Below are 57,671 nucleotides of genomic sequence, written 5' to 3' on the forward strand. Positions count from 1 at the left end.
ATCCGCAAAAAACTAGCGCAGTTTGATTGTTTACGAGATGCCATTGAGCACGTCTTACATTTTACGTCCTAAGTACCTTGGCGGTTGCTATATATCTATATTTTCGGTCAAGGTTGTATGTGGTTTGGCATCTTCAATTAAATCTACAGATGCCTTGGCATCTTTGGTCAAGATATAGTAAGCACCACGTCCTCCAATCCCCATTTGGTGTATCAGTCCTCGACGGGCAAGTTTACTCAGTAAGTAGGTCGATTGACGAACATTAATGCGGCATAAATCAGCTGTTTGTGTTCGTGTAATACGTTCATGCTTACTTATGTATTGCACAATCATCTGTTCCATCTGTAGTTCTTCAAACCCACGACGGCGAACGTATGCTGCTGAACGCCCCATTTGGCGATAAACTGAGGCACTAAGATGGTACTCTCGCTGCCGTGCAGTCTTGATTCGCTCTACCAAACCATTCTCCATCAATTCTTCAAGGACGCGGCGAGCATTGGACTCTCCTTTTTGAGTCAGACGCCCCGCTTCAACGATATTTATTTCTCCTTCTTGCCTAAGATAATTGAGGAGTATTAGTTCATCCAAGGTAAGCAGCCGTTTTAGTCGCCTCTCCTCAGCTAAAATAATTTTCACAAAATCTAAATCAGCTTTTCCACCAGGTAACCGAACAACAACATTTGAATTGGTAGTCGCTGAATAATCTGGTAGTGGATGTCCAGTACGTAATTGACCAGAATATATAAGTCCAATACCACGACCAGTACGTTCTACCAGACCTATTCGCTTGAAGATATCAGCGAGTAATGGATTTCTTGGTAAAGGACCGCTAATTAATAAAGAATCCAATTGAATGCCTTCAACAAAACCTCCTGGATTTCTGATAACTAACGCATCCATCTACCAAATCATTATCGGATAGTGGTTTGCGATCGCTTTTAAACTCTACAGTCAAAGTTTCGCCTTCAGCTATGAGTTTTGTAAGTATTTCTGGAGTCATCATGGCTATAGCATCCTAGCGATCGCACGCTGAAAAATAACAATTACAGTGTTGTTGGATCAACCGCTACAATTCCTTCAGATGCATAGCGAATGAAATCTTTAGTATTGAATGTCAAAATATGCGTCACACTATTTGCCTTCATATTAGCAACGAGACGAGCATCATGCACTTGGATACCTGACACACTGAATGCGACGACAAGCTTACGCCACTCAGGATAAATAGTAGGCATATCAGGCAACAATGGAAAGAGGCGCTCAATCAGTCGCAGCAACCGATCTGCATCTGTTGGTGTCAAGCCAAATCCGTTTTTTGTGGCTGGTCTTGTAGCAACATTCCAAAACTCAACACAGTTTTGCACCGTAATTTGCAGTGTATGTCCATCCTGTCGCAGTTTTCGGATCGCAGTTCGTATTATTGGGTGTAGCGGGTGAGTGCGATCTACAAAACGCAGCAGGATATTAGTGTCTATCAGGTATATCACTGCTAAGGATGATCCTCGTAAATACTCTCACGAGTCACAGCATAATCTGACAGCACAGGTAAATTTAACCCAAAGTATGTTGCAAACTCGTCAGCTAAATTATCTGCAATTAGTTCAAACTCCTGATTATTTAGTTGACCTTGTGTCTGAAGCTTCGCCATCAACTGAGCATGTTTTCGTTCTTGACCTTTGTGCTGTTGGTCTTGAAAGATTAGCTCTTGAAGATATTCACTGGCTGAACTATAACCGCCTTTAGCTACTTGTTCCTCGACAAAGACTTTCATCGACTCAGGCAAAGAAATCTGAATGTTAGTCATACTTTAAGATATCTGGTGGGCGATTTTATCTACTACCTTACCAGAGCGATCGCACCTTCAAATGTAGAGTCAATTGTTTACATTATCTGAAAAATATGTTGCTGAGGATTGAGAGTTTTTTCCAACCAAAATAGGTTCTCCCTTTACTCCTCCACGGCTAAGAGTACAAATCTTATAAAGGTTTTCACACTCAAAGATTGCCAGAACTAGCTCTTTCCCTGTTTGGTAAGAAGGTGGTAAAGGTTTTCCTACCTCGTATTCCATATCAGTTTCGTTGTCACGCCACTGTAACTTCCAAATACGTTTTTCGGTTATTGGTGCTTTGACAGACTGAGCGATCGCATTATACACCTGCTCCGCTTTAACATCATCCCTGGCTGCTGGCACAAAAAACTTCATAGGCTTTGGTTACAAATAACGTGAGTTTCACTAGCACCAGCGTAACGCAGTTACCAAGGCAATCTGCTGCCATTCCATGAGAAAAACTGTCCACTATCGCCTTCTTGAAGCTGTTCGATGACAGCCAATAATTGAGTAACAGTACGTTCTACTGAAAATAATTGTTCCGCAGGTACATTTCTCTGGAAAGGACGCGAAAGACGCGTATCAGTTGTACCAGGATGTAATGTCACTATTAATGTTTTAGGACGACTTCTTTTATACTCAATTGCCGCAGTTCGCATCAACATATTGAGTGCTGCTTTAGAAGCGCGATAGCCATACCATCCACCAAGTTGGTTATCGCCAATACTACCCAATTTAGCAGAAATAGTGGCGAATACACTGCGTTCTCCATGACGAAACAGAGGCAATAGATGTTTAGCCAACAAGACAGCACCAATACTATTTATCTGAAAGTAACGCAGCAAATTTTCTGAATTTATCTGTCTTAAGCTTTTTTCAGGTTGCAAATTATCTTCATGCAACAGTCCTACACAGTTGACTACCAAATGCAGTTTGTCAACTTGGACAGATATTTTTTGAACAGCTTCAACAATCTGCAACTCGTCAGTAATATCCATCTCCAGACAAATTAATCGCTCAGAATCTTCGCCTGCAAGAGCTATTAAATCGGAGGCTGATTTCGGTTGACGATAAGTTGCATAAACTTTGGCTATTCTGTCATCTTGTAGCAATTTTTTCACAAAACCTAAACCAATACCTTGGCTGGCTCCCACAATCAATGCGTTAACAGGATTAATTTCATCGATAAAAGACATATAATTTTAGCTGACTTGTGGAGGTATTTCATATTCGTAGCGAGAGACAAAATAAGCACCAACTTGTCTGTCGCTGTGATGACGGAAACCAAAGCCTTCATATATTGCTCTTAGGCGCGGACGCGAAGCCTTACAATCTAGACGTAAATAATGTCTACCAAGTGTTTGTGCATGTTTGACTGCCCAACTAAGCAGTGCTGAAGAGACTTTACCACCAGAGTAACGCCGCCGAATAGCAAGGCGATGTACAAATGCTGACTCCTCCTGAGAAATGTCCGGCCAGAAAAGTAAATCCTCTAGCTGAAACTTGATTGTACCAGCTGGTTCACCTGCCCATTCAGCAATGAAAAACAAGCCGTTAGCAACATCTTCAGAGATACTTTCTGGCGAAACTTCGCTATCACGCCACAGAGGCATACCATACTCCTGAAGCCACAAAGCTGCTTCTAACAACACATCCGAAACTATCAGCGTATCTTGTATGGTTGCTTGGCGAATTGAGATGTACATTTAGTTATCAATTGTAGGTTGAGTTGAGTAATGGTGAAACTTCACAAAGATTAGTATAAATGTTGGATTGTATTTTGTTTTTACCAATATACCCTTTATTTCCCAATACAAAATTTGCTAAAAATTCTATCTAAAACTGATTCTGTAACTTCTTCTCCGGTAATTTCTCCAAGTGCTTGAATCGCACCGCGTAAATCAATTGTCCAAAAATCAAGGGGGAGTTGCTGGGCAATTGTTGCTTGTACCTGTTCTAAAGAAATTTTGGCTTGAGTTAAGGCTGCTGCTTGCCTTTGGTTAATGGCTAAATCCATATCAGCAGCTTGGACTTTTTCTGCTTTAACTATCTCTAAAATTGCTGTTTCTAAAGCATCAATACCTTGATTTTGGGCGGCTGCTGTGACAATTTTGGATTTTGGATTTTGGATTTTGAATTGAAGAGTTTTTCTTTCGCTTTCTTCTACTAAGTCGATTTTGTTAATCACTAGAATCAATGGACGATGTTGCACTTGTTCGTAAATTTCTCGATCGCCTTGGGTCCAACCAGCTGAAGCATCGATGGTAAGCAAGACTAAATCAGCTGCATTTGCAGCGCGACGCGATCGCTCGACACCAATTTTTTCTACTTGGTCTGTTGTTTCCCGAATCCCCGCAGTATCTAGCACTTGTACGGGAATTCCCCCGACAACTAACTGTGATTCCACCACATCGCGGGTTGTACCGGGTAAATCAGTCACGATCGCGCGATCGCTCTGACTCCAAGCGTTCAATAAACTCGATTTCCCCACATTCGGACGTCCAACAATTGCCACTTTTAAACCAGTGCGTAACAACTCACCTTTGTCTTTGGTTTCCAATAATCTAGTTATTTCTGCGGCAATTTTATCGATTTCTGATATTATGACTTTATCATCCAACGGAGGCAGGTCTTCCTCAAAATCGATTCGAGCTTCGATTTCTGCCAAGATATCCAAACAGTTGCCGCGTAACTGCCGGATCGGATGAGCTAATTTTCCCTGTAAACCAGCTAAGGCAGTTTGGGCAGCTTGGGGCGATCGCGCTCCCACTAAATCAGCAATACCTTCGGCTTGAGTTAAATCCAATCTTCCATTCAAAAAGGCGCGGAGAGTAAATTCTCCCGGTTGCGCTAATCTTGCACCATTTTCCAAACACAGTTGTAACACCTGCTGCACTGCCATAATTCCCCCGTGGCAATGGAATTCCACTACATCTTCACGGGTGTAAGAACGAGGCGCTTTCATAATTAGCAACAGAGCTTCATCCACCAATTGTTGCGTTTGGGGATGGCGAATGTAACCGTAGAGAATCCGGTGAGTTTCCCAAACTTGTCGCCCTGGTGCCTGAAAGAGAGTTTGAGCTAAAGCCATTGCTTGCGAACCCGACACCCGCACAATGCCAACGCTACCCTGTTGGGGAACAACAGCAGTAGCGATCGCAGCGATAGTTCCAGTAGTGGCAAAAACTTCTGACATGAGCGCCCTTAATAAAAGTGAGAAGTCAAAATCATAACTGATAACTTTCAAAATGGTAGATATTTAGACTAATGAGATAGCAACTGACAAGGTAAAATTTACCTGGAGGTTGAAAATCATAACTCGCAACTTATAACTCATAACTTTTAGAGAGGAATTTACTGTGGAGCAAAAAATTAACTGCGCCCAAGCCTGCGTTAACGGTTGTGTTTTAGGGAATAAATGCCCCAATATCGAGTTTAGAGAGGTCGCTGCAAAATTTATTCAAGAGACTCCCTTAGACAAAATGTTGGAGTTGGCACAAGAACGTCTGCGAAAAAAAATGACGGAGCCGCCAAAATGGGTTTTTCCTGAAGATGCATAGCATTCGTGTTAACAGGCACAAGCAAGACAGCGCAGAAGTTAAATAGTATCTGGATCTATATTTAATTCTCGCAGTTTTGCCGCCAAGCGATCGCTGCTTTGATGACAACCTTACGCCTTAGTGATCGCTTCTAACCGATATTCTGCTAATTATGCTTTCCAGATAGGTTTTGTAACTTATCTCACACATTGACCAATCATTGCTGTGCAGTTGTTGGCTATACCACACCAAAACATTTAGTATTTTACCTGAACTGCAAGATCATCCATTTGCTTGATTGCATTCCAATCAATCGCAGCAACCCACAACTGTTCTTCAGTGAAATACTGTATCACTCCCTCTACTTCTAAATCATCACTGTATAATGTGAGCAATTTTCCGTCTTGCAATTCAATGTTCTGACGAGCTAGGTCTTCAACTGTGCCAATACAGTTTAGACGTAGGAGACCCTGATTATCAGCATTATGAAAATCAGCAAAGATTCTAGGCGTATTCATAAGCGTTCTCTAATGACTATTGTTCTCGTGCTGGATTTGGATATGTGGGCGTAAGAAGATTGCTAATTTGCTCAGGGGTTAAGCCTTTCTGTATATAGATTTGAGGCTATTTTTTGAGTGTTTTTTGTCTAAGTCACATTAGTAATGTTGTTTAAATATCTAATCCAACTACTATTAACTCAAGCGGATATTCAACATTAAACTGGTAATATATCTCTCGTCGCTCTTGGGGTGGAAGAGTTAACTGCCATTCTAAAATCCCCATTTCACCAAGTTGAATTTGTGGGTTGCTGCGACTGAGGCGCACTTTAATTTGCTGGTTGCGGCTAACTGGCAATTGTTCAGTTACTTTCAGATTTACTTCTTTCTCCAGTAAGTTAGTAATTATCAACCGATAACTATAAGTAATTCGGCGCTGGTTGCTAATCAATCTTTTGTCTACCAGACGCTCAACTAAATCGCGCTCAATTTTTAAACCTTCATCAATTCCTAAATTAAGTTTAAATTCTTGCCCTGGTGCAATATTCTCTAACTGAGTTGTCCCAACAAAAACGTTGTCGCGGAAAATATTCGCTTTACCTGATAACAAAGTCGCACCATTAGGACTATTTTTCACATTAGCTTGCAAATAAGCAAAGCTTACCAAGCGCGGCATTGCCACATAGTCAAAGTTACAAGCATAATCATCGTTGAAAATCGTCGTTTTATGAGGTGCGCCATCACTGGGAATGTTACCACCACCATTCAATTTAAAGGTAACTACACTCCCTTCTTTGGATACTTCTGCTATCACGGTTTCTGCTGGGATAAGACTATCCTCTGCAATTTCGTCTTCTTCTTGCCAATCTGCTCTAGCAGCAGAAGCAGGCGGTTCTGGTATGGTAGGCAGCAGTGGCGGCTGGGCAGCTAGTCGAGAGCGTCGTTCTCGCACTCTTTGTGGACGTGGCGCATCAATATACCAAGGTTCAAGTTTGGGTGGGAGTGTACCTAATCCTGGTTTAGCGGTAGAAAGGGTGAGATTTGCACCAATCCAATCTTCGCCACTGCTTTGGGTGATTTCTGCAAGATAGCTCAGATGCACAATATCGCTAGTAGTGCTAAAGCGCAAGTCATAAAGGGGAGTCCAACTAGCGCGATTCACTAAGTATGATAGCTCTAATTCAAATTCGCCTTCACCCGTAACTTCAACCGCTACAACTAAGCTAAAACTTTCTTTAGGATGGGGTGTTTGAATTTTTTGCAATGAGGTGTGGAGTGATTGCAGTTGTTTGTCTAATTCCTGCTGCTGGGTTTTGCACTCTCCAGATGCGATCGCATACTCACTATACTGGCTTCCGAGAAAGTTAAGGAAATCCAAAGTTTCGCTGAGGCTGAGATTTTTCCGAGACAAACTCACTGAAAATGGTTCTTCTGTTTTTTCCCGTAAGCCTTCGATAAAACTAGACTGCAATGCTAAAGCATCCACTTGGGCTTGCAGATGGCGTTTTTCTGTTTCTAATTGCTGAATTTGCCTTGTCAAATGTGCTACTCGCTCCGCTACAGGTTCAGTAGTGTAGATGCGATCGCTACTAACTCCCACCAATCGCACCCCTACCCTACCTGTACCGCTAACCCTGACAGACTCAGTTTCTAGAGTCACTGGCACTGGTGTAATTATTAATTCCTGTTCAATTCCTGTCAAAGAAACTACACCCCGCCGTGTAACCAATGCTCTGTCAGAATACACGGTAACAGCTACAATCTCGCTTTGTACTGTTTTGCGCCAAGATGGTATTTCCGGGTTAACCACTGCCAGTTTTCCCCCATTTCTAATGATTCTGCTGGTTAATTGTCAATGCTTCCCGGTCTAACCGTCAACCCCTTTAGGTAATTCGTAATTCGTAATTATGAATTATTTTACCCGTGAATTGGTTCAAGCGTACTAAAAGTAGTATCAGCATTTTGCTGGACAATATTTTTTGCCGCAGCTAGGAGATACTCATAATAGGCACGAGCGACGATAGATAGCTGCTTGCCAGATGGGTAAACCATGTACCAATTTCGCTGAATGGGGAAGTGTTGTACATACTAAAATGCTAAACTCTGAGGCATCTAATAGTAAAGTATGACGGGATAAAACAGAAATTCCTAAACCACCTGCGATCGCTTGTTTAATTGCTTCGTTACTTCCCAATTCTAGCTTGACTTTTACCGTCACCCCGATAGGTGACAAGTTAAGGAAAAGCAGGATTTGTCAAGGGGAGGGGAAAGGGGGATAAATTAAGGGGTTGAGGCTTTTTCCTTATCGTCTTTACAACATCAAGGTTCTTATTTTCTAGAGCAGCAGAAAATAGAACTGGATCACTCTAAAAGTTTGAGTTGATGGCGATGTCTACGACGGGCTACGCCTACGCGGTTTTCCCTCAGACATAGCTCTGTATCCACCCTCTTGCGCTAAAGTTGCAAATGAACGTGCATCTTAAAGCCAGGAGGAAAGAGTTGTGAAAGCAGTCTTGATGACAGCAGATGGCAGTCCCGAAGTTCTGCAAGTACAGGAAGTGCCAAACCCTGCTGTTCCTGTAGGTAATACTGAACTCTTAATACGTTTGGTGGCGGCTGGCATTAACCCCATTGACACAAAACTTCGTAGCCGAGGCACTTTCTACCCCGATCGCCTGCCGACAATTTTAGGATGTGATGGTGCCGGTATAATCGAAGCGGTGGGTGCTAGTGTTCAGCGTTTTCGCCCAGATGATGAAGTATATTTTTGCTATGGCGGCTTGGGCGCACACCAAGGAAATTATGCTGAATATACCGTTGTTGATGAGCGGTTTGTGGCACTTAAACCCGCATCTATCTCCTTTGCCGAAGCAGCAGCAGCGCTTTTGGTGTTAATCACCGCCTGGGAAGCTTTATATGAACGGGGAAGATTGGAACCTGGGGAACGGGTTTTGATTCATGCGGGTGCTGGTGGTGTCGGTCATGTAGCAATTCAATTGGCGAAACTCAAAGGTGCTACTGTTTCCACCACAGTCAGTTCTGAGGAAAAAGCTAATTTCGTCAAAGAACTCGGTGCAGACCATGTAATTTTTTACAAACAAACAGACTTTGTGCAAGCGATATTAGATTGGACTGGTGGCGAAGGCGTAGACTTGGCTTTTGACACCATAGGCGGCGAAACCTTTCACAAAACCTTCCCCGCAGTGCGAGTATATGGCGATATTGTGACGATTCTCGAACCAGATGCCAATACTGTTTGGAAAACTGCTAGACTACGTAATCTCCGCATTGGTTTTGAATTAATGTTGACACCAGCGTTGCTAGGATTAGAAGAGAGCCTCCAACACCATGCAGAAATTCTCAAACAATGTGCCACCTGGATCGATGAAAACAAGTTAAAAATCAATGTTAGTCACAAGCTTCCTTTAAAAGAAGCGGCTAAAGCCCACCAATTAATTGAAAGCGGTTCTGTGACAGCTAAAATTGTTCTACAGATTAGCGACGAATGATCCAACAACTTGCATAATTTATTTTTTAAACGCATAGGCATACATAGGTTAAACGCAAACGCACCCAAAGGAGGTTCTCTGCGCTCCTCTGCGGTTTCCTTTGCGTTCCTTTGCGTTTTATCAATTCTCCTCTTCCTCCCCCAACCTGCTTGGGCAGCACAAACGCAACCAGAACGCACACCCTTAACCCTAAAATTATTACAAGAACGTCTACGCACACCAACACTCCGCGAAGGCAATTTGACCGTGGATTTGCAGAAGATGGTGATTGATTTGCGCCCAGAAAACGCCAGCTTTCGTGATGCTTTTTACCAACTGCTGCGAAAAGAACTAGGTGCAAAACCTCTGGGTTTAGACCTCAGCTATGCCCTGATTCTGGGGGATTTTGTGGGTAGCGATTTGGGTTTAAGAACACCCTTATACTCGCAAGCCATTGCTCCCATATTCACAGCTACCGAACAAGAAGAACTAGAACGTTTACGCTTCGTTTGCTTGCAGTCACTCACAATGTCTACGATGGGCTACGCCTACCCTTTACCCAACTCCAAAGATTGTCGATCGCTTTTGGGAACACAGCCAATTCCATCCAGTGAAATCGCCGTCTTTCGTGATGCATTGACACTGGTACAAACTCGCTTCAATGGCGAAGTCAAGTTCCCCAATACATTCTTTCTTCAGTCTGTGGATGCCCAAGGTGCAACTTTTCTCCAACCCACTAACTGGACTGAAACCAGATTTGGTCGTTCCGTTAGTTTCACCAGTGCTAACTTCCGCCAACAAAGCAATTTTCAAGGCAGTATTTTTTTTGAAAAAGCTAATTTTAAACAAACCAAATTTCAGGAATTTGCTGATTTTCAAGGCAGCATCTTTGAAAAAACTGCCAACTTCAACCAAGTAACTTTTAAGCAGTTAGCTAAATTCAATAGTGTGCAGTGGCAAGGAAATGCTGATTTTTCTGATGTGCGCTTTGGCAATCAAGTACAGTTTACTAAAGCGAATTTTAATCAGTTCCTCCTTTTAACAGAAGCGACTTTTGAGCAAGCTGTGAGCTTCCGGGAAGCGCAGTTTAACCAATCGGTAAATCTGCAAGGTGCGAACATTCTTAACCAAGCAGATTTTAGCGATGCGATATTTACTCCAGAAGCTTGTTTAAGCGTACGTGGTTTAACTTTTAACTCCAACCAAGCAAAAATTTTAGGTAATCCCGGTGAGATTGGTAAGATGTTTTGCATCCCAACATTGCAAGGTAATCAAAATGTCTTGCGGAATTTGGGGCAAAATTTTCGTCAGCAACAGCAAGTTAGCGATGCTAATGAACTGGAATACACAAAACAGCGACTACGATTAATAGAGTTTGGCCATCGTCTGACGGCTACAAATATTAATAGTGCAACTGTTGCAAACTTGATTAACCTGGGTTTTTCTGCAACTCAAGCCGAAGCGATCGCCCAGCGTCGTCTAATAAAACCATTTCGCAACAGCAGTGAGTTACTCTCCTTAGCAGACATCGATTTAGAAAAATATACACAATTGAGCGATCGCTTAATTGTAGGTGAAGCACTTTCTATCGGTGAATGGTTACTACAAGCTTGGAGTTGGTTGGCATTAAGTGTATTGCTGTTGTTGAGTGGCTATGGTACAAATTTTTGGTTAGTGTTTGGCGTGGGAGGATTAGCGATCGCTTATTTCGGCTTACTATTTTGGCTAGTGGATCGCTATCGTCGGCTGCATCCGCTACCAATTATCCCCACATCCTACGAAACGATTTCGATATTAGTCAGTTTTAGCGTTTTAGAATTTTTTAGCTTATTAGCTATCTTTCGCAATGCTGAACAACCTTGGCTGACATTGGGGTGTCTTTTAATAATTATTGTCCCCGTCCCAATGGCTTTATTGATCCGACTTTACCAACAAGGTCGTTATCACGATTTAATGGACGTTTCTTACTTCACAGAAGACGGCACATTTCGCCAGTTACGATTGTTGATTGGACGTTTGCCAGTGATACCAAGGAATCAGACATTTCGTGAACGATATATGCCCCTACAAAGCGATCGCCATTGGAACTGGCTCAACTACTATGATTTTAGCCTCAACAACCTACTTAAATTAGGATTTAACGACATCCGCCTGCGAGACGAACACTTACCAGGTATCATCTCTGCACTTGCTTGGTATCAATGGTGTTTGGGTGTAATTTACATCATTCTAGTTTTATGGACACTTTCCCGCACAATTCCGGGATTGAATTTACTGATATATCTAAAGTAATCCCTGTACCTCGCACTAGCGTTAAAACGAGCGATCGCTGAATTAGCGTCTGTTGGCACAAATTTAGGCTGTAGACTTAAAGGTATATTATGCTCAAGCCAATGCCTATAGGACTAAATGACTATGCGAATTAAGCAAATTTCTGTCAGTGGCTTATTTGGAATTTTTGACCATGTGATTCCATTGAACATGGATGAACGAATTACCATTATTCATGGCCCAAATGGTTTTGGTAAAACAGCGATTTTAAGAATTTTGAATAGTTTTTTTAACTCCCGATACTCACAGTTAAGAGCTATCCCATTTAGAAATTTTAGAGTTGAATTTGATAATAATAGTAGTGTTGAAATAATAAAAAATGCCGAGAATGCAGAGGACTCTGAAAAGAATAATATTGGGTTGAATTTTTATCAGCCTGATTCAGAGGCAGCTTCTTTTTCTCTAAAGCCAATAAATATTCGCTCTGACACAGACTTTCCGCTTGGGATTTTGGATAATGTGATACCAGGGCTAGAACGAATAGCTTCTCGAAAATGGCTATATGATCCTACTGGAGAAACTCTTTCTTTAGATGAAGTTGTAGAGCGTTTTGACAATTTATTGCCTTTAAACTTAAGACAACAAGAAGAGCCTATGTGGCTAGAAGAATTGAAGAAAAATATTCATATTCGCCTCATTGAATCACAACGTTTGCTGAATTTTGTCCCTAAACGTTCTGGAAAAACGTATCGTGGAACACCTTTAATGTTGTCTACTGTATCTGCTTATTCTGATGAACTTGCTCAGATCATGCAAGATAAATTTAAGGAATACGGTACAATATCTCAATCTCTTGACAGAACTTTTCCAGTTAGGGTAGTGAAGCAACAGCTATCCGCAGACTTAACGAATGAACAACTTCGTCATGAACTAAACGAACTTGAAGCAACTCGCTCTCGTCTTTTAGAAGTAGGTCTTTTAGATAAAGATGAAGATTCAGAAGTTCAAATCCAGCCTCAAGATATAGATGAAAGCACCAAAAATGCTTTGTCGGTATATGTTGAGGATGTGGAAAAGAAGCTGAGTGTTTTTGCTGAAATAGCAAGCAAGATTGAGTTATTAAGGAAGATTATTAATAAGAAGTTTGACTATTCCTTTAAAGAAATCAACTTTAGTAAAGAAAAGGGATTCGTTGTCACAACAAGTTATGACTCCCCATTATCTAATTCAAAAACTCTTTTGCCAACAGATTTATCATCTGGTGAGCAACATGAGTTAGTTCTTCTATATGAATTACTATTTAAAGTTCAACCTAATTCTCTAGTTTTAATTGATGAGCCGGAATTATCTCTTCATGTAGGATGGCAGGTTCAGTTTTTAAAGGACTTGCAAGACATTACACAACTTGCAGATTTAAATATACTAATGGCTACTCATTCACCAGATATCATTCAAGACCGCTGGAATTTGACGGTTGAACTGAAAGGTCCACAAAAATGAGAGATTCCCTAACAGTTTACCGTGTTGCTAATCAAATACAATTACGACGAAGCACATATACTGGAACTTTTTTATTAGTGGAAGGAAGTTCTGATAAAACTTTCTATCAGCGATTTGTTGACCAATTAGTTTGTGAGTTAGTCGAAACATCGGGAAAACCCTCTAGTAAGCAGCGTGCTATTGAAATTTTAAAAATTTTAGAGCAATCAAATGTTCAGGGAGTTTTGGCGATTATTGATGCAGATTTTGAGCGCCTTGAAACTCTGTTATACACCAGCCATAATCTGCTTCGCACCGACAGCCATGACCTTGAAACTATGCTGATTAACTCACAAGCATTTAACAAACTACTCGCTGAGTTTGGTTCTGAAGAGAAAATTGCCAAGTTTAATCGAGGTGTAAGATTAGTATTAGTTGAAAATGGGATGTCGGTAGGTTATTTGCTTTGGATCTCTAATTGTGAAGGATTAAACCTAACCTTTGATGGTATTAAATTTAGTAAGTTCATTGATGAGCAAACTCTGCAAATTGATGAAGTCAAGCTGATTCAGGAGGTTAAGAATAAATCCCAAGCCTACTCTTTGAAAGATGAAGATTTGCAACAACAGCTAAAGAGTCAGAAAAGCAATAATCATGATCCCTGGGAAATCTGTCGTGGTCATGATTTGGTGGAAATTCTGTCCATTGGCTTACGCAAAGTGCTTGGCTCTAACAACGCTGTTGATGTTGAACCGAACAGTCTTGAGCGTAGTTTGCGGCTTGCTTACGAAGAAATCTACTTTCGCCAGACACAACTTTACTTGGACATTCGTACATGGGAAAGCAATAATCAGCCATTTAGGGTTTTACGGAATGATACATAATACCAAATTTGTAACCTATGTATAATCTTGTTATTTTTGACACGCTAGCGTTTGAAGAGTGTTAGCGTCGGTTGAAAATCAGGCGATCGCACTACAAACTTAAGTTAATGCATCGGCTTGCATTGTGAATGCATCAGCCGCCTTGTGAATGCATCGGCCGCCTTGTTAATGCGTTGGCTTGCATTGCGAATGCATCGGCCGCCTTGTTAATGCGTTAGCTTACATTGTGAATGCGTCAGCCGCCTTGTAAATGCGTTGGCTTACATTGTGAATGCATCGGCTTGCATAAGCTAACCTACTCTTTCTCTAACTTTGTTTTAAACGTTGACTCGGTACTTTGTAGCAACGCATGTGCAACAGGGAGCAATGCGATTGTGTTAGATGACCCAAAAAAAGTGCGATCGCCTTGTGCGAATATATTCTGATTCTTTGGAGGAGACAGTCAAAAATCTGTTGCAGTCATTGGAGAAGCTGAATCGTCCTTATTTGACTGCTATAGAAGAGAAGTTGTTGACGCTTCTGGAGTCTGAATATGGGGGCAAGAGAAACACCTGAGCATTTTGGCAATGTGGTATGTTTATCAGCCAGAGGTTAAGGATGAGGAGTTATAAGTTTTAATTGCGTGAAGATGGTTACTTTAGTGGCGATCTCAACCACACTTAGAGACTATCATCGTCTCCTGGTGCGATCGCAATTTTTCAATTTATGGAACTACACCAAACATTCCTTACTTCCCACTTCCCACCCCAACAGTTTCTTTGAGATTATTTTCCTCAGTTGAGTAGCAACGTTTGCAAATATATTTTATTACTTAAGATGATTTTCAGTTAAACAAACTCGTATTTAATATTATAAGTACTGAAATACTAAATTTGTCGGTGATTAATTTTCCCCTACTACCAAGGAGTAATAATGGTTTTAAGTCAATATCAACGTGCTGTAGGCGTATTTACTCATCGTCGAGATGCAGAACAGGCACTACATGAGTTGAGAGATTCTGGCTTGGCGATGGAGAAAGTATCTGTAGTTGTACAAAATACAGACCGCAATCATGAGATTGCCGATGATCAAATTAAAGAGCGCACTGGTGATAAAGCTGACGAAGGTGCAACAGTAGGAGGGCTTTCAGGGGGCGCTGTTGGTGGGTTGACTGGTTTATTAGTAGGTCTTGGGACTTTAGCAATCCCTGGAGTTGGGCCAATAATGCTGGCTGGCGCAGCCGCAACTGCTTTGGTTACAACCCTTGTAGGCGCAAGTATTGGTGCTGCTACTGGGACTTTTGCTGGTGCATTAGTTGGTTGGGGAATGTCGGAAGAGCAAGCTAGAACATATAACGAGCGAGTAGAGTATGGACACTATTTAATAATCGTGGATTGTACATCTGTTGAAATTGCTAAAGTAGCAGCAATTTTACAGCGTTGGGGTATTGAAGAGTTTGGCATTTACGAGCATCTCAACAGTGAATATGTAACTACAAATTATCTGACCACAACGACTTCTGCTACTGCCATTCCTAGTAAAAGTGGGATAATGTCAAAGTATGCTGTTAGTTGCTTTAATAACATAGATAATGCTGAAGCGGCAATTAAGAATATGTGTATCGCAGGTTTTTCAGTAAACCAGATTTCCTTAATTTGCAAAGACTTCTCTCAATTCAAAGGGTCAATAGGCGTTAATTTAAGTGAGCGGTTTGACCCTATGAGACTAGGAATAGCAGATGAGTGGGCACGCTTTTACAACGAGCAAATTGATCAAGGCAATTACATACTCATCGTTAGTGGTGCAGACAATGAGCTTGATCATGCTAGCTCTATTCTGAGCAATTATGGTGTTCAAGAGTGTCAAATTTATGACCCAATGTTAATTCGTTCCTGAAAACGAGTACCGGAAAATTTAACAATTGTGTCAGAGAAAATAAATATACAGCAATACTTTCAAAATTCTCCGATCTTTAGCTGTATCTGTTACAGCTTATAAGTTAGGCGAAAGTCAAGTATTTCAAGTGTGCCAGAGGAGGAAAATATTCTTGATCAAGTAGAGTAATTTGTTAATAATATTCCGCCCGGAAAACGGGCGAATATATTATGATTAAGCAATTGTGCTGGCTAAATTACATATCTAAATCTCCTGAGAAATTTAGATATGTAATTAATAGCCCTCTATAGTATAACCAGCAGATTGAACTATCTGTTTAATTGTCTCTTCAGAAGCCGAACCATCTACAGTTATGGTTTTGGCATTAACGTCCACATCTACTTTGGCATCAGATACCATAGTCTGAATAGATTTAGTTATTTTCTGGACGCAGTCATCACCTTTAATATTTGTAACTTTCAATTTAGTTGTCATTACTTACCTCATTACCTCAACTGTAATTTCCATTTAATAAATATAATAACGGTTGGGATAGTGAGCGTACATCTTACTGAAGTAAGGTAATTGAGCATCACAGTGATAGTAGTAAATAATAGCTATACATAAATCGTTATTAATAGAATTTGCTGGTAGTAAAACGAATTAAAATGCCAAAATATATAAAGTTATTTATGAAAATATACCTAGTACTACTAACTTAGAAAAAGCCGCTTTTTTAGTTTGTTCTGAGGATTCCGTCAGACATTCCAGATTCTTCTATAGGCGTTCCTGTTCAACATAATTGTTCTGGAAGCACTGCCTGAACATACAAGCGTCTATAGGTAAGTCACAAAACCTTTTATCTGTAGTTTTTAACTTATTCCTATGCTATAGATACTTCTATCCAACTTTCAAAGCATATATACATTCAAAAAGCAGCTATCTTATGGCATAGATATGCTATGGACTTTGCAACAAAGACCCTGAGTTAACCAATACGCTTGGGTTAAAGCCAAAAACCAAAACCAGCGTAAGTTGGGTTTCGTCCCTCAATCCAACCTACAAATATCCTTGTCTCGTTCCCAGTCTCCGACTGGGAACGCCATTCTAGAGGCTCCGCCTCCCTTGTTGGCGGCAGAGCCGCCAAGAGCAGCATTTCCAGCCTCTGGCTGGAAACGAGGTTTTAATAGGGTTTGCGCTTAAGTTGACACCTATGCACAGATGTTTGCCCCCACAAGTTGATTATTTAACTTCCCAACTAAACTTTTGCTTCCAAAGACTTGAGTAACTCGGTATTCACACCCGACTCACGAGTTAGGGCAATTTTGCCAGTACGGGCGATTTCTCTCAAACCAAATTTTTGCAACACCTGCACGATCGCTACCATTTTACCTGGATCTCCCACAACTTCTAAGGTCAGAGAATCTTCCGCCACATCCACGACTCGCGCCCGGAAAATCTGAGACAGTTCGATCACTTCTGAGCGATTGCTGCTACTAGCATTCACCTTCAAAAGCATCAATTCCCGCTCGACACAAGGAGTTTCGGTAATGTCCTGTACTTTCAGGACATTGACTAACTTGTACAGTTGCTTGGTGAGTTGCTCGATAATGCGATCGTCACCAGGTATAACCATCGTAATTCGGGAGACTCCTCCTTGTTCAGCAGGACCAACAGCAAGGCTTTCAATATTAAAACCGCGACGTGCAAATAAACTAGAAATGCGGGAAAGAACACCCGCCTCATCTTCTACGAGAACTGAAAGGGTATGTTTCATCTTCGCCAACAGAGGCTAGAGCAGGAATTGAGGAACGCAGACACTAACTAACGGCTACGTTAGAGGTACTACCGCACTAAATTATCAGTGCGACCTTCTATTCTAAACTGAATAGTTGCACTCATTGCATTTTCTGGAGAGAAATTGGGCAGAAATCATACTGCAAGCCGGAATTTCATTGATGTATATCTTTTCATTGGCAGATGCGGCATTTTTGGAAAGCTTTTATATTCAGATTTGATAAGGCTCTAATAGGAGAAAAGTTTTTATGGGTTGGTTAAAAAGATTGTTTGGAATGGAAAAACCTCAAAATGCCGAAGTAAATCCGACTCCACAGGCAATAGCGCAAGATCCGAGTACTAGCGTTGCATCTACTGATAGTCAATCAATACCGCCAGAACGTCTGGGATTAAGTGGAGAATACGACCAAAGTGGTTTAGCAAAGCGGGTAGCGTTGGCATTTGATGAAGATCCCGAACTCGATGATGTTGATACTCTTTGGGTTGCTCAGACAGGCAGCACTGTAGTATTGAAAGGTGAAGTTCCCAGTCAAGAAATTCTCAACAAAATGACTTCTGTAGCCAGTTCTGTGAGTGGTGCTACAGATGTTGACACTAATCAAGCCACGATTGGCTAGTAACGCTTTGCGTAATTCGTAATTGGTAATTACTATTGCGTAAGGGTTTTAAGCATTTCAAGTGGATGCTTTATTTATGCCGTGCTGTGGTAGGTGTTAAGCAATTTTAAATTCAATCGTGGTAACGGTACTGGCTGACGCGATCGCACCCATTGCATAATATTTAGGGCATAACCAACGGTTAGCGATGCCTGGGGCGGGCTACGCCTACGCTAACCCATCTCTCAATCCAATCTAAAATAGCTTGGTTAACTTGTTCTGGACATTCATCATGGGGACAATGCCCGACATCCTCCAATTTCAGCAACTCCAATTTCTGGTTGTATTGGGCGAATTTGCTAGCCAAGGCTGGGGGAACAAATCTGTCTTTTTGTCCCCAAATTAAAAGCATCGGAATTGTTAAGGTTGGTAATACTTTCTTGACACTAGGACTAAAATTAATTCCGATCGCAGCTTTGAACAAAGCACTAAAAGCCCTAGCGGAACCCCGGTCTTGGGCAGGCTCTGCTAAAATTTCGATGAGTTCATCGGTAATCGCCTCTGGGTTAGTGTAGGCAAGACCTGCCCAGCGACGCACCACCCCAGGACGGCGCACGAAGTTAAACACAGGTTTAAGAATCAACGGCGAAGCAACAATATTTTTAATTGCTCTGACAACTGGTTGCAGCACAGGAGGAATTGCTTCTTGCTCTAATGAGGGGTCGGGTAAACTCATCATCACCATACCCCGCACCATATCGGGATGAGCGGCGGCAGCGGCCATAGAAATCAGTGAACCGTTAGAATTGCCTATTAATATCGCCGGTTGACGGATAAATGTTTGCCAAAAGTCGTAAACCTGCTCTACCCAGAATTGAATGCTGTAATTAGCTGCGGCTTTTTCAGAAGCGCCAAAACCCAACATATCTATGGCGTAGACTGTGTGATGTTCACCCAACACCTCTAAATTATGTCGCCAATGACCAATGGAAGCGCCAAAGCCATGTAGCAATATCAGGGGTGTTGTATTGTGGTGATTTTGGCTAGGGCGAATATAAGTGTAGCGAGTTTGCCAGCCGCGCCAAACCCAATCCCTTTGATTACCAACCCGTTCTTGCCAGTGTATCGCAGTGGTCACACTTACCTCCGATTTATCAGCATTAAATTCTATTATAAAACTTTGATTTTTGAGATTATTTTGAGAATTTCGTCTCAATTGAATATAAATAGGACTTACGCAAAATCACACGCGGTAGGTGCAATTCATCAATTGCCCCTACCAGAAAATTACGGTTTCGGCTATTGTTTGCGTAACTGCTGATAAAATCTAAAACTTAAAATCTAAAATCAACATGGCAGACCTAACTCCTAATTCTAGTTTTAGTTTGACGCTGCGCTTGCAGATTCCCAATCGCATCGGGATGTTAGCGTCAGTAACCCAGGCGATCGCAGCCAGTGGCGGTAATCTCGGTCAAATTGATTTAATCGAGCAAACCCGCAAAGAGTCCACCCGCGATATTACCGTTGATGCTGCTAGTACCGAACACGCTGAAACCATTGTGCAAGCAGTGAAAGCATTACCAGACATCAAGTTACTCAGTGTCTACGATCGCACCTTTAATTTGCATCGCGGTGGCAAAATCAGCATTGTCAGCAGAATTCCCCTGAAGAGTGTTTCCGATCTCGCAATGGCTTACACGCCCGGAGTCGGTCGAATTTGTACGGCGATCGCTCAAGACCCAGAGGAACTTTATAAGTTAACCATCAAACAAAACACTGTTGCCATTGTTACCGATGGTAGTGCCGTTTTGGGTTTGGGAAATCTCGGACCAGCAGCCGCCCTACCAGTCATGGAAGGCAAAGCAATGCTGTTTAAGGAATTTGCGGGGCTGGATGCTTTTCCCATTTGTCTGGCCACCCAAGATACAGATGAGATTATCCAGACAGTTAAGAATATCGCTCCGGTGTTTGGGGGCGTGAATTTAGAAGATATCGCTGCACCTCGCTGCTTTGAAATTGAAAAGAGATTGCGCCAAGAGTTAGATATCCCCGTTTTTCACGATGACCAGCACGGTACAGCAATTGTCACCTTAGCCGCGTTGTTTAGTTCCCTAAAGTTGGTACAAAAGTCAATAGCCCAAATCAAGATCGTGATTAACGGTGCTGGGGCGGCGGGAGTAGCGATCGCTCGGTTACTCCGGAAAGCTGGGGCAGAAAAAATCTGGATGTGCGACTCTAAAGGGATTATCTCTACTAGTCGCACCGACTTGACAGAAGAAAAACTCGAATTTGCCGTGAAAGCTCAGGGGACGTTAGCGGGTGCAATGCCAGAGGCAGATGTCTTTATTGGTGTCAGTGTACCGGGAGTTTTGACACCAGAAATGGTGCATTCAATGGCGAAAGACCCAATTGTGTTTGCAATGGCAAATCCGATTCCAGAGATTCAGCCAGAATTAATCAGTGAAGATGTGGCTGTGATCGCTACTGGTCGCAGCGACTACCCGAATCAAATCAATAACGTCCTAGCTTTTCCAGGGGTATTCCGTGGTGCTTTAGATTGTCGCGCACAGACAATTACCACCACAATGTGTCTGGAAGCTGCAAATGCGATCGCCTCCTTAGTCAAGCCTTCAGACTTGAATCGGGAACATATTATTCCTTCAGTCTTTGATAAGCGCGTCGTCACTGCTGTTGCTGCTGCTGTACAACGGGCTGCGCGTGAAGAAGGTATCGCTCAGAATTAAATAAAAAGGCTTGCTCTAATCCCCTCCTTTTTAAGGAGGGTTAGCACGGTGCTTTCATGGCACTATCAGGGCGGGCTTTTCGGCCTACCCCACAATCAATATTGAAAAAAATATTAGTGCAAATTAAAGGCGCAACAGCTTAACTCCTAACTCTTCACTCTTTGGCTAAGACTCCATTCAGGAAGATATCAGCGAGTCCTTCGGCCATTTGCTGCATTTCTTGGGGAGAAGCGTCAGGTTCAAGAAGGGTGTTGTTAGAAAAACCTGCGATCGCAAACATTCCCAAGAAAACTTTAGCAACTAGCTTGGCGTCCATTTGGCGATAAATGCCTTTATCCATCGCTGTTTGAAAGAACGCTTCGCCCACATCGGTCATTTTGGTAATCACTTCTAATTGGATGCGATCGCGCAAATCGGGGTGAAACTGCACCTCCATAAAACAAACACGCATCACATCGGCATTTTTTTGGAAATTCCACATCCGGTGACGCATCACTTGAGCTATGGCTTTATAGCTACCCATTTCACTTAATTCTGTCAGTAAATCTGTCAGAATCTCCACCCAGCCACTCGTAGCTACTTCCACCAAAATTGCTTTTTTATTGGGAAAATGACGAAATAGAGTGCCTTCAGCGACACCTGCTGTTTGTGCTAAATCACGGGTGGTAGTGCCGTCAAATCCCTTAGAGGCAAACAACCGTTGTGCTGTCTCTAAAATCCGGGTACGCGTCTGAGCCTCTGAAGGCGGGGAAGAATTAAAAAGTCGCATAAAAGTTATGGTGATATTTGCGGAACACGATTTGTAGCATTATTGTCTAACATCGAGTAAAAAAGCTTAAAAAGCTTAATACAAGATTAACGCTCTTTTGCTAAGTACCCTGTTTCTTAGGTAGTGTAACTTTATCTTAATTTTCGCTTATGAACCAGAACAGTCGGTCAATTTTGAGATTTTGCGGAAAGTCTGAGCGCTGGTTTCCGGCGATTAAACGCCACTTCCTTCAAGTCGGCAGAGCCGCCCAACGGAGTGGCTCAACTTTCCAAGACAGATTTTCGGTTTTGGATTGGTCAGATCAAGTATCTGTCACATTGCGGCGATTGTTTGTCACTTTGTTAACTTTAATTATCCTTTGGTATGGATTGTTGCCAGAAATTGCTCTGGCTCAAACTCAGACAGTATTTCCTCCCCAAATAGGTAAAACTCAAATTCCACCACTTGAAAGTTCGATTCAACCTTATCTGGATCGAGCGATCAAACAGTTAACGGAGTTTCGCCTCGATAATGGTCTGAAATTCATTGTCTTGGAACGACATCAAGCGCCTGTGGTTTCCTTTCTTACCTATGCGAATGTTGGTGGTGTCGATGAGGTAGATGGCAAAACTGGTGTAGCTCACTTTCTGGAACATTTGGCTTTTAAAGGCACAACGCGCATTGGTACACAAGACTATAAGGCAGAAAAACCCCTACTAGAGCGCTTGCAGCAGTTAGATGCTCAAATTAAAACAGCGAAAACCGATGGCAAAAAAGATGAAGTTGCGCGGTTACAAGCTGAGTTTAAGCAAGTAGAATCACAAGCAGGTAAACTTGTCAAGCAAAACGAATTGGGGCAAATTGTCGAACAAGCCGGAGGTGTGGGTTTAAATGCCAATACTTCAACTGAAGCCACCCGTTATTTTTATAGCTTTCCTGCCAATAAGCTGGAACTTTGGATGTCGCTGGAGTCGGAGAGATTTCTCGATCCTGTAATTAGTCGTGAGTTTTATAAAGAAAAAGATGTAATTTTAGAGGAGCGGCGGATGCGGGTGGAAAATTCACCCATTGGACTGATGCTGGAGAAATTTATTGATACTGCTTACAAAGTTCATCCTTACAAACGTCCGGTGATTGGTTATGACCAAGATATCCGCAATCTGACACCAGAAGATGTCCAAAAGTTTTTTGATACTCACTACGTACCAAGTAATTTAGCGATCGCCATTGTCGGAGATGTCAACGCGGCTGAGGTGAAAAAACTGGCGCAAACTTATTTTGGCCGCTTTCAAGCAAAAACCAAAGCTGTTGAACAAATCCCGGTGGAACCGCCACAACAACAAACACAAGAAGTTACTTTACAGCTAACTTCTCAACCCTGGTATTTAGAAGGTTATCATCGTCCGGCAATTACCCATCCAGATAATGCAGTCTATGAAATCATTGGCAGCTTATTAAGTGATGGGCGCACGTCGCGGCTATATAAGTCTTTGGTAGAAAAGCAGCGTTTGGCGCTCAATGCTCAAGGTTACAGTGGATTTCCTGGAGATAAGTACCCAAACCTGATATTTTTCTATGCTCTCACGGCTCCTGGTCATACAGTTGATGAGTTGGCGGTGGCTTTGCGCCAAGAAATTGACAAATTAAAAACTGAGCCTGTAGCGGCGGCTGATTTGCAACGGGTGAAAACCCAAGCACGGGCGGGTTTGTTACGTAGCCTTGATTCAAATATGGGGATGGCTGAACAATTGTTGGAATATGAGGTGAAAACTGGCTCTTGGCGGAATTTGTTTAAGCAGTTGGATAATATTGCAGCAGTGACAATGGCTGATATTGAGCGGGTGGCGAAGGAGACTTTTACGCCGGAAAATCGCACAATTGGTAAGTTGTTGTCGAAAGAAGCTTAAGAGTAACGAACCACGTTCGCGCAGCGTCTCGTTAGAGAAGGACGCTAAGGACGCGTACTCCTACGGAGAAGCAAGCTACGCGCAGCGTCTCGAAGACAAGGAAGAGAGTATGCAGAGGTATAAGGTGAAGGGTAAAAGGCAGATAGCGTTGAAAATCAAGAATGGGAAGGGGTTGGTTTATGCTTTGGTTGCTGTTTTTGCGTGTTTACTTTTAACTTGTAATTTTTCTCTGGCGGCGACGGCTGAGGCAAAGCATTACACACAGTTGCAGCTACCACTGTTACCTAAGATTAAGTTACCTAAGTATGAGCGGTTTGTCCTTCAAAACGGCTTGGTTGTCTATTTAATGGAGGATCACGAGTTACCGTTGGTGAATGGCACGGCGTTTGTGCGGACAGGAAATCGCCTGGAACCACAACAAAAAGTTGGGTTGGCTGGTTTTACAGGCGCCCTGATGCGAACTGGGGGAACTAAGCAGCATTCGGCTGATCAACTCAACGAGATATTGGAACAACGGGCGGCATCTGTGGAAGCTAGTATTGGTGAAGCTTCTGGTGGTGCTAGCTTTGACGCACTCAGTGAAGATTTAGAAACGGTGTTTGGGCTGTTTGCCGAGGTGCTGCGATCGCCAGTATTTGCTCAAGAAAAGCTAGACTTGGCTAAGACACAAGCTAAGGGTGGCATTGCCCGTCGCAATGACAATCCAGATGGGATTGCTAGTCGAGAATTTAAGAAACTGATTTATGGGAAAGATAGCCCCTATGCTCGCACAATCGAGTATGCAACGGTGGATCAGGTTTCTCGTGAAGATTTGCTCAATTTCTATCAGCAATATTTCCACCCCAATAATCTGATTTTGGGGATTGTTGGGGATTTTGATGCCAAAAAAATGCGATCGCTCGTTCAAGCTAAGTTCGGCGACTGGAACCGCAACCCAGGTATTGCTAAACCCAAATTACCAAATGTTTTGCCAGCTAATACAGGTGGAGTCTTTTTTGTCAACCAGCCACAACTAACCCAAAGTAGTGTGCTTATCGGGCATTTAGGTGGACGATTCGACAATCCCGATTATGCGGCGCTGGATGTATTGAATGGGGTGTTAAATGGATTTGGTGGACGCTTATTTAATGAAGTGCGATCGCGTCAAGGTTTAGCTTACTCTGTCTATGGCCAGTGGAGTCCCCGCTACGATTATCCTGGAATGTTTATTGCTGGTGGACAAACGCGATCGGATGCTACCGTCCAGTTTGTGAAAGCCTTACAATCTGAAATCAAGCGCATCCAAACTCAAAGAGTAACAGCAAAAGAACTGGCTTTTGCCAAAGAGTCTACACTTAACTCCTTTGTATTCAACTTTCAAGACCCCAGCCAAACTTTATCACGGTTGATGCGATACGAATATTACGGCTATCCTGCTGATTTTCTTTTTCGCTATCAAAAAGCCGTCGCCGTCACCACAGCCGCCGATGTGCAACGGGTAGCACGAGAATACCTCAAGCCAGAAAAGATTGTGACTCTAGTGGTGGGGAATCAAACCGCCATTCAGCCGCCATTGACGCAGCTAGCAGCACAGGTGACACCAATAGATGTAACGATTCCTGGTTCCCAGCCACAGGCGAAGAATTAATAGCCTAGATAGGTAGAAACTTAGTACAACATTTCATTAATTTCTAGCGAATTCTCTGCGTACCTCTGCGCTTCCCTCAGCGCTCCTTTGCGTTAAAATTTCAACCCTCAATTAGCCACGATTTTACGCAAAACTCATCCTGTCTCACGATCCCTCTCCTTTATAAGGAGAGGGATTGAGGGTGAGGTAAGTCAGGGATCTCGCCGTTCAACTAATTTCCTTCACTATCGGGAAATGACTGAGGACAAATTGTAGTAGCAAGTAGAAACTAAATCAGGAACCAAAACCTCTGGAGTTCCCAGAGGTTTTTTCTTCACTCTCAGGACTTACGCCACAACAGCCGGACTTGCTACCTTCTGGTGTCTTTGGGAAGGTGGACGCATTCCTAAACCAAGTAAATTCAGCATTTCTAGGTCAGTATCGTAATCTGGACAGGGAGTTGTCACCGTCAACATCTTGTTGTCGTCGCTGGAAAAGATCGAATTGGCTCCTGCCATAAAGCAGAAAGCTTGTTCAACTTGAGAAAGTCTAGCCCTACCAGCACTAAGACGCACATCGGAAGCTGGCATTAAAATCCTGGCTGTGGCAATCATCCGCACAATATCCCAAATGGGGACATCAGGCTGATTTTCTAAGGGTGTACCCGCTACTTGTGAGAGAATATTAATCGGCACGGACTCTGGATGCGGATGTAAGTTTGCCAAAGTTTGTAACATACCAACACGGTCATCAGCAGTTTCGCCCAAACCCAGGATACCGCCGGAACATACAGTCACATTTGTCTGACGGACATTCTCAATTGTGTTCAAGCGATCGCTATAAGTCCTCGTGGTAATAATTGTGCTGTAATATTCCTGCGAGGTATCTAAGTTATGGTTGTAGGCGTAAAGTCCTGCTTCTGCCAATTTCCTGGCCTGATTTGCCGTCAACATACCCAGAGTGCAGCACACTTCTAAACCCATTGCAGTTACATCCTTGACCATTTCCAGGACTTCCTCAAATTGTGAGTTATCCCGCACTTCGCGCCAAGCAGCACCCATGCAGATGCGACTAACACCAGTTTCTTTAGCTTTCTGGGCGATATTAACTACCGTTTCCTTTTCTAGGAGTGCTTGCGCCTTTACCTCTGTTTTATAGCGGGAAGATTGGGCACAGTAGCTACAATCTTCTGGACAGCCTCCCGTTTTAATCGATATGAGCTTACAAACTTGTATTTTTGTTGGGTCATGATATTGACGATGCACGCTAGCAGCTTGATAAATAAGCTCTAGCAATGGCGTGTTGTATATCGCCCGAATCTCTAATTCCTGCCAATCGTAGCGTATTCCCACCACATCACTATCCTTCTTGTAGACTGGGTTAATCAAGAGCTGTCTTTTGGTTGAATCTCCTGCGGTACAGCGTTTGGGCAAAGCGATTTTATCGAAGTTATGCCGCGCCCTGTACTTTTTCACCCATTGGCTCTCAATCCTTCCGCTCTAGATATTAAACATCAGCTTATCAAGATTTTGGTTGAATGGCAGATTAAGAGCAAAAATACTCACTTGACTGCTGCTAAACCGCAGGGATGAGAGAATTTACAAAATTAGCGAGAATGTTTTGGGAAGAGATCCCGTAGATTAGGTAATTTATGATATCAGAACTGCCACTAATTACAAGCGATCGCCTATTATTACGAGCGTCGATCCATGAAGATATACCCCAAATTCTCAAATACTTCACTGATAATAAAACTTATCTCACTCCATTCTACCCTCTTTGGGCTGATGGTTTTTTCACTGAAGAATATTGGCAGTATCAGATAGAGAATAATTTTCTGGAATTTATCAATGGGCAATCGTTAAAACTATTTATTTTTACCAAAAAAAAACCAAATATAATTATTGGAACGGTCAATTTTAGTAATTTTTTTCGAGGAGCCGCTCATTTTTGCTATGTAGGATACAGCCTTGCTGAAAATAAACAAGGTAAAGGATATATGACAGAAGGACTCAAAGCCGCAACTCAATATGTATTTCAAGAGTTAAATTTTCACCGGATTATGGCTAATTATATGCCTCACAATCGGAGCAGTGGCAATGTACTCAAAAGACTCGGTTTTGTCATTGAAGGATATGCTAGAGACTATCTATTAATTAATGGGCAATGGGAAGATCATATTATGACAAGTCTCATCAATCCTAATTGGCAAGCACCTAAATTTTAAAAATCTCTGAGTATAATTTTCAACAATATTTATTTTCTTTCCCAACTATCCCTGCTTCTAAATTTACTGATTTATAAATGCTATTTATTAATGCAAATTAGGCTATTTTTGTAGGGTAGGCAATGCTTACAGCTATTTTTAGCTAAATAAGCTGTCGTGTGTCTAACTTGCACTTTTCATAGCAAATTCATAATAAATACACAACAACTCCACAAGCAAATGCAATAGTAATATTTGTTCACGACTTGGCTCAGTTATCAATGTTTACTTGAGCCGAGGTGTCAACTTTTATTAAATGATTGAGGAGTTTTTCAAAATGTCCATTAATTCTATAAAGCGTTTATCTGTCTTTTCTACTATCTTCGCCTTTGCTACTATCTTACATGGAGTTGTCTTGGCAGCACCAGTTCCAAATCCCACCACTACACCAGCCTTAAAAACTCAGACTAGTTCTGCATCACGCCAGACAAGCAAACTCACAAATCAACAGCGCCTACAAATCCAAATGGCTCGCCAGCAAAGAGATAAGGATATTGAGGCTCTATTAAACCAGTCTCAAACTACTAAATTTAAGGCAGCATTGCAATCCCGTCAGAGAATTAGAACAGTCTTAACATCTTTGGATCTGAATCAAGATCAACAGAAAAAAGTTCAATCAATTTTGCAAGCTTATAACCTACAAGTGAGAAAAATTATATCTTCACAGGCATCACAACCAACATCAAACTCAGTAGGAATTACTGCACCAACATCACAACCAATTACAAAATAAAAAACTGAGTTTTATTTAATTACAGTCAACCTAGAGCCGAGGCGAATGGAAGGGAGCATCTCAGTTTTGCAAATATACCAGAAGAGAAACAAGATTCTTGTTCCCTCTCCTTACCAAGGAGAGGGTTGGGGTGAGGTTTTACAAGGCTTTTTACACTCATTGAGATGCTCCCGAATGGAATTCGCGGCTACACAAACAAAGTCCGAGGAGGCGGATTAAGAGAAAATTAAGTTTTTATAACCCACCTCCGTGGATTATGCCTGTCTAGAGGCGGTTTATAACCGCCCTTTTCACTGGCGGATTTGATCCAAGCTTCGGTTAAGCCAGTCTTCATACCAATCATAAAAACTCAAAGGCTGCTCCTCATCGCTATCTTGATGAAAATCATCAGGGTTAGTGTCATGGAAAGCATGACAAAAAGTCAAAGAAGCAGGATATATCCCATTATCATTAGTACGGTCATCTATCCAGATTTTTCCTGACTGCTCCCCAGTAATGACTAACATCGCATAAATTCCACAACCATAATTTGTAATGGTGAGAGTGCCCTGAATAAATTTATCATCAAAGTAAGCATCATTGTTAGCAACAAAACCTGTATCATTCTTGACAATCAAATCTAAATCATTCCAGGCTTCTGTTAAAGGAAATGGTTTAGAGAGAATTTCGTAGTTCTCTTGGTATATTTTTTCTGGGATGACATCTTCATTTTCAATTCCCAGCAGACCAGATAAGCCGTATCCTGGACCTGCACCACCATTACCAATTTCTAAGAGAAAGTTTCGATATTCACTTGGTAGTGTAATATTGTATCTGGATTCAAACACTTGAATATCTTTGTGACTCAAGCAAGGTTTAAATTGATATTCGTGTGACTCTGAGCCAAAAACCTCAAACGTAGCGTCTAAAATAGCTAATTGAGTTAACTTTTTCTTTAATTGCAAAACTTTATTCATTATGCGCTCCAGATTTTGATGGTGGCGCTGCCATATTTTAGATATGGGTCGCTTTTTGCGTTTATGCTGATGCTGAAGCCAGAGGTAGTATTAAGGGAAGAATGAATTAAGCTTTGCTCGTAATGACTCTGGCTGAAACTCCAAACTACAAGAATTCTAGCAATCCTTTTCTCACCCTCAACTACGAAAGCGCCTTAGAATCTCTAGGCGGTGACTACTACGATGAGGTTGCAGGGGCGGAATTTCCCCAACACATCCTGCGTTGGCGTAACGATGAACTATTACCCCGTTTCGGTCTAGACCCCCAAGTAGTCAAAGACGAAGATTTTATCACAGCTTTTGGCAAATTTCAGGGGCGCAAACCCTTGTTGGCACTGCGTTACCACGGCTATCAATTTGGTGAATATAACGGACAGTTAGGTGATGGTAGAGGCTTTCTCTACGGGCAAGTACGCGCCAATGATAGCGAATTGTACGATTTTGGCACAAAAGGTTCGGGGAGGACGCCCTACTCCCGTGGTGGCGATGGTATGCTCACGCTTAAAGGTGGGGTGCGGGAAGTTCTGGCTGCGGAAGCACTGCACTACTTGGGTGTACATACTTCGCGCTGTCTGACCATGATTGAAACAGGTGTACCACTCTGGCGAGGTGATGAACCTTCGCCTACCCGTTCAGCTGTGATGGTCAGGATGAGCAGTTCTCATATTCGGTTTGGCACTTTTGAGCGACTGCACTATTTCCAGCGTCCAGATTTAACTAAGAAGCTGTTAGACCACGTAATTGAGCAGTATTATCGACACTTAAGTACTGAACAAGATAAATATGCTCTATTTTACGCCGAATTAGTTAAACGGGTTGCAGAACTAGCGGCGCAGTGGATGGCGGCTGGCTTTTGTCATGGAGTCCTGAATACTGACAATATGTCGATTACCGGAGAAAGTTTTGATTATGGCCCTTACGCGTTTATCCCTAATTATAATCCCTACTTTATAGCGGCATATTTTGACTATTCTGGACGCTACTGTTACGGTAATCAACCAAGTATTTGCCAGCTGAATCTACAAATCCTCCAAGAACCTTTAAAGGCGATTATTGATAAAGGCGAAATGGAAGCTGGATTAGCTAGGTTTGGTGAATATTATGAAGCTGAATACAGTTCTTTGATGTTGAAAAAGTTAGGTTTTGTGGAGTTGGTACATCCACAAGCTCAAGAACTCTTGAATCTAACGATTGAATTTTTGAAAGTGAGCCAATTGGGTTATCACCAATTCTTTTATGAGATGGCTCGCACTTTTTCATCTAAATGGCGAGATGAACCAGGTTTTGTAATGAATGGTTCAGATATTATACCAGTACCGGGTGCATCAGCAATTTTTGATGATTGGTGTATACTGTATCATCAAATTTTGAATGATTTTGATAGCGATCGCATCGATGTAATTGCCCAAACTCTAACTGTTCATAATCCGCAAACGGCATTATTAAGACCTGTGATTGAATCTATTTGGGAAGCAATTGCTCAGGAAGATAATTGGCAACCTTTTTATGAGTTAATCAAGGCAATTCAGTCTAGGAAATAGTTAAAAAGACAGCAGGGGATAGGGGCAGGGCTATTTCGTTCTAGACATAAACCGCCCGGAACTTTAGTTCTGGGCGGGATGGCAACGAAGCCAGAGATTTCAAAAATGTGGGTAATGACAAGACCCCAAGGTAGGAGCTTGAAACCTTATGTACGGTGAATAGTAAATCTTTCCCCCTGCCTCTAACTAAATTGCTGGGCATAAGACCGCGCATAGCGATGCTCTAAAGCTAATAATTCTTCATGGGTTCCCGATTCCACAATTTGTCCCTGTTCGATAACTAAAATGCGATCGCACCGTCTGACTGTTGATAAACGGTGAGCAATAATAAACACTGTCCGTTTTTGCATCAATCTTTCCAGGGCTTCCTGTACCAGTGCTTCTGACTCGGAATCTAATGCTGATGTCGCCTCATCGAGAATCAAGATTTGGGGATTGAGCAGAACAGCACGAGCGATCGCAATTCTTTGTCTTTGTCCACCTGATAAGTTTACCCCACGCTCACCCACCCAAGTCTGATAACCCTCTGGTAGTTGGCTAATAAATTGATGGGCATTAGCGATTTTCGCCGCCTCTTTAACTGCTTCCATTTCAAAAACATCTTGTCCAAAGGCGATATTTTGGGCAATTGTCCCCGAAAACATGATGGTTTCTTGAGGAACAATCCCAATTTGTCGCCGCAGACTATGCAGCTTGACATCCCGAATATCAACGCCATCAATGAAGATTTGCCCAACTTTAGGGTCGTAAAAACGGGGGAGAAGATTTACAAATGTGGTTTTACCAGCACCAGAAGCACCCACAAGAGCGATCGCTTCACCTGGCGATACTAATAAACTGATATCTTTTAATACAGGTTCACCTGGTTTATAGGCGAAGGAAATATGACGATATTCTACTTTGCCTTTGACTGGGGGGAGAGCGATCGCATTGATCTTTTCCGTCACCGTCGGCTGAATTGCCATCAATTCAAAAACGCGGTCAACAGATGCTTCACCCTGCTTAAATTCGTTGTAGTTGTTAGTAGTATGACCAATGGGATCAATTAACAGCGCCGCCGCCGCCAGATAACTGAAAAAATTCGCCACTGTCAAGTTGTTTTGGGAAATTTGCCACGCTCCCACAATCAGTAACGATAACCCACTTAAGGCTTCCAGAAATCCGATGATCGGAATCTGAATCGCTTTCAGGCGTTCGGTTGAGTATTTTGCTTTGAGACTGCGTTCTGCTTCATGTCCAAAGCGGGCGATTTCGTAATTTTCGGCAGCAAAAGCCTGTACCAAACGAATACCGTTGAAAACTTCCGCGAGGATGGCTGATAAACCCGACACGCGATTTTGACTTTTTAAGGAATACTTGCGTAACCGTTCACCAAACCAGCCGACTAAAATACCCATCAGTGGCGCAACAATTACCGTTGCTAGTGTCAGTTGCCAATTCAGGTAAATCATGTAAATCGGAATTGCTAGCAACTGCAAAATGCAGGGGATAAAGTCGTGAAATCCTTTGTTTACTACTTCGCCAACGCGGTCAACATCTTCCGTGAGGCGGTAAGATAAATCACCTGCTTTTGCCGTTTCAAAATAACTGATATTTAGCTTTTGAAGATGGGCGTAGACTTGCTGACGGAGATGAAAAGCAACTCTCAAGGAAGCTTTCGCCATGTACATATCTTGTATAGACTGAAACAAGCCTCTGACAAGAAAGACTAAGGCACAGCTGCCAGTTATTTGAGCGATCGCGACTACATTACCTTGTGCAAAGGGGGTTGCCAATTTCCCGGCGAGATTGATCAATACTAATGTCGCCAGTACGTATCCCAAAATACCAACAATTCCCTTGGTGATGGTTTGCCACTGGAGTCGGATATAAGGCAATAGTAGCCAGTAATTAGAGCGCGTTTTCAAGCTGTAACGTCCACAACGATATTCTCCTTTGTTTGACGCTATCAGCTTTTGGGGAGTTTCTGAATAATGCAACCTATTTTAGCATTCAGGAGAATTATTTTATACAATTCCTGGAACAACAGGTTTACGACTTTACTCATCAGCTTTAGAAAGGATGTGCTTACCGGAAACTTTTCGGAAGACAACTCAAAAATCTTATAACTTTAATCCTAACTCCTGTCGCAGACGATATAGAATTGTGTTCTGGTCAACTTGAGAAAGAATTTCTTGAATGACGCTGCTAGCGCCCAACTGTCCCCAAGTACAGCCTTTTTCGAGATACACCTGAGCAGCTTTGCCAACGGAGTATGCTCCATAACCGGCGATACCAGCTTGAGCGATCGCACTGCCTGCAAAGGCAGTAATATTACTGGGATTGTCACCACTGGTTATTGCAGCCGTACTCTTACCCAAACCCAAAAGTAAACTACTACCTAATTCTCCCAGCAGCAAGCCACCGGAACTAAATAAAATTGTTTTTAAAATTTTCCCGGCTTCATAGCTAGTCATCGGCAAACCATATAATCTAGCTAGAGCGCGAATTAAAGCTAAATCGGCGACAGTTCCGCCAAGGATATCTAAAAAAGCAATGGGATTGAGCATTACTGCCAAAGCTTTGTATTTGGTAAATTGCCAAATAATATTTTCGGCTTCTTGTTCGCGTAAGTCGATAGTTTTTTGAGCGATCGCGGCTTCTGCATCCCGTGCTTGGATAAGTGCATTTAAAGCCAGAAGCGATCGCCCTTCTCGATTCAGAATATTCAGAATTGTCTCTTTGAGTTCATCTACTTGCGGTGGTGGTGTCTCCCATTCATAACTGACACCTCCATCAGGCCACTCAACCCGCACTTCCATTGGTGCTGGTTCCGCCGCCACCATCACAATTTCATCAGGTAGTAGAGGCTTCGCTTGAGGATTCCCTGCACCCAGTTGTTGCAAATTTTGGTAAATCGCTCCTTGATCTGTATCTGGGTATAAATCTATCTTGTTAAACACTAAAATCAGGGGTTTTTGTGCTTCCCGCAATGACAGCAGTGCTTGATACTCAGTGCGCGTGATATCACCAGACACGACAAACAAAATTAAATCAGCTTGATGCACCACTTCTCGTGCCATATCCGCCCGTGACTCACCCTCAATTTCATCTAATCCGGGGGTATCAATTAACTCTACTAGTACCTTACCACCGGGCTGCCAACGGACAGAACGCGGCCATTGAGTGACACCGTTTAGAGGTCCAGTTTGCAGAATCTTCTCTCCCAGTAAGGCATTTAAAACTGCTGACTTTCCACGACTCACCAAACCAAAAGCAGCAATTCTAATGATGTTAGAGTCCAGCTTATTGAGTGTGGAATTCAAAGCTTCTAATTCCGGTTTCATCAAACCTGCCAATTCTGGGTTAGATGACAACTGTCCTGACTTGCGAAGATATCCATACCAAGACAGCGCTTGTCTGAGACTGGCGCGGGCACGATTTAAGTGAGTTTCTTGCAGATTACGCACGAAGTTAGGTTGATTCAAGGTTGGACAAACAACAGGCTACATATCCATTTTGATCTAATTCCCAGGATATCAACCTGTTTTGTCAAATTAACCAATTGTTCAGAATGCATACCTTCTTTCTACGGTATCCATTCAGAACATGGGATTACGTTGATTATCCCAACACTTGCGATCGCGCCAGTTTCTCCCAGTATGTTCACATTCAGATGCATTATCTATCGAAGGAATCGATGTAGAGTAGTACGACGTTCCAATGAAAGCGAATAAACTAGCACTGAATAAGGGCAATAATAAGGATAAAGTTATCAATGTAAAAATCGGTAGACTGATTAAATATCCAGTCAGCAGTAAAATATTACTACGAGTCCAAAAAACTGTGCCGATTTTATTATTTTTTTGGCGAGTTTTTAAGCTGGTTGTTGAATTCGATAAAAGCATAATGGAACCCTATTAATGTCAGTTTATATAGCAATCCCATTTGATTTGTAAAAGCCAAGCTGACTGAGAGTTAGCCGGATCAGGTTTTGGCTCTCAGTATATTTAGCAAAAATCAAATCGGAGTCCTATACGAATATGGATTTTTACGTAAGAACATTATTGAAGCTATACACTCTGATGTCAAAGGTGCAAGGGACAACTTCTTAGAAGTTTTAATCTTTGGGCGCTAAAAAATATTTTTAATGAAAATATGTTGAAGTTTTAGCGATCGCCATTGCGTAAATCCTAGCAAATTTAAATCATGGGCTTCTTTTGCCGATGCTGGATTGTTGTATTGGGTTGGCATAGCCCGCCGTACCCCTACGGGGAAGCAAGCTACGCGAAGCGTCTCGTTGGCGTAGCCTCTCGTAGAGAAGAGAAGGCATCGCTTCTGGGTAAACTGGAAATGTTCCTTCCCGCCGCAGCCTTTCAGCACGGAAACCATTATTTCGGACTCGCTGCTGAGTGTATCCCTAATTTGATTAGCAAAATTTTGTGTGATACTGGCAGTATAGAAGTAGCGTTAATTCTTTTTTATGTCTAGAGACGATAAATCCGAAGCTTCAGGAAGGGGTGGATCTGCGATCGTTGGTTATGAAGATTTTTTAACTGAACTAAAAAGCCGAATTTCTAGCGCTCAATTACAGGCCGCAGTCGCAGTCAATAGAGAGTTAGTATTCCTCTACTGGCAAATTGGGCGAGATATTCTGAATCGCCAAGAGCAGCAAGGTTGGGGAGCAAAAGTTATTAATCGTCTGGCGGCTGATTTGCAGAAAGCTTTTCCAGAGATGAAGGGCTTTTCGCTTCGCAACCTTAAGTATATGCGGGCATTTGCCGAAGCTTATCCACATGAGGAATTAGTGCAACAGGTTGTTGCACTAATTCCTTGGGGTCATAATCTCCGTATATTGGATACCATTAAAAACCAAACAGAACGCTTGTGGTATGTACACCAGACAATCCAGTATGGATGGAGTCGAAATGTTTTAGTTCACCAAATTGAAAGTAAGTTGTATCACCGTCAGGGTAAAGCAACTACCAACTTTAACTGCACTCTGCCTCAACCACAATCAGAATTAGCACAGCAATTGTTGAAAGATCCATACACTTTTGATTTTCTCAATTTAGGGGAAGATTTTCTGGAACGCGATTTGGAACGTTCTTTAATCAACCATATCCGCGATTTTTTACTAGAGTTAGGGGTTGGTTTTGCTTTTGTAGGTAGCCAATATCATCTTGAAGTTGGTGGTGAAGATTTTTATATTGATTTATTGTTTTACCACTTGCGTTTACGCTGCTATATAGTGATTGACCTGAAAATTGAAGAGTTCAAACCAGAGTTTTCTGGCAAAATGAATTTCTATGTTAGTGCGGTAGATGATTTATTGAGACGCCCAGATGATCAGCCTACGATTGGGATGATTTTGTGCAAAAGCAAAAATAAGGTAATTGCCGAATACTCTCTCCGGGATATGCATAAGCCGATTGGTGTTTCGGCGTATCAGCTAAAAGATACTTTACCGGAGGCTTTGCAAGATAATTTGCCAACGATTGAGCAGTTAGAAGCTGAGTTGGAAACGGTGTCAATTATTGAGGAAATCAATGGACTCAGTGGTTCAGATGGAAAAATGCAAGTAACGCATTATCCACTAGATGAAGCATATCAAAGGCTTAGGCTACGGACAAAAAAAACCGAGTTTTCCCCAGAAGAAATAGGAAACGAAGTTGCAAAAATTCGGAATGAAATAAACAATAATACAACTAAAGATTCTGATTTAATTTAGAGTGTATTCCAATGCAGAGAAAAATATCTTTAACTTATAGCCTGCTGCCGTCGATGCTGCAAAAACCACTCATACAACTCTGGATTATTGTATGTCTGCGTCCACGAGTCGTGAGCGGCTTCTGGGTAAACTGTAAATTTTACATCCCCGTCGCGGGCTTTGAGTGCAGAAACCATGATTTCAGACTCCCTTAAGGGAACGACATTATCCCTTGCTCCGTGAAATGCCCATACGGGAAGATTTTTCAACTTACGTGCTGCTTGTGGATTACCACCCCCACAGATAGGAGCGATCGCTGCAAATCTTTCGGGCTGTGCTGCTGCTAAATGCCATGTTCCGTAACCACCCATACTTAAGCCGGTCAGGTAAACCCGATCTGGATCAATATAGGATGCGTAGGCGCTTTGCCGCTTCTCGTCAGACATCGCCTCATCTAGAAGGGCGCTCAATCGTTCTACATTCCAATGTTGACCGCGCGGACATTGGGGAGAAATGACAATGAAGGGAAAGTCTGGCTGTTGTTCAACAATTTTGGTAACACCCTGCTTTTTCACATTATCTAAGTCAGAACCTCTCTCACCCGCACCATGTAAAAACAGGATTGTTGGCAAAAGTGGCTGTTGTGTTTCGTTGCATTGATACGAAGTATCTTGTCGTAAGACATCTGGCAAGAATAGCAGGTAGTTGTAGCTGTCGGTAGAAGCAACTTGTCGTTGTAATGTTGGCATAGCATTAGAAAATTTTGTTAGTTCGACTTCTACGAACAGCTATTATATAACTTAGTCGCTATGTTGCTTCTCGTAGACTCTTAGGAACGTGGATTAAAAAAAATGCAAAACTTTATGCTGTCTCACGATCCCTCTCCTTTATAAGGCGAGGGATTGAGGGTGAGGTAAGCCAGGGACATAAATTGTATGTTATTTAATTCTTATTCCTTGACTAACCGAAAGTCATGATCTATATATAGATGCTCTAGAAAAAAAGTAGCTAAATAGGCTTTTTCAAATTTCTTGAGATTATTTCTGTCCATATCTTTTAATTTGAGTTCTTGCGGTAACTGTATGTTTGGTGCTGCTTCCTTAAATTTAGATTCTACTGTTAAAACAAGATATATACGGGGACGCAAAGAAAGAATTCCCTGTGTCCCTGTGTCTCTTCAATGAAGGACTACTACCAAATGCGATTTCCATTTTCGTCAACTCGTGCTTGCCGAATTACGTCGGAAATCTCTTCAGCATCTTTTACGTGGTGGAGTGCCTTCTTTTCGCCGTTTGGTTCATCCACAACGAAGTAAGTCGGGACTGTGATTTTGTCGCCTGTAATGTCTGGTACATCATCAACAGCTACCTGTTGACTCTTGTCTTCAACTGATTGAGACTCATCAGCGATTCTATCTCCTGGATTCGCAGTTAAGTTTCTTTCCTTCACGTTCCCTTCTTCGCGCGAATCCGAATCTTCGCTCACTGGTTGATTAATTTTATTTTCTTGATTTTTATCAGTCATGGTTTTCCAGTTATTAAACAATCTAGCTTTACCAATAACATTGTAGAAAATCAAAGATACAAAGAGTTCTTTCTCTGGAGAGACTTTGAGAATAGATTTCAGCAAAACACCTCTTAGGTTAGATATTTGCTCAGATGAATTTACTTCTTTGGTTGAAATGACATATATTTTCTCCCAATGCTTCTACAATGCTGCGAGTATTCACTTCCATCATTTTGATGTGGGAATCCCCATGACTTCCCTTTGCATTGATGAAGTGCGGGACACTGCTATTATTGCCACTATTGTTTTAATAGTTGTGGTTTTCTTCTATAAAGAACTTTTATTTTACACCTTTAATCCTTTAGGTGATCAAGCCGGAGGTTTGCCCCTGAATCGGCTGAACTTTGGACTTATGGTGCTAATAGCTTTAACAATTGTCGCCAGCCTGAAAGCTGTCGGTGTCATTTTAGTTCGGGATTTTTACGGCTAAGTATCTTAAAACCAAAGGGTAATCCTAATGCGATCGCGTCGTAGTATAGTATTAGACATTTATTAGTAAATCAAGTCATGAAAGAAAATTCTTCTACTAATGGCAAAATTCCAGCAAGGATAAAAACGCGTCGGGATTTCTTAACCTATATGTTAGGTACTACAATTACATCAGTAGCGATCGGATATCTATTTCCCAAAGTCAGCCAAAGTCATGAGATAGACTTAGAAACCCTTTGCTCACTGTATCCAAAGAATTCGCGCTGTGAAAATTATCTTCCAGGATCTGTGGCACTGGCTAAAGACGACAAGAAAATTGAGGCTAATACACTATTGGCAACCGCAAAGCCCGGAATTCCGATTTTTGTCAAAGGCTTGCCAGATAGTAGCGTTGATTATCTGATCATTCAAGACGGTCCACAGATTGCTGAGTACGCTATCAATCCAATTTGCACCCATTTAGGATGTACAGTTGAGTGGAATCTTGAGAAGAATCACTTTATTTGTCCTTGTCATGGGTCTGAATACGATTCTCAGGGTCGAGTCGTTCATGGCCCAGCCAAACGTTCTCTGCCACTAATCACTGTAGTAGTCAAGCAAAACGAAGTTCGTTTAATTGATCGCAAACCAGCTGTAGATCCTCGTTAACCTACCAGTATAAAATCATATTCGACAATGCCGCTATACTTTTTGAGCAAGTTATAAATTATAAAAGACTAATAAAAATTACTGCATGATTTGAATTTGTCGGGTAAGCTGACAACAGCAGTTTTAATCCTCAAAACAATGACCGCAAGTAGTCCCACGATTTTAGCCCTGGATTTTGATGGAGTGATTTGCGACGGACTAATTGAATATTTTGAGGTAGCATGGCACATCTACTGTGAAATTTGGTCGCCTGTTAACGACACACCACCAGATGATTTGGCTTTGAGATTCTATCGTCTACGACCTGTAATTGAAACAGGTTGGGAAATGCCAGTTTTAATCAAAGCATTGGTAGATGGAATTGCTGATGAAAAGATTCTTCATGAATGGGCAAGCATCGCCCCAAAACTTTTATTAAATGACAAGCTACAACTAAAAGAAATTGGTGCGAAACTAGATAACCAACGGGATGAATGGATTACCAACGATTTAGACGGTTGGCTAAATCTGCATAAATTTTATCCGGGTGTAGTGGAAAAAATAAAATTAACTCTTGACAGTGGAGTTAAGCTATACATTGTGACAACTAAAGAAGGGCGTTTTATACAGCAGTTGTTGCAACGAGAAGGAGTTAATTTACCAGCAGCAGCGATTTTTGGCAAAGAAGTCAACCGTTCCAAATACGAAATTCTGCGAGAATTAAAGCAGGCAGAAACAGACAAGCCAGTTAGTCTATGGTTTGTAGAAGATAGACTCAAGACGTTGCAGTTAGTCCAACAGCAAATAGACCTTGAAGATGTGAAACTCTTCCTTGCAGACTGGGGCTATAATACCCAAGCAGAACGGGAAGCTGCCCAAAATGATCGGCGAATTCAGTTGTTATCACTGTCTCAATTTGCCAAAGATTTCTCAAGTTGGCTTTAATATATTAAAGTTGGAATAATCTGTTGATGCCTTCACCCTAAAAGGGGTTGTCATTGCCTAGATGTTTGTAACAGTCCAATTGTTGCCCTTATCGATATCCTGCCCGGAAATTAAGTTCCGGGCTAATAGCCCAACTCCACTCAAGTAGACTGAAATCAACAAAGCAGAATATTTAAAAAATGTACGTAAATAATAAAGATTAGAAATCAGAGCTTCCGTCCTTCCATTTCGTTAACTCTTCACTCTTTACTTACCTTTATGCTTGACCTGACAAAACTGGCGCGACAAATGCAGGGTTTAAGTCAGCATCTTACTTTAGAAGCTGTTGCCAGTCGCCAGCGTTTAGAATTGGCGCAACAACATCTCAAAAATGCTTACGAGTGTCAACAAGATTTAATCGATCGCCAGGAAAAATGGCGCGATCGCATTCTCTTTGCTAATGCTACCCCAATTGAGCCGCTAGAAACCTGCATCGATATCCCAGTTCCTCCCAAAATTCATACTGTCATCGCTACCGATGGTTCGCAAATTGCCCCCAACCATCACGAAATTGCTTACTGTTATCTCCTAAATATCGGCAGAGTAGTCTTACACTACGGACAAAATCGCCATCCGCTACTCGATAGTTTGCCAGAGGTATTTTATCGCCCAGAAGATTTATATATGTCTCGGCAGTGGGGAATTAAAACCGAGGAATGGATGAGTTTCCGCCGCACTGCTTCAGAAACAACAGTGTTGGCAGAACTTGCCTGTAGTGCAGCGAAAGGGGAAACGCCAGCACTAGCGATGGTAGATGGTTCGTTAATTTACTGGTTTTTAGAACACTTGCCAATGGATGCACGCGATCGCATTTTACCCCCGATTCTCGAAGCTTGGCAGCAGATGCGTGATGCTCAAATTCCGTTGATGGGCTATCTCAGCGCCTCTCGCAGCATCGAAACAATGAACTTTTTACGGTTGTTGGCTTGTCCCCATCCAGTGCCAGACTGTAAAAGTCATTGCCCAAATCAGCTAGAAAAAGTACCTTGTAAAATTTTTGAACAGTTGCGAGATACTTCTGTTTGGGCTACCCGACTCAAACCGGGACAACGCAGTACTCTGTGGCGCAGTAATTCTCCAATTCTCGAACTCTACGCTGACCAAACCATTTACTTTTGCTACGTCCATGTTGGTACTGAAATTGCCCGAATCGAAGTTCCGGCATGGGTAGCGGATAATGCAACCATGCTAGATCAAGCATTGGGACTAATGCTAGCACAAGTACAAAAAGGATATGGCTACCCTGTAGCGATCGCCGAAGCGCATAATCAAGCAGTGGTAAAAGGTGGCGATAGAGCGCGTTTTTTTGCCCTCCTCGAACAACAAATGATTAAAGCTGGCCTGAAAAATGTGGGAACTTCCTACAAAGAAGCCAGAAAGCGGGGGAGTATTGCTTAAATAAGCTGCTAGGAAAAGTTTACAAAAAAACCTTTAGCTAGACTTGATAAGTAAGTGGGTCAAATTAAATATAAAACCTCACCCTGCCTCCGGCTTCCCTCTCCAAACTCACGGAGAGGGATTGAGGGTGAGGTTTGATCTTATATTTAATTACGCCTACTTACTCTCGAAAAGTAGCCATACATCTGAGGTGACATGACTCCTTTCCTAAAGGTAGGGAGGCAACTAAAGAATCACTTCAAAGACTTCCTAGTTACTCCCTTACGGGATTTCGACTTTGACCTAGACTGAGATATCTCAGTACAAGAGCAAACCGTCTGCATAGGCGTTTTGGATTCCCGACTGTCCATCGGTACTAATTAGTATCTTAATATATTAGTGGCAAATGCAACACTCGTAAATATAAAGCCGTGCTAGAAGCATGGGGTTTTAAACCCAACTTTTCGATAAAAATTAACATTTTGTGCCGATGCTAAGACTAATTACTGACTTCGACGGCCCTATTATTGATGTTTCCGAACGGTACTACCGTGTTTATCAATTCTGTTTGGAGAAAACCCGTCGCCCAAATCAAGTAGTGCAAGAGCTTCCAAAAGCGGAATTTTGGCAGTTAAAGCGATCGCGTGTTCCTGAAAAACAAATCGCCTTAAATTCTGGGTTAGATGAAACCCAAGCCCAAGAATTCGCCCAGTTGCGGCGGCAAACTGTGCATACAGAAGCTTATTTCAACTATGACACTCTCGCGCCTGGTGCTGTGGATGCACTGTTAAAAATTCAACAAGCTGGAATTGATTTGGCAGTTATGACCATGCGCCGAGTTCGAGAACTAGATTATGCCTTTAAAAAACACGATTTGGGGAGATTTTTCCCGGAAAATCGTTGTTATTGCCTGAGTAACGACTACATTAAAACTCGTGATATTGAAGATAAGCCTTTGTTGATGGCTAGGGCATTAGAAGAACTACCCCCGGCTGCTGATACCTGGATGGTGGGAGATACGGAAGCCGACATCACCGCCGCTAAAAATTATGGTATTAAGGTGATGGGTGTGGAATCTGGCATCCGCGATCGCACCCAATTGGAACTTTACCACCCCGACTTAATCGTTAAGGATTTCAGCGCGGCTGTAGATTTAGTCTTAAAACCTAAACACCTTGTCTAGAAAACTTCTGTCGCTGCAACAGCTTGAATTATATCATGTCCGCTTGATTGCTTATTAAACCCGAAGAACCCCACCCCGCCAAAGCGATGCTTTGTCTCCTCTCCCCGCAAGCGGGGAGGGGATTAAGGGGTGGGGTGCAGGGGTGCAATGACTGTGGGAATCGTAACTAATTATGCGGACATGATATTAATCGGCATTCAGGTTGAAAATTAAAATAGGAGTCAAAATAGGTATTCTGACTCCTGACTCTCTTATTTGAGAAGAACACACATAAATCATGTCTTCTTTATAGAAACTTGCTTACGGGTAGCGGTTTACCGTAGAAAGCTACTAACCAACCACAACAATATAAACGTTACTACCGTAGAGAACTGATTCGTTCCCAGACTAGTAAATGATATTTGTGGTAACAGCCAGCTAGCAACTAGTCCACCTGTGATTAAGCCAATGATTAAACTGACTAGGGTGAACAAAACTGCTCGGCCAAATTTGCCTTCTTTGCGATTGAGAAAATAAATACTGGTACCTACCCCAACCACCAATGCTAACTGCAAAACTTGATCGCCTCCCTCTGGATAAAACAGACTAATAGAACTCAAACCAAGAAACCAAGCTCCTGGTAAGAGAATATCCGCAGGCGTTGGCTGATCCAGCATCCGTTGCAGCCATGCAGGTGACTGCTCGCTAGGGGTTGGACTTTCTTTAAGAGGCGATTGGACTCGCAACTCTGGAAACCGAATACGCTCAGGGACTTTAATTTTACCTTCCTGGCGCATCCGTAAGCGATCCATTAAAATCGCATCGTAAGCCGCTTCAATTAGTTCTAAATGCTTGACATCGCCACTATGTTGCTCGAATAGGCGATTACGAGCATCCTGAATTTCATCGAAGCTAGCCTCTTCTGATACCCCAAGTTTTTCGTAGGGATTTTGATCGCTCATGGGAGTTTATTACTTCAGCCTCAGTCAGCGGCAGTCTTTTGTCGAAGAAAAAACAGCTTTAGGTTTTATTTTGATCGAAAATAAAGTTTCGATCTATCTTATGCCCTACCAGGATAGTAGCACGGGTTAGTTTGATCGACTTTGTAATTTCAACTGTAGTCACTTTAACATATCGCCATAACTCCGTGTATACCCTCATGTCGTTACCCAGTTCTGGCTCTAATCTAGAATTTGAACGGAGAATACCTAAAACACATAGTTTTGATGAAAAAATCAACTTTACTGTTTCAGATTTGGCGACTTACTGTACCCTAACAGAGTTTTTTTAATTATACTGAATAATCGCTTGTGGTATATATCCACATCTCGATTTAGAATTAAAACGTTTTAAGTTACCACCTAACTGGGATCAACAAGGTGTTTTGGTCTCAACAACTGTTGCGGCTAAAGCCAGAGCCCCTATATACTGTGGCTAACAGAAGTTTAGCGTTCTCATCGCTCACAATCCTGATTAGAGTATTTATCTTTAGAATGATCAGGATTCTTATAGCGTAGCCGTGTAGGTTCTTAGTTAGTCCTAAAGTGGCAACTGCGTTTTTACGCAAACCTCTTGTTAATCTTACGAATTTTTGTGCAAAGTAATGGTCATGGCTCCTGCCAAGATTCTTGTAGTTGACGACGACCCTGCGGTTCGGAATTTAATCCAACGCTTTTTGATTAAGCAGAACTATCAGGTGGAGGCTGCCGAAGATGGAAAGACAGCCTTAGCTCTATTTGAGCAATTTAACCCTGATTTGGTAATTCTAGATGTGAATTTACCAGATGTAACTGGGTTTAACCTCTGCCAAGAGATGCAAAGTCGTAATGGTGTTTTTGTTTTGATGTTGACTAGCCGTGCTGATGAAGCTGACAAAATTCGCGGTTTTTCTAAAGGTGCTGATGATTATCTTACCAAGCCTTTTGGGTTGGGAGAGCTAGAAGTCAGAGTCGGAGCTATTTTGAGGCGTCAGCGAGTGATAACTAGCGCCGAGCAGAAACGCTTGGTATTTGAAAAACTTATGATTGATCCGGTGCGACGGGAGGTGGCACTTAATAACCAAGCAGTACTCTTAACTGCTCTGGAATTTGACTTGTTGCATTTTTTAGCCAGTCATCCAGGTCGAGTTTGGCGGCGTGCAGAACTAATCCAAGAGGTCTGGGACTATGAATATGTCGGCGACCAGCGAGTTGTAGATGTACATATCGGCCAAATTCGCAAGAAGATTGAAATTGATTCTAGTCAGCCAGCACTAATTCAAACTGTACGTGGTGTAGGGTATAAGTTTGAATCTCCTAGCTACCCCCAACAGTTAGAAGCTAAATCCTGAGTTAACACTCAAGAGTTTTTTAACTCTTGAATGTTAACTCTTGGGGGAGTAATCAGTGAATTTCTTTGGCTTTAGCAACAGGAGAAACTATTGGAACCCTTTTAAGGATCAGAATATACTGATCTTTTTTGTTTTAATATTGCCCCCAGATGGCCGATCGCTATTCGGTCAAAATCCCATTGATGGGGCACGGTTTGCCGTGCCCATATTAGGGCATGAGTCAGAATAACGCCCTTCATACCAGTACCTATGGGGTGTCTAGTAGATTAGCTGTCGTGGATGAATCGATGCTGGGCATTTCTACTGAAGAGTGGTGAAACAAAGTTTCCAGATAGACTCGGGCAGCACGGCGATCGCTATCTCCATTTTGGAGTAAAAATAATGATAACGCCGCCGTCAACACTCTGTTTTCATCCCAATCGGGATGCTTTTCTAAGTAGTTTTTTAAGGATTCGTGGAGTGTTTCGGGAATTTCTGTAAAGATGCTAACCGTTGCTTTCATGAGATTTTCCTCCTATGAGGATAATCAAGGGGGACAAGTTGCTTGCGGTGAAACGGCAATTAAGCTACCTCACACGCTCTTTCGCTAGCCTGACAATCTGCGCCCACATCTGGTGGTAATATATTTTACACATTTGATGCAAACGGTTGAACGGACTATTAAAGCAAGCCGAATCATTGTGCGCCAAGAGGGGGTGGGTTTGTCAATGCTGCGAAATGTTAAAAAGGATGGTATAAAAAATAAATACGAACGGAATAATCAGGTTTGAAGCCGAGTTTTCGTTACTTTACTTTATAAAAACTCAGTCTTTGAAGTTCCTTGTCACTGTCAATTAACAATCCCCAGTCAGACTCTAAGAAGCCGATTGGCTCGTTGAGCGCCTGTGGAAAACTACGAAAATCCCTGTGGAAACCCTGTGGAATGAGTGAGGAAAATTATAGGCAATGATAAGAATTACAAAAATGTCACGAAACTATGACATTTAACCTGATGAAATTAGCTTCTCAATCACAATTATCATCGTGGCTGCCCTCGATACATCCCCAGGTCTGGATTTTCGCAATTGGTAGATTCTTCTCGGAAGTTGGCACCGGCTTTACCCTGTTTTACGCCCCCATCTTTTTTGTCAATCAAGTTGGTTTATCTGCAACCAGCGTCGGGGTAGCCTTGGGTAGCGCCTCGATTTCCGGCATTGTAGGGCGGATTGTAGGTGGTTCTTTGGCTGATTCTGGACACTGGGGACGCCGCCGCACTTTGTTGCTAGCCACGGCGATTTCAGCAAGTGGTTCTCTAGTTTTAGCTGCAACCAGTAATTTTACTATTTTGGTAATTGGTAGCTTGATTAGCGGTTTAGGGATAGGTTTTTATTGGCCGGCGGCTGAAGCTGTTGTTGCTGACGCCAGCGAGATAATCGCCGCGAAACTTTTGCGATCGCCCGACTAGCTGATAATCTGGGGTTAGCGATCGGAATTGTGCTTGCTGGGCTTTTAATCGCGATAATTGGGAGTTATCGATGGTTATTTGTCATTGATGCCATCTCTTTTCTGGTGTTTTTTGGGGTTATCTATCTGGGAATTAGTGAAACCGAGCAACAGCAGATAAAGGAATTAGAAAAGACAGAATATTTTGCTTCTTGGATGGCAGTATTAAGCGATCGCCGTTTCCTGGTCTACATAGCAGTTAATATATTCTTCACAATCTATATTTCTCAAATACACAGCACCCTGCCGCTTTACTTCAAAAACTTTGTTATAAAAAGTACTACCGAAGGATTTGCTCAAACTACGATTAGCGTTCTATTTGCTTGGCATCTGGTGCTAGCCATCATTTGTCAATTGCCTGTTACCAGTGCCTTAAAACGCTGCTCTCACACACTCGCACTTACTGTTTCCGCCATTCTCTGGGCAATTGGTTTTGGACTCATTTGGGTAAGCGGTACCGTCCCATCTCATAATCTAGTTTGGGTAATATTGGCATTGGGAGTATTTGCTGTGGCGATTGTTTCTTATACCCCATCTGCTGCTTCTTTAGTCACTGAGTTAGCCCCGGAAAATCAACGCGGCGTTTATTTCTCCATCAACGCTGTCTGCTGGGGTGTTGGCTATTTTATTGGTCATCCCTTGGGTGGATGGGCATTAGATCAACCGCGAATTATTACTGATAGTTTCTGGCTCGGCTTTTCTTTGAGTGTGGTGATCGTCGTAGTAATTTTACAGTATCTGAATCGAATTTGGACTGATTAATCACTAAAATGTTATTATGCTCTTAGCGATTTTTTAGGGAGTTAAATCACAGTGGTACGTTGATACAACAAACAGGCAAATGATTATAAGTCGCTGCGATCGGGCTAAAAGTCTGATGAGTTTTGATTTTTTGTTTGTTGTGATTGCGTCAGGATTTACTGTGAATATTCCTTCCTCGTATCTCGAAAAAATTCGTGCTGTCTATCCCAATATCTCTATTGACCATCTTGACTTTAATCAAGATGGGATGGTTAACGATGTGGTAATTGTAAATTATGAGCTTGTATGTCGCTTTGCCAAAGATGACTGGGGAAAGCACCTGTTTTCCCATGAAGCTAAGGTGTTGCAAGTGGTGCAAAAGTATGTTGATTTGCGAGTTCCGCACTTTGAACACCTGGAAGAAGGCTTTGCAAGCTACAAATTTCTTAGAGGTGAACCGCTATCCCGTAATACCCTGCTGAAGCTCAGTGAAGCATCACAAGCGCGTATTATCTCCCAACTAGCCAGATTTCACCTACAATTGCACAGCATCCCCGATGAAATTTTAGTTAATGCTGGGGTGTCTTCCTCTGGTGCAGAACGTTCCCGTGAAGATTGGTTGCAGTTGTATGAGCAAGTTCAGGAAACTCTCTTCCCTCACCTGTGGCGTCATCAGCAAACTTGGATACACGAACTCTTTGCACCCGTGCTTACAGGTGAACTTGACCTGAGTTACACACCCGTACTGATTGACGGTGACAAGCCAGTGTATCACATTCTGTTTGACCCGATCTCTGAGACTATCAGTGGTCTGATTGATTTTGGTACGGCTGGTTTGGGCGACCCAGCTTGTGATATCGCAGTGCAACTTAGTAATTACGGAGAAAGTATTGTGCGGCGTATGGAAAGTGGCTATCCGATGTTATCGGATGTCATCGACCGGGCGCGTTTCTGGGTGGGGACACTTGAACTTCAGTGGGCTTTAGCTGGGATAAAGTTTAACCATACATCATTGTCGTTGGCACATATTGGTTTGGCCAGAGAGGTTCAACCTGTAGGTACACAGCTAAGTTAACTCGCCATAGCCAATAACAAAGGGCACGCTTGTTTAAGTCTGGCAACTGGCAAAGCTAGGGAATCAAGTTTTTTATCTACTTCCCCTGCTCGCTTATTTTACTGCCATTTGCCTACATTCTTTATTGACGACGTTCTTGCAACTTGCGATACACCGATTTCAAATCAACTTGATGGTGAGCTAAGGCAACCAAAGTATGATAGAGCAAATCAGCCACTTCACCCGCGATCGCATCTGCTTGATCATCCTTAAAGGCCATCACCACCTCAGCAGTTTCCTCACCGATCTTTTTCAAAATTTTGTTATCGCCACCTGCGAATAGTTTACAGGTATAAGAACTTTCAATCGGATTGTCGCGGCGATCGCATATTACTTGAAATAATTGCGACAATGTATCCCCTGGTGGTGGGGCAATTTTCCCTTCTATTTGATGAAAGCAACTGCGTTCTCCAGTATGGCAGGCAACATCTCCTAATTGCTCTACCCCGATGAGCAGCGCATCACTATCACAGTCATAACGGATACTCTGCACTTTCTGAATATGTCCAGAAGTCGCCCCCTTGTGCCACAATTCTTGCCGGGAACGGCTCCAAAACCAAGTTTCTTCAGTTTCTAAAGTCTTTTGTAACGACTCCTGATTCATCCACGCCATCATCAGGACAGTACCATCCAAATAATCTTGGACAATTGCCGGTACTAGACCTCGTTCATCGTAGCGAATTTCCTCAACAGGGATGGTGTAATGCAGCGATCGCGAATCGTTAGAAGACATACCAGCAGTTTGCTCTAATGAGAATAATTCATGGATTCACGATACCATTCTGAATAGAGCAGCTGGGATGTTTTTTTAAATTCAATTATCTTATCTAGCTCTCAACAAGAGCATTCCGTTCCATAGCAGACTGCATCTTTACAGCACTCAACGCGACTTTGTGAGCTTTTGAGGCTTCACCATACCAATGGATCGCCGAGTTAAAAGCTGCTCGGTAAAGATCCTGGTATGCTTCAGATAATCGAGTTTGAATATCTAAAGGCAAGTCTTCATTCGACTTGTATAACATATTGTTATTTTTTTGGTTCAGTTAATTCTATAGGATAGAAATTCTAAGTAACTTTTGACCCTATCCTAAGATAGAGCTTTTTATTGCCCGCTATTAGGAGAGAACTTTGGTAAATACCACAATTAAAACAACAAAATCACAAGAAGTCTTCGCCACTGCTCAAAACCTCATGCCAGGAGGAGTCAGTTCTCCAGTTCGTGCCTTTAAATCTGTGGGCGGACAACCCATCGTTTTTGATCGTGTTAAAGGCGCATATATTTGGGATGTAGATGGCAACCAATACATAGATTATGTAGGCACCTGGGGGCCAGCTATTTGCGGTCATGCTCATCCAGAAGTAATTGCAGCGTTGCATGAAGCTTTAGAAAAAGGCACCAGTTTCGGTGCCCCCTCAGTCCTAGAAAATGTTTTGGCAGAAATGGTCATCGATGCCGTTCCTAGCATCGAAATGGTCAGATTTGTCAACTCTGGAACTGAAGCCTGTATGGGAGTTTTACGGTTGATGCGGGCTTTCACCAACCGGGAGAAAATCATTAAGTTTGAAGGCTGCTACCACGGACACGCCGATGCTTTTCTAGTAAAGGCAGGTTCTGGTGTTGCTACACTTGGTTTGCCAGACTCACCGGGAGTACCTAAATTAGCAACTAGCACCACTCTAACTGCGCCTTTCAATGACTTAGAAGCCGTTAAAGCCTTGTTTGAAGAAAACCGCGACGAGATTGCTGGCGTTATTCTTGAGCCAGTCGTCGGCAATGCTGGATTTATTGCGCCTGATGCTGGCTTTTTAGAAGGATTACGAGAACTGACTCACGAGTATGGAGCGTTATTGGTATTTGACGAAGTGATGACAGGCTTCCGTATTGCTTACGGTGGCGCTCAGGAAAAATTTGGCGTCACTCCCGATTTAACAACCTTGGGCAAAGTTATTGGTGGTGGTTTGCCAGTGGGGGCCTATGGCGGTCGTCGAGATATTATGTCAATGGTTGCGCCCGCCGGCCCCGTATATCAAGCTGGGACTCTTTCTGGTAATCCCTTGGCGATGACTGCTGGCATTAAGACTTTAGAATTGCTGCAAAAGCCAGGTACTTACGAGTATCTTGAGCGGATTACTAAAAAGCTAGGAGATGGTTTGCTGCAAATTGCCAAAGAAAATGGTCATGCGGTTTACGGCGGTCAAATCAGTGCGATGTTCGGCTTATTCTTTACCTCTGGCCCAGTTCATAACTACGAAGATGCGAAAAAGTCTGATACAGCTAAATTCGGACGCTTCCATCGTGGGATGTTAGAGCATGGTGTTTACTTAGCACCTTCTCAGTTTGAAGCTGGGTTTACGTCTTTTGCTCACACCGAAGAGGATATTGAGCAGACTTTAGCAGTAGCACGGGATGTAATATCTAGTCTGTAAACTGTTAAGGTATTTCCAAATAAAAAAGTATCCAGTTATCTGTTGTGGGGTGGGTATCTTAGTATTGGTGTCAACTTAAGCGCAAACCCTTTTAATACCTCGTTTCCAGCCTCTGGCTGGAAATGCACCTCAATTGCGGCTCTGCCGCCAGTCTTGAGGCGGCAGCCCTCCATTAGGCATTAAGAGTCGGAGACTCTTGACGAGATAACCTCTAAAAGCTGCTTCTAGACTGGCTTTCACGTTAACTTGACACCGATGGCATCTTACCCACCCTACAAAATAGATGATTTATTGGAAGTCCCTTTTTTAAGCGAGTAAGATAAAAGTAAGCGTGCGAGATTCTCTGACTCACTCTAAAACCTTATTTGCAGAACTTTCGGCAGCCAATGGTGTTTACTCATCTGGCGCGGTCGGGGGATCTAATAAATTTTTTAATACGTCTCCCCTGTGCCGTCATCACTCAAGGAAAGTCACACCTTCGCCACGATTTCGCAATGGCTTCGTCAATAGGATATGTAATATTCAACCTACATTAAATATATTCATGTTAGTAACGTAGAATCAATTACCTTTTACAGTTCTCGAAATTCCCCTTATACCTCATACAAAAACTAACGCGCAAGAAGGCTCTCACCTTCATGGTGAAGGTTTTACTTATAGATATTTAGATTATCCGTAGGGTAAGGTATTTTTTCAGAGTCAGGGTTGGAGCTAACTTTAAAAAATATACCAATCATCCTGTTCATGCTGTAACTTGCATGGCAAGGCTTACCAGAGTATAAAAAACTGCTAGAAGTATTGTGAAAAAAAAGATGGTTCGACCCTTGAAGGAGCTATGAAGTGGAAGGCAATAAGTCATTTTTTGGTCTGCAAAAAATATTAATTACCTTGGTTGTCTTGAGTGCCAGTTTGAGTGTAAGCACGATGATGCTTATCAAGTCAAGCTCATCTGAGGCTCAAAGTACAGAGAATATAGATGTAAAGAATCTACCAGCCAAGGTTGGAACTCAGCAGCAGATTGAAGAACTAAAAGCGATGATGCTTCAAAGTTGGCAGAAACAAGCACAAACAAAGGGTCTTTCCTATGCTGTGCCACAACGCTTTCAAGGGGCAATAGTTGAGTCGGCAAAACTTACTCCCGAGCAGAAAGTAATTGCTCTTACCTTTGATGATGGGCCATGGCCTGAGAGTACCGCGCAAGTACTGGATATTCTTAAACAAAATCAGATCAAAGGGACATTTTTCCTCATTGGGCAGAACGTGAAGAATTATCCAGGCTTAGTAAAGCGGGAGATTGCTGAAGGTCACGTAATTGGTAATCATACTTGGCATCATTGGTATCAATTCTTGAATCCACAAGCAGCTGCCTATGAAATTGACCATACAGCAGACCTGATTTATCAAGTGACAGGGATTAAAACAAATTTATTTCGACCACCAGGGGGAATCATGCACAATGGGGTGGCTGCTTACGCTAGAAATAGCAAATATGCAATCATTCTCTGGTCAACTGACTCTGTAGACTACTCGCGTCCTGCTGTACCAAAGCTAATTAAGAATGTGTTCAGGAATGCCAAACCAGGTGGGATTGTGCTGATGCATGATGGTGGTGGTAATCGCTCTAAAACTGTGCAAGCTTTACCTGAAATTATTGCCAACTTTCGGAAACAGGGCTATAGCTTTGTTACTATCCCTGAACTTTTAGAAATGCAAGATAAAGATCAAAAGCTGATTGCAAAGAAAAAGTAATTGTTATTTCGATGGAAATCAGCGCTTCTATCAATCGCCACTCGCCGACTAAAAACAAGTTGAATTTTTATGGCGATTTGGAGGTTTTTTTCGCTAAACTCAACTAATAATAAGGTTTACTACTCAGGAAAATCATGAATAAAATTGTAATGGCTTTGGTTTGCTGCTCTAGCTTTTTTGCCTTGACCCTCCTAACTGTGAATCCAGCTTTTGCGAAAGAGCTTTCTCCTCACGATTTAACCTCTCCCAAGTTGAACTCGGATCAGACGCAGACAGTTAATATATCTGTAACTAAAAAATCCCCTGAATTTTCATCAATCAGCTCTACTCAATCACTCGAAGAGCTTGCTATACAGAAGTTTGGCTGTGACTGCCCTGCCTGTCAAGCTCGTGTAAGTCAGATGGTATTACAAGGTAGCTTCCCTCAGCTTAAATAAAACTGGTGTCTGAGATGACATTACGACAGATATTGAAAATTTTTATGGCGATTTATAGTTTTTTCGTCTAAGCTCAACTTAAAGATCAAGTCTACTACTTAGGAAAATCATGAATAAAATTGTAATGGCTTTGGTTTGCTGCTCTAGCTTTTTTGCCTTGACGCTCCTAAGTGTCAATCCGGCTTTTGCTAAGAAGCTTTCTCCCCAAGATTTAGCCAATCCTACCTTAACATCCACTGACACACAGACAGTTGCCGCACCTGTTTCACAAGAATATCCCCAATACCCATCAATACGTGCTAATGAAAGAGTTAAACAGCTTGCCATGCAGATGTTTGGCTGTGCGTGTGCCAGCTGTCAAGCTAGGGCAAGTCAGATGATACTACAAGGTAGTCTGCCTATGCCTCAGTGATTTAGATTAGGGACTCAGCTAATTGTAGTCACTTCCTCACCGTTATTACAAAAAAACCGTCCAGAATTAACATCTGAACGGGATTTTTAACTATTAATGCTTTATACTAACCTAGTTCTGTTTCCGGTTGTACTGATACCGAAAAACTACAAGTCAGGAGGCAAAATAACCTGATCAATCGCATGGATTACACCGTTAGTGCCTGTGATATCTGCCTGCGTCACTTTCGCATCATTGACAGTTACACCGGTAGCAGGATCAACTTTTACGTTGATTGTGCCGCCTTCAAGGCTTTTAACTTCGCCAGACTTCAAATCAGTGGACAATACCTTACCAGCTACTACATGGTAAGTTAAGATTTTGATCAATACTTCTTTGTTGGCTGGTTTTAACAATTCTTGCAAAGCATCTGGTGGCAACTTAGCAAAAGCTGCATCAGTGGGTGCAAAAATAGTTAAGTTATCTTTGCCTTGCAAAGCTCCGGTCAATCCTGCTGCTTTCAAAGCCTTGGTTAAGGTGGTAAAAGAAGCGTTTGACTCTGCCAACGCTAACAAGTTTTTGCCTTGATTATCGCTTGCTCCGGGTCCAGGTGGAGTTGTAGTAGGTGTCTCAGGAGATGGCGCTTCTGTTGGTGCTGTGGTAGGTTGAGTTTTCGGGATAGAACGTGGGGTGCGGAGTGCAGGTTCACTAGGTGTAACGCTACCACCACGGTTATAGGGAGGCTCGTTGAAAATACTTGGTTTGGGATTTAGCGTCCCACCGCCACTATTCTGTGCTACTTGTTGAGGTTTGGTATTGCCCTTTTCTATTTCGGAAGCAGCCTCAGCAGGTGTATATTGAGCGTTTGCTTGAAGGCATTGTCCCTGGTTATAGGAGGCTTCGTTGAAAATACTGGGGTTAGGATTTAGTGCCTCTTTCGCATCAGATGGTAAAGTAACGAGAAGGCTGAAACTAATAAATCCTGCTATGCCTGTCAACGTGGTCAGCAATTTGCTATAATTTGTCTTCATAAATTTCGTTTGTCTTTTTGTCCACACACTACATAAAGATTTATAACATTTTGCTATGCACAAAATCTGATGGAAGAGGAAAGTAAGATTTTCCCCAGAAGAATTTGTGCTGGTGAGATAAAATATCGAACCTCAAATGACGCTGATAAGTATGAAATATATTTAGCACATATTCTATGTAAATTTAGGAAATTTTCTCTATCACACCAAAAAGATTTAAATTGATGTCTATCGATGGATTTTAAGTGTTGTTACCCGCCACGAAGAACAGAAGGGTTTTGTTGTATTACCCAAACGCTGGCTTGTTGAAAGGACTTTTGGTTGGTTTAACTGCTGTCGGCGATTAAGTAAGTACAGCATTTCCGAAATTCGTAGCTTTTTTAAACGCAGAGGGTAGCGCAGAGGGGCGCTGAGTTTTACCAATTTTAATTCGCTATGAACTTATGAAATTCTATACTAAGGATTATGAAATCTTATCGGAAACGACAGGAACCTTTGTTTACGTTGCGATGATTCGTCTGAATGCTCAAACAACTTGCGTGATTAAAACTACCTATCAAAACTTTTCAGACATCCTCTAAATCAATTTTCCCAAAAGTCAGGCATAAGTTTAACCCTAATGTCAATTAAATAGACAACAAGCAACTAATCTCAAGAAAAATTACTTTAACTAAAGATACAATTGTAAAGTTAAGAAGTTGACCAGTTACAAGGTATACAATATGCTGGAATTATACCAATGGGAACTATCTCAATACTCAGAGAAAGTGCGCCTAATTCTAGATTTTAAAGGACTGGATTACCGCAAAATAGAGGTTACACCTGGGATTGGACAAGTAGAACTGTTCCGGCTGACTGGTCAAAAACAAGTCCCAGTATTAAAGGATCGTAATAGATATATTGCGGATTCTACGGAAATAGCTAAGTATTTAGACTTAGAGTATCCCGATCGCCCAATAATACCGCAAGATCCCAAAAAACGGGGTTTAACTTTATTAATAGAAGAATGGGCGGATGAGTCCATAGGCATCAAGGGTCGGAAAGCACTATTTGCGGCCATAAGTCAAGATCAAAATTTCCGCAAGTCTTTATTACCCACGTCAACACCAGATATATTTAAAAGTCTGGTTGGAGGAGTACCTAGTGACTTTCTGACACTGTTAGGTTTTGGGGTAGGTTATAGCCCAGATGTGATCCAGTCTGCGATCGCATCCTTAAAACAAGACTTGGAAGCTTTAACATTGTTACTGGCAGATAGTCCTTATTTAACAGGAGATGAGCCGACTTTAGCTGACTTAGCAGTGGCTGGCTTATCGATATTGCTCAAGTTCCCCCCAGGACCCTATCTGGATTTACCAGTTTCTATTAGAGGAAAAGGATTGCCAATCTTTACAGAGAATATAGATTATGAACCATTCTTCACCTGGCGCGATCGCCTTTACGCCCAATTCCGCAAACCATTAATTATTACCACTCCAACAACTGGAAGTGCGCCAACTTCTATTGAGATTGACTAGGTAATGGGGCATGGGGCATGGGGAATGGGGCATGGGGAATGGGGCATTGGGAATGGGGCATGGGGCATGGGGCATGGGGCATGGGGCATGGGGCATGGGGCATGGGGCATGGGGCATGGGGCATGGGGCATTGGGCATTGGGTATTAGTTATTCCCTCACACTCCTTAACTCCAAACTCCAAACTCCAAACTCCAAACTCATGACAAATTCGCAACTTTTGCCCTATGCAATTAAAATTCAACATAAGAGATAGCATCAACAATCATGTAATTAATTAGATGAATTTGGGACAGCCATTAGGTTCGGTTATTCAAGGTTCTCTGACTGAAGGGTTAGAAGTTCGATTGCATCCGGATATATCTGTGGAAGATATGCGGGTGGGTAAGTTTCTCGTTGTGCAAGGGATGCGATCGCGTTTTTTTTGTATGCTGACAGATGTAGCATTGGGAGCTGCTAATGCACGAATTACTGCTAATCCCCCCAATTGGGAAGACACTTTTTTACGAGATGTTTTAGCCGGAAGTGGTATATACGGTACTATCAACCTCGCGCCGATGTTGATGTTCACTCCTGAATCTGAAGAATATTTTTCTCCAACAAATGGCAAATCGACAAATCCCTTCGTTCCATCAATCACGGGTTTAGCTTCATTTGTGCCACAAACCAGCACGACGATGGAATTGTTGCCTGTTAAAACTATTCCTAGCCACTTTAGTCAAGTTTACGAAGCAAGTGTTGAGGATTTTCGCCGGGTATTTGGTTGGGAAGATGACCCCCAAAGGCGCAATTTTTCCATCGGGAAACCTTTGGATATGGATGTGCCTGTTTGTATCGATTTAAACCGCTTTGTAGAACGGAGTAATGGGATTTTTGGGAAATCTGGTACTGGTAAATCCTTTCTGACGCGACTACTTTTAGCTGGTGTTATCCGTAAAAATGCAGCAGTAAACTTGATTTTTGATATGCACTCTGAGTATGGCTGGGAAGCAGTCGCAGAAGGGAAGAACGTCAGTACTGTTAAGGGCTTAAAGCAACTTTTTCCTAGTAAGGTAGAAGTTTACACCCTCGACCCGGAATCGACAAAGCGCCGGGGGGTGCGTGATGCTCAAGAACTTTATTTGAGTTACGAACAAATTGAAGTTGAAGATATTAAGTTATGTAGTCGAGATTTAGGACTCTCTGATGCAGCCTTGGATAACGCCAATATTCTATATAGTGAGTTTGGCAAGTCTTGGATTGTCCAGTTGCTGAATATGACTAACGAAGAAATTGAGATGTTCTGCGACGAGAAGCGCGGACACAAAGGCTCGATTATGGCATTGCAGCGCAAACTATTGCGGATGGATAGTTTGAAGTATATGCGAGCGGTTTGCCCCCAGAATTACATTAGTAAAATTGTTCAGTGCCTGGAATCTGGGAAGAATGTTGTGATAGAATTTGGTTCCCAGTCTAATATGCTCTCTTATATGTTGGTGACGAATATGATCACCCGCCGTATTCATGAGCATTACGTCAAGAAAGCCGATAAATTCCTGCAAAGCAAAAATCCTAGCGATCGCCCCACGCCATTGATGATTACCATTGAAGAGGCGCACCGTTTCCTTGACCCAGGAGTGGTACAAAGTACTATCTTCGGGACTATTGCCCGTGAACTGCGGAAGTATTTTGTTACACTTTTGGTAGTTGATCAACGTCCATCAGGCATAGATAATGAAGTTATGTCCCAGATTGGGACTCGGATTACCGCTTTGCTTAATGATGAAAAAGACATTGACGCGATTTTCACCGGTGTATCTGGTGGTAGTGGACTGCGATCGGTGTTGGCAAAGTTAGACTCGAAGCAAC

Annotated in this window: 56 protein-coding genes and 4 pseudogenes (1 of these 60 running past the window's edge); 33 read left to right on the forward strand and 27 right to left on the reverse strand. The window is 42.3% G+C overall.

Going from position 1 to position 57,671, the window contains the following annotated elements; translation table 11 throughout:
- Positions 1-87: 87 nt before the first annotated feature.
- The 7 genes from V7K36_RS31250 to mnmE form a co-directional block, all read right to left on the reverse strand.
- Entirely contained in the window at positions 88-900 is an 813-nt protein-coding gene (locus tag V7K36_RS31250) for an ATP-binding protein (RefSeq protein WP_335121646.1), read from the reverse strand.
- A gap of 143 nt (positions 901-1,043) precedes the next feature.
- Positions 1,044-1,487, reverse strand: a complete 444-nt coding sequence (locus tag V7K36_RS31255) for a type II toxin-antitoxin system VapC family toxin (protein ID WP_335121648.1) — start codon at positions 1,485-1,487, stop codon at positions 1,044-1,046.
- Positions 1,488-1,489: 2 nt separating this feature from the next.
- Positions 1,490-1,804: a ribbon-helix-helix domain-containing protein gene (locus V7K36_RS31260; RefSeq protein ID WP_335121650.1), complete on the reverse strand. Its 315-nt coding sequence runs from the start codon at positions 1,802-1,804 to the stop codon at positions 1,490-1,492.
- 69 nt (positions 1,805-1,873) lie between these two features.
- Positions 1,874-2,203, reverse strand: a complete 330-nt coding sequence (locus tag V7K36_RS31265) for a hypothetical protein (protein ID WP_335121652.1) — start codon at positions 2,201-2,203, stop codon at positions 1,874-1,876.
- Between the two features lie 50 nt (positions 2,204-2,253).
- Positions 2,254-3,024 (reverse strand): SDR family NAD(P)-dependent oxidoreductase, encoded by a 771-nt coding sequence (locus V7K36_RS31270; protein ID WP_335121654.1) that lies wholly within the window; start codon positions 3,022-3,024, stop codon positions 2,254-2,256.
- Between the two features lie 6 nt (positions 3,025-3,030).
- The gene (locus V7K36_RS31275) at positions 3,031-3,534 is read right to left on the reverse strand and encodes a GNAT family N-acetyltransferase (protein ID WP_335121656.1); all 504 of its coding nucleotides are present in this window, start codon (positions 3,532-3,534) and stop codon (positions 3,031-3,033) included.
- Between the two features lie 95 nt (positions 3,535-3,629).
- The gene (gene mnmE, locus V7K36_RS31280) at positions 3,630-5,024 is read right to left on the reverse strand and encodes a tRNA uridine-5-carboxymethylaminomethyl(34) synthesis GTPase MnmE (RefSeq protein ID WP_335121658.1); all 1,395 of its coding nucleotides are present in this window, start codon (positions 5,022-5,024) and stop codon (positions 3,630-3,632) included.
- 163 nt (positions 5,025-5,187) lie between these two features.
- Between mnmE and V7K36_RS31285 the strand changes: the two genes are divergently transcribed.
- Positions 5,188-5,388 (forward strand): hypothetical protein, encoded by a 201-nt coding sequence (locus V7K36_RS31285; RefSeq protein WP_335121660.1) that lies wholly within the window; start codon positions 5,188-5,190, stop codon positions 5,386-5,388.
- A gap of 236 nt (positions 5,389-5,624) precedes the next feature.
- On the opposite strand, the gene V7K36_RS31290 is transcribed toward V7K36_RS31285, so the two are convergent.
- From V7K36_RS31290 to V7K36_RS31300, 3 genes and pseudogenes are all read right to left on the reverse strand, one after another.
- A complete protein-coding gene (locus V7K36_RS31290) occupies positions 5,625-5,885 on the reverse strand; it encodes a hypothetical protein (protein WP_335121662.1) in 261 nt (86 codons plus the stop codon).
- A 151-nt stretch (positions 5,886-6,036) separates the two neighbouring features.
- A complete protein-coding gene (locus tag V7K36_RS31295; protein WP_335121664.1) occupies positions 6,037-7,674 on the reverse strand; it encodes a mucoidy inhibitor MuiA family protein in 1,638 nt (545 codons plus the stop codon).
- Positions 7,675-7,781: 107 nt separating this feature from the next.
- A pseudogene (locus tag V7K36_RS31300) lies at positions 7,782-8,085 on the reverse strand (LysR substrate-binding domain-containing protein); the annotation flags it as partial.
- A gap of 280 nt (positions 8,086-8,365) precedes the next feature.
- Between V7K36_RS31300 and V7K36_RS31305 the strand changes: the two are divergent.
- The 6 genes from V7K36_RS31305 (at position 8,366) to V7K36_RS31330 (ending at position 15,861) form a co-directional block, all read left to right on the forward strand.
- Complete coding sequence (locus tag V7K36_RS31305) at positions 8,366-9,373, forward strand: zinc-dependent alcohol dehydrogenase family protein (RefSeq protein WP_335121666.1); 1,008 nt, start codon at positions 8,366-8,368, stop codon at positions 9,371-9,373.
- A gap of 9 nt (positions 9,374-9,382) precedes the next feature.
- Entirely contained in the window at positions 9,383-11,644 is a 2,262-nt protein-coding gene (locus V7K36_RS31310) for a pentapeptide repeat-containing protein (protein WP_335121668.1), read from the forward strand.
- A 123-nt stretch (positions 11,645-11,767) separates the two neighbouring features.
- Positions 11,768-13,123 carry an AAA family ATPase gene (locus V7K36_RS31315; RefSeq protein ID WP_335121670.1) on the forward strand — a complete coding sequence of 452 codons (1,356 nt, stop codon included), beginning with the start codon at positions 11,768-11,770 and terminating at the stop codon, positions 13,121-13,123.
- Complete coding sequence (locus V7K36_RS31320; protein ID WP_335121672.1) at positions 13,120-13,986, forward strand: DUF4435 domain-containing protein; 867 nt, start codon at positions 13,120-13,122, stop codon at positions 13,984-13,986. The genes V7K36_RS31315 and V7K36_RS31320 overlap by 4 nt, the downstream gene beginning before the upstream one ends.
- 381 nt (positions 13,987-14,367) lie before the next feature.
- A complete protein-coding gene (locus tag V7K36_RS31325; RefSeq protein ID WP_335121674.1) occupies positions 14,368-14,541 on the forward strand; it encodes a hypothetical protein in 174 nt (57 codons plus the stop codon).
- Between the two features lie 357 nt (positions 14,542-14,898).
- Positions 14,899-15,861 (forward strand): general stress protein, encoded by a 963-nt coding sequence (locus tag V7K36_RS31330; protein ID WP_335121676.1) that lies wholly within the window; start codon positions 14,899-14,901, stop codon positions 15,859-15,861.
- A gap of 273 nt (positions 15,862-16,134) precedes the next feature.
- Here V7K36_RS31330 and V7K36_RS31335 read toward each other — a convergent pair whose 3' ends face one another.
- Together V7K36_RS31335 and ilvN are read right to left on the reverse strand one after the other, a co-directional pair.
- Positions 16,135-16,335 (reverse strand): heavy-metal-associated domain-containing protein, encoded by a 201-nt coding sequence (locus V7K36_RS31335; protein ID WP_335121678.1) that lies wholly within the window; start codon positions 16,333-16,335, stop codon positions 16,135-16,137.
- Positions 16,336-17,098: 763 nt separating this feature from the next.
- A complete protein-coding gene (gene ilvN / locus V7K36_RS31340; RefSeq protein WP_298906950.1) occupies positions 17,099-17,617 on the reverse strand; it encodes an acetolactate synthase small subunit in 519 nt (172 codons plus the stop codon).
- Between the two features lie 268 nt (positions 17,618-17,885).
- Between ilvN and V7K36_RS31345 the strand changes: the two genes are divergently transcribed.
- Complete coding sequence (locus V7K36_RS31345) at positions 17,886-18,254, forward strand: BON domain-containing protein (RefSeq protein ID WP_334832020.1); 369 nt, start codon at positions 17,886-17,888, stop codon at positions 18,252-18,254.
- Between the two features lie 181 nt (positions 18,255-18,435).
- Here V7K36_RS31345 and V7K36_RS31350 read toward each other — a convergent pair whose 3' ends face one another.
- Positions 18,436-19,371, reverse strand: coding sequence for an alpha/beta fold hydrolase (locus V7K36_RS31350; RefSeq protein WP_335121680.1), 936 nt, complete (start codon positions 19,369-19,371; stop codon positions 18,436-18,438).
- Between the two features lie 214 nt (positions 19,372-19,585).
- On the opposite strand from V7K36_RS31350, the gene V7K36_RS31355 reads away from it, so the two are divergent.
- Positions 19,586-20,977, forward strand: a complete 1,392-nt coding sequence (locus V7K36_RS31355; protein ID WP_335121682.1) for a malic enzyme-like NAD(P)-binding protein — start codon at positions 19,586-19,588, stop codon at positions 20,975-20,977.
- Positions 20,978-21,131: 154 nt separating this feature from the next.
- Here the strand turns inward: V7K36_RS31355 and V7K36_RS31360 are convergent, their stop codons facing one another.
- On the reverse strand, positions 21,132-21,746 hold the full coding sequence (locus tag V7K36_RS31360; protein WP_335121684.1) for a TetR/AcrR family transcriptional regulator: 615 nt from the start codon (positions 21,744-21,746) through the stop codon (positions 21,132-21,134).
- Between the two features lie 149 nt (positions 21,747-21,895).
- On the opposite strand from V7K36_RS31360, the gene V7K36_RS31365 reads away from it, so the two are divergent.
- Both V7K36_RS31365 and V7K36_RS31370 read left to right on the forward strand, forming a co-directional pair.
- Complete coding sequence (locus tag V7K36_RS31365; RefSeq protein ID WP_335121686.1) at positions 21,896-23,632, forward strand: M16 family metallopeptidase; 1,737 nt, start codon at positions 21,896-21,898, stop codon at positions 23,630-23,632.
- Between the two features lie 109 nt (positions 23,633-23,741).
- The gene (locus tag V7K36_RS31370) at positions 23,742-25,259 is read left to right on the forward strand and encodes a M16 family metallopeptidase (RefSeq protein ID WP_335121688.1); all 1,518 of its coding nucleotides are present in this window, start codon (positions 23,742-23,744) and stop codon (positions 25,257-25,259) included.
- A 326-nt stretch (positions 25,260-25,585) separates the two neighbouring features.
- Here the strand turns inward: V7K36_RS31370 and bioB are convergent, their stop codons facing one another.
- Positions 25,586-26,593 (reverse strand): biotin synthase BioB, encoded by a 1,008-nt coding sequence (bioB, locus tag V7K36_RS31375; RefSeq protein ID WP_335121732.1) that lies wholly within the window; start codon positions 26,591-26,593, stop codon positions 25,586-25,588.
- Between the two features lie 296 nt (positions 26,594-26,889).
- Between bioB and V7K36_RS31380 the strand changes: the two genes are divergently transcribed.
- Positions 26,890-27,465 (forward strand): GNAT family N-acetyltransferase, encoded by a 576-nt coding sequence (locus V7K36_RS31380; RefSeq protein WP_335121689.1) that lies wholly within the window; start codon positions 26,890-26,892, stop codon positions 27,463-27,465.
- Positions 27,466-27,781: 316 nt separating this feature from the next.
- Positions 27,782-28,237 carry a hypothetical protein gene (locus V7K36_RS31385; RefSeq protein WP_335121691.1) on the forward strand — a complete coding sequence of 152 codons (456 nt, stop codon included), beginning with the start codon at positions 27,782-27,784 and terminating at the stop codon, positions 28,235-28,237.
- Positions 28,238-28,527: 290 nt separating this feature from the next.
- Here the strand turns inward: V7K36_RS31385 and V7K36_RS31390 are convergent, their stop codons facing one another.
- Complete coding sequence (locus V7K36_RS31390) at positions 28,528-29,193, reverse strand: SMI1/KNR4 family protein (protein ID WP_335121693.1); 666 nt, start codon at positions 29,191-29,193, stop codon at positions 28,528-28,530.
- A gap of 122 nt (positions 29,194-29,315) precedes the next feature.
- Here V7K36_RS31390 and V7K36_RS31395 point away from each other — a divergent pair, with 122 nt between their 5' ends.
- Positions 29,316-30,773: a protein adenylyltransferase SelO gene (locus V7K36_RS31395; protein ID WP_335121695.1), complete on the forward strand. Its 1,458-nt coding sequence runs from the start codon at positions 29,316-29,318 to the stop codon at positions 30,771-30,773.
- Positions 30,774-30,955: 182 nt separating this feature from the next.
- Here the strand turns inward: V7K36_RS31395 and V7K36_RS31400 are convergent, their stop codons facing one another.
- From V7K36_RS31400 to V7K36_RS31415, 4 genes are all read right to left on the reverse strand, one after another.
- Positions 30,956-32,680 (reverse strand): ABC transporter ATP-binding protein, encoded by a 1,725-nt coding sequence (locus V7K36_RS31400; protein ID WP_335121733.1) that lies wholly within the window; start codon positions 32,678-32,680, stop codon positions 30,956-30,958.
- Positions 32,681-32,875: 195 nt separating this feature from the next.
- A complete protein-coding gene (locus V7K36_RS31405; protein ID WP_335121735.1) occupies positions 32,876-34,222 on the reverse strand; it encodes a GTP-binding protein in 1,347 nt (448 codons plus the stop codon).
- Positions 34,223-34,354: 132 nt separating this feature from the next.
- Positions 34,355-34,660: a hypothetical protein gene (locus V7K36_RS31410; protein ID WP_335121697.1), complete on the reverse strand. Its 306-nt coding sequence runs from the start codon at positions 34,658-34,660 to the stop codon at positions 34,355-34,357.
- Positions 34,661-34,886: 226 nt separating this feature from the next.
- Complete coding sequence (locus tag V7K36_RS31415; protein WP_334832046.1) at positions 34,887-35,144, reverse strand: hypothetical protein; 258 nt, start codon at positions 35,142-35,144, stop codon at positions 34,887-34,889.
- 91 nt (positions 35,145-35,235) lie between these two features.
- Here V7K36_RS31415 and V7K36_RS31420 point away from each other — a divergent pair, with 91 nt between their 5' ends.
- Entirely contained in the window at positions 35,236-36,483 is a 1,248-nt protein-coding gene (locus tag V7K36_RS31420) for a PDDEXK nuclease domain-containing protein (protein ID WP_335121699.1), read from the forward strand.
- Between the two features lie 29 nt (positions 36,484-36,512).
- On the opposite strand, the gene V7K36_RS31425 is transcribed toward V7K36_RS31420, so the two are convergent.
- Together V7K36_RS31425 and V7K36_RS31430 are read right to left on the reverse strand one after the other, a co-directional pair.
- Positions 36,513-37,211: a prolyl oligopeptidase family serine peptidase gene (locus tag V7K36_RS31425; protein ID WP_335121701.1), complete on the reverse strand. Its 699-nt coding sequence runs from the start codon at positions 37,209-37,211 to the stop codon at positions 36,513-36,515.
- Positions 37,212-37,653: 442 nt separating this feature from the next.
- Positions 37,654-37,986 carry a hypothetical protein gene (locus V7K36_RS31430; protein ID WP_335121737.1) on the reverse strand — a complete coding sequence of 111 codons (333 nt, stop codon included), beginning with the start codon at positions 37,984-37,986 and terminating at the stop codon, positions 37,654-37,656.
- A gap of 247 nt (positions 37,987-38,233) precedes the next feature.
- On the opposite strand from V7K36_RS31430, the pseudogene V7K36_RS31440 reads away from it, so the two are divergent.
- From V7K36_RS31440 to V7K36_RS31460, 5 genes and pseudogenes are all read left to right on the forward strand, one after another.
- A pseudogene (locus V7K36_RS31440) lies at positions 38,234-38,440 on the forward strand (metal ABC transporter permease); the annotation flags it as partial.
- A 95-nt stretch (positions 38,441-38,535) separates the two neighbouring features.
- A complete protein-coding gene (locus V7K36_RS31445) occupies positions 38,536-39,105 on the forward strand; it encodes a Rieske 2Fe-2S domain-containing protein (protein ID WP_335121703.1) in 570 nt (189 codons plus the stop codon).
- Positions 39,106-39,243: 138 nt separating this feature from the next.
- Positions 39,244-40,029, forward strand: a complete 786-nt coding sequence (locus V7K36_RS31450; RefSeq protein WP_335121705.1) for an HAD family hydrolase — start codon at positions 39,244-39,246, stop codon at positions 40,027-40,029.
- A gap of 258 nt (positions 40,030-40,287) precedes the next feature.
- On the forward strand, positions 40,288-41,466 hold the full coding sequence (locus V7K36_RS31455; protein WP_334944258.1) for a DNA double-strand break repair nuclease NurA: 1,179 nt from the start codon (positions 40,288-40,290) through the stop codon (positions 41,464-41,466).
- A gap of 469 nt (positions 41,467-41,935) precedes the next feature.
- Complete coding sequence (locus tag V7K36_RS31460; protein ID WP_335121707.1) at positions 41,936-42,628, forward strand: HAD family hydrolase; 693 nt, start codon at positions 41,936-41,938, stop codon at positions 42,626-42,628.
- A 314-nt stretch (positions 42,629-42,942) separates the two neighbouring features.
- On the opposite strand, the gene V7K36_RS31465 is transcribed toward V7K36_RS31460, so the two are convergent.
- Positions 42,943-43,569: a CPP1-like family protein gene (locus V7K36_RS31465; protein ID WP_335121709.1), complete on the reverse strand. Its 627-nt coding sequence runs from the start codon at positions 43,567-43,569 to the stop codon at positions 42,943-42,945.
- 647 nt (positions 43,570-44,216) lie between these two features.
- Between V7K36_RS31465 and V7K36_RS31470 the strand changes: the two genes are divergently transcribed.
- Complete coding sequence (locus V7K36_RS31470; RefSeq protein ID WP_334832065.1) at positions 44,217-44,936, forward strand: response regulator transcription factor; 720 nt, start codon at positions 44,217-44,219, stop codon at positions 44,934-44,936.
- 310 nt (positions 44,937-45,246) lie between these two features.
- Here the strand turns inward: V7K36_RS31470 and V7K36_RS31475 are convergent.
- A pseudogene (locus V7K36_RS31475) lies at positions 45,247-45,438 on the reverse strand (DUF2811 domain-containing protein); the annotation flags it as partial.
- A gap of 474 nt (positions 45,439-45,912) precedes the next feature.
- Between V7K36_RS31475 and V7K36_RS31480 the strand changes: the two are divergent.
- From V7K36_RS31480 to V7K36_RS31490, 3 genes are all read left to right on the forward strand, one after another.
- Positions 45,913-46,380 (forward strand): MFS transporter, encoded by a 468-nt coding sequence (locus V7K36_RS31480; protein WP_335121710.1) that lies wholly within the window; start codon positions 45,913-45,915, stop codon positions 46,378-46,380.
- Between the two features lie 20 nt (positions 46,381-46,400).
- A complete protein-coding gene (locus tag V7K36_RS31485) occupies positions 46,401-47,180 on the forward strand; it encodes an MFS transporter (protein ID WP_335121739.1) in 780 nt (259 codons plus the stop codon).
- A gap of 79 nt (positions 47,181-47,259) precedes the next feature.
- A complete protein-coding gene (locus V7K36_RS31490) occupies positions 47,260-48,234 on the forward strand; it encodes a phosphotransferase family protein (protein WP_335121712.1) in 975 nt (324 codons plus the stop codon).
- Between the two features lie 121 nt (positions 48,235-48,355).
- Here the strand turns inward: V7K36_RS31490 and hisIE are convergent, their stop codons facing one another.
- Together hisIE and V7K36_RS31500 are read right to left on the reverse strand one after the other, a co-directional pair.
- On the reverse strand, positions 48,356-49,006 hold the full coding sequence (gene hisIE, locus V7K36_RS31495; protein WP_335097538.1) for a bifunctional phosphoribosyl-AMP cyclohydrolase/phosphoribosyl-ATP diphosphatase HisIE: 651 nt from the start codon (positions 49,004-49,006) through the stop codon (positions 48,356-48,358).
- 94 nt (positions 49,007-49,100) lie between these two features.
- Positions 49,101-49,295 (reverse strand): ChaB family protein, encoded by a 195-nt coding sequence (locus V7K36_RS31500; RefSeq protein ID WP_196523355.1) that lies wholly within the window; start codon positions 49,293-49,295, stop codon positions 49,101-49,103.
- A 106-nt stretch (positions 49,296-49,401) separates the two neighbouring features.
- Here V7K36_RS31500 and hemL point away from each other — a divergent pair, with 106 nt between their 5' ends.
- From hemL to V7K36_RS31520, 4 genes are all read left to right on the forward strand, one after another.
- On the forward strand, positions 49,402-50,700 hold the full coding sequence (hemL, locus tag V7K36_RS31505) for a glutamate-1-semialdehyde 2,1-aminomutase (protein WP_335121714.1): 1,299 nt from the start codon (positions 49,402-49,404) through the stop codon (positions 50,698-50,700).
- Positions 50,701-51,540: 840 nt separating this feature from the next.
- Complete coding sequence (locus V7K36_RS31510; RefSeq protein WP_335121716.1) at positions 51,541-52,449, forward strand: polysaccharide deacetylase family protein; 909 nt, start codon at positions 51,541-51,543, stop codon at positions 52,447-52,449.
- A gap of 134 nt (positions 52,450-52,583) precedes the next feature.
- The gene (locus V7K36_RS31515) at positions 52,584-52,886 is read left to right on the forward strand and encodes a hypothetical protein (RefSeq protein WP_334832076.1); all 303 of its coding nucleotides are present in this window, start codon (positions 52,584-52,586) and stop codon (positions 52,884-52,886) included.
- Between the two features lie 109 nt (positions 52,887-52,995).
- The gene (locus tag V7K36_RS31520; protein WP_335121718.1) at positions 52,996-53,298 is read left to right on the forward strand and encodes a hypothetical protein; all 303 of its coding nucleotides are present in this window, start codon (positions 52,996-52,998) and stop codon (positions 53,296-53,298) included.
- A gap of 146 nt (positions 53,299-53,444) precedes the next feature.
- Here V7K36_RS31520 and V7K36_RS31525 read toward each other — a convergent pair whose 3' ends face one another.
- Positions 53,445-54,308 (reverse strand): fasciclin domain-containing protein, encoded by an 864-nt coding sequence (locus V7K36_RS31525; RefSeq protein WP_335121720.1) that lies wholly within the window; start codon positions 54,306-54,308, stop codon positions 53,445-53,447.
- A 241-nt stretch (positions 54,309-54,549) separates the two neighbouring features.
- Between V7K36_RS31525 and V7K36_RS31530 the strand changes: the two are divergent.
- The 5 genes and pseudogenes from V7K36_RS31530 to V7K36_RS31550 form a co-directional block, all read left to right on the forward strand.
- Positions 54,550-54,705: pseudogene (locus tag V7K36_RS31530) on the forward strand (transposase); the annotation flags it as partial.
- Positions 54,706-54,751: 46 nt separating this feature from the next.
- Positions 54,752-54,889: a hypothetical protein gene (locus V7K36_RS31535; RefSeq protein ID WP_335121721.1), complete on the forward strand. Its 138-nt coding sequence runs from the start codon at positions 54,752-54,754 to the stop codon at positions 54,887-54,889.
- A 141-nt stretch (positions 54,890-55,030) separates the two neighbouring features.
- On the forward strand, positions 55,031-55,825 hold the full coding sequence (locus tag V7K36_RS31540) for a glutathione S-transferase family protein (protein ID WP_335121723.1): 795 nt from the start codon (positions 55,031-55,033) through the stop codon (positions 55,823-55,825).
- Positions 55,826-55,835: 10 nt separating this feature from the next.
- Complete coding sequence (locus tag V7K36_RS31545) at positions 55,836-55,973, forward strand: hypothetical protein (protein WP_335121725.1); 138 nt, start codon at positions 55,836-55,838, stop codon at positions 55,971-55,973.
- A 131-nt stretch (positions 55,974-56,104) separates the two neighbouring features.
- Positions 56,105-57,671 carry the 5' portion of an ATP-binding protein gene (locus V7K36_RS31550; protein WP_335121727.1) on the forward strand. The gene runs 164 nt beyond the window's last position, so 1,567 of the gene's 1,731 nt are visible here — the first part of the coding sequence; the start codon lies at positions 56,105-56,107; its stop codon lies beyond the right edge, outside the window.

It is taken from the genome of Nostoc sp. (assembly GCF_036919555.1).
In the GTDB taxonomy this organism is placed as follows: Bacteria; Cyanobacteriota; Cyanobacteriia; order Cyanobacteriales; family Nostocaceae; genus Nostoc.

Excerpts from the sequence above, each read along its gene's own strand:
- V7K36_RS31360 (WP_335121684.1), bottom strand. The coding sequence starts at position 21,746 with ATGCGACTTTTTAATTCTTCCCCGCCTTCAGAGGCTCAGACGCGTACC.
- V7K36_RS31410 (WP_335121697.1), bottom strand. The coding sequence starts at position 34,660 with ATGCTTTTATCGAATTCAACAACCAGCTTAAAAACTCGCCAAAAAAAT.
- V7K36_RS31270 (WP_335121654.1), bottom strand. The coding sequence starts at position 3,024 with ATGTCTTTTATCGATGAAATTAATCCTGTTAACGCATTGATTGTGGGA.
- V7K36_RS31385 (WP_335121691.1), top strand. The coding sequence starts at position 27,782 with ATGTCCATTAATTCTATAAAGCGTTTATCTGTCTTTTCTACTATCTTC.
- V7K36_RS31355 (WP_335121682.1), top strand. The coding sequence starts at position 19,586 with ATGGCAGACCTAACTCCTAATTCTAGTTTTAGTTTGACGCTGCGCTTG.
- hisIE (WP_335097538.1), bottom strand. The coding sequence starts at position 49,006 with ATGTCTTCTAACGATTCGCGATCGCTGCATTACACCATCCCTGTTGAG.
- V7K36_RS31545 (WP_335121725.1), top strand. The coding sequence starts at position 55,836 with ATGGGGCATGGGGAATGGGGCATGGGGAATGGGGCATTGGGAATGGGG.
- V7K36_RS31380 (WP_335121689.1), top strand. The coding sequence starts at position 26,890 with ATGATATCAGAACTGCCACTAATTACAAGCGATCGCCTATTATTACGA.
- V7K36_RS31470 (WP_334832065.1), top strand. The coding sequence starts at position 44,217 with ATGGCTCCTGCCAAGATTCTTGTAGTTGACGACGACCCTGCGGTTCGG.
- V7K36_RS31525 (WP_335121720.1), bottom strand. The coding sequence starts at position 54,308 with ATGAAGACAAATTATAGCAAATTGCTGACCACGTTGACAGGCATAGCA.
- V7K36_RS31365 (WP_335121686.1), top strand. The coding sequence starts at position 21,896 with ATGAACCAGAACAGTCGGTCAATTTTGAGATTTTGCGGAAAGTCTGAG.
- V7K36_RS31420 (WP_335121699.1), top strand. The coding sequence starts at position 35,236 with ATGTCTAGAGACGATAAATCCGAAGCTTCAGGAAGGGGTGGATCTGCG.
- V7K36_RS31390 (WP_335121693.1), bottom strand. The coding sequence starts at position 29,193 with ATGAATAAAGTTTTGCAATTAAAGAAAAAGTTAACTCAATTAGCTATT.
- V7K36_RS31500 (WP_196523355.1), bottom strand. The coding sequence starts at position 49,295 with ATGTTATACAAGTCGAATGAAGACTTGCCTTTAGATATTCAAACTCGA.
- V7K36_RS31330 (WP_335121676.1), top strand. The coding sequence starts at position 14,899 with ATGGTTTTAAGTCAATATCAACGTGCTGTAGGCGTATTTACTCATCGT.
- V7K36_RS31370 (WP_335121688.1), top strand. The coding sequence starts at position 23,742 with ATGCAGAGGTATAAGGTGAAGGGTAAAAGGCAGATAGCGTTGAAAATC.
- V7K36_RS31395 (WP_335121695.1), top strand. The coding sequence starts at position 29,316 with ATGACTCTGGCTGAAACTCCAAACTACAAGAATTCTAGCAATCCTTTT.
- V7K36_RS31465 (WP_335121709.1), bottom strand. The coding sequence starts at position 43,569 with ATGAGCGATCAAAATCCCTACGAAAAACTTGGGGTATCAGAAGAGGCT.
- V7K36_RS31540 (WP_335121723.1), top strand. The coding sequence starts at position 55,031 with ATGCTGGAATTATACCAATGGGAACTATCTCAATACTCAGAGAAAGTG.
- ilvN (WP_298906950.1), bottom strand. The coding sequence starts at position 17,617 with ATGAAACATACCCTTTCAGTTCTCGTAGAAGATGAGGCGGGTGTTCTT.
- V7K36_RS31335 (WP_335121678.1), bottom strand. The coding sequence starts at position 16,335 with ATGACAACTAAATTGAAAGTTACAAATATTAAAGGTGATGACTGCGTC.
- V7K36_RS31320 (WP_335121672.1), top strand. The coding sequence starts at position 13,120 with ATGAGAGATTCCCTAACAGTTTACCGTGTTGCTAATCAAATACAATTA.
- V7K36_RS31430 (WP_335121737.1), bottom strand. The coding sequence starts at position 37,986 with ATGACTGATAAAAATCAAGAAAATAAAATTAATCAACCAGTGAGCGAA.
- V7K36_RS31260 (WP_335121650.1), bottom strand. The coding sequence starts at position 1,804 with ATGACTAACATTCAGATTTCTTTGCCTGAGTCGATGAAAGTCTTTGTC.
- V7K36_RS31345 (WP_334832020.1), top strand. The coding sequence starts at position 17,886 with ATGGGTTGGTTAAAAAGATTGTTTGGAATGGAAAAACCTCAAAATGCC.
- V7K36_RS31315 (WP_335121670.1), top strand. The coding sequence starts at position 11,768 with ATGCGAATTAAGCAAATTTCTGTCAGTGGCTTATTTGGAATTTTTGAC.
- V7K36_RS31515 (WP_334832076.1), top strand. The coding sequence starts at position 52,584 with ATGAATAAAATTGTAATGGCTTTGGTTTGCTGCTCTAGCTTTTTTGCC.
- V7K36_RS31460 (WP_335121707.1), top strand. The coding sequence starts at position 41,936 with ATGCTAAGACTAATTACTGACTTCGACGGCCCTATTATTGATGTTTCC.
- V7K36_RS31415 (WP_334832046.1), bottom strand. The coding sequence starts at position 35,144 with ATGGTTTCCGTGCTGAAAGGCTGCGGCGGGAAGGAACATTTCCAGTTT.
- V7K36_RS31520 (WP_335121718.1), top strand. The coding sequence starts at position 52,996 with ATGAATAAAATTGTAATGGCTTTGGTTTGCTGCTCTAGCTTTTTTGCC.
- V7K36_RS31480 (WP_335121710.1), top strand. The coding sequence starts at position 45,913 with ATGACATTTAACCTGATGAAATTAGCTTCTCAATCACAATTATCATCG.
- V7K36_RS31535 (WP_335121721.1), top strand. The coding sequence starts at position 54,752 with ATGAAATTCTATACTAAGGATTATGAAATCTTATCGGAAACGACAGGA.
- V7K36_RS31450 (WP_335121705.1), top strand. The coding sequence starts at position 39,244 with ATGACCGCAAGTAGTCCCACGATTTTAGCCCTGGATTTTGATGGAGTG.
- V7K36_RS31325 (WP_335121674.1), top strand. The coding sequence starts at position 14,368 with ATGACCCAAAAAAAGTGCGATCGCCTTGTGCGAATATATTCTGATTCT.
- V7K36_RS31425 (WP_335121701.1), bottom strand. The coding sequence starts at position 37,211 with ATGCCAACATTACAACGACAAGTTGCTTCTACCGACAGCTACAACTAC.
- V7K36_RS31290 (WP_335121662.1), bottom strand. The coding sequence starts at position 5,885 with ATGAATACGCCTAGAATCTTTGCTGATTTTCATAATGCTGATAATCAG.
- mnmE (WP_335121658.1), bottom strand. The coding sequence starts at position 5,024 with ATGTCAGAAGTTTTTGCCACTACTGGAACTATCGCTGCGATCGCTACT.
- V7K36_RS31445 (WP_335121703.1), top strand. The coding sequence starts at position 38,536 with ATGAAAGAAAATTCTTCTACTAATGGCAAAATTCCAGCAAGGATAAAA.
- V7K36_RS31455 (WP_334944258.1), top strand. The coding sequence starts at position 40,288 with ATGCTTGACCTGACAAAACTGGCGCGACAAATGCAGGGTTTAAGTCAG.
- V7K36_RS31275 (WP_335121656.1), bottom strand. The coding sequence starts at position 3,534 with ATGTACATCTCAATTCGCCAAGCAACCATACAAGATACGCTGATAGTT.
- V7K36_RS31490 (WP_335121712.1), top strand. The coding sequence starts at position 47,260 with ATGATTATAAGTCGCTGCGATCGGGCTAAAAGTCTGATGAGTTTTGAT.
- V7K36_RS31250 (WP_335121646.1), bottom strand. The coding sequence starts at position 900 with ATGGATGCGTTAGTTATCAGAAATCCAGGAGGTTTTGTTGAAGGCATT.
- V7K36_RS31265 (WP_335121652.1), bottom strand. The coding sequence starts at position 2,203 with ATGAAGTTTTTTGTGCCAGCAGCCAGGGATGATGTTAAAGCGGAGCAG.